The sequence below is a fragment of the Paraburkholderia sp. J11-2 genome (genome assembly GCF_905220185.1).
Lineage (GTDB): Bacteria > Pseudomonadota > Gammaproteobacteria > Burkholderiales > Burkholderiaceae > Paraburkholderia.
Map to the genome: position 1 here is coordinate 1 of NZ_CAJMYY010000047.1, position 50,764 is coordinate 50,764.

The 50,764-nt window shown below is 58.0% G+C and carries 46 protein-coding genes; 18 read left to right on the top strand and 28 right to left on the bottom strand.

From position 1 onward, the window contains the following. The first annotated feature begins 321 nt into the window (after positions 1-321). The 6 genes from U5A57_RS41765 (at position 322) to U5A57_RS38755 (ending at position 4,043) form a co-directional block, all read left to right on the top strand. Positions 322-726, top strand: coding sequence for a lipocalin family protein (locus tag U5A57_RS41765; RefSeq protein ID WP_415774713.1), 405 nt, complete (start codon positions 322-324; stop codon positions 724-726). Between the two features lie 119 nt (positions 727-845). Further along, complete coding sequence (locus U5A57_RS38735) at positions 846-1,079, top strand: hypothetical protein (RefSeq protein WP_321917383.1); 234 nt, start codon at positions 846-848, stop codon at positions 1,077-1,079. A gap of 122 nt (positions 1,080-1,201) precedes the next feature. Further along, positions 1,202-1,615, top strand: a complete 414-nt coding sequence (locus U5A57_RS38740; RefSeq protein ID WP_321917385.1) for a hypothetical protein — start codon at positions 1,202-1,204, stop codon at positions 1,613-1,615. A 188-nt stretch (positions 1,616-1,803) separates the two neighbouring features. Beyond that, positions 1,804-2,523, top strand: a complete 720-nt coding sequence (locus U5A57_RS38745; RefSeq protein ID WP_321917386.1) for a hypothetical protein — start codon at positions 1,804-1,806, stop codon at positions 2,521-2,523. Positions 2,524-2,742: 219 nt separating this feature from the next. Continuing rightward, positions 2,743-3,147: a hypothetical protein gene (locus U5A57_RS38750; protein ID WP_321917388.1), complete on the top strand. Its 405-nt coding sequence runs from the start codon at positions 2,743-2,745 to the stop codon at positions 3,145-3,147. A gap of 515 nt (positions 3,148-3,662) precedes the next feature. Then, positions 3,663-4,043 carry a DUF4304 domain-containing protein gene (locus U5A57_RS38755; protein ID WP_321917453.1) on the top strand — a complete coding sequence of 127 codons (381 nt, stop codon included), beginning with the start codon at positions 3,663-3,665 and terminating at the stop codon, positions 4,041-4,043. Positions 4,044-4,311: 268 nt separating this feature from the next. Here U5A57_RS38755 and U5A57_RS38760 read toward each other — a convergent pair whose 3' ends face one another. The 8 genes from U5A57_RS38760 to U5A57_RS38795 all read right to left on the bottom strand — a co-directional run bounded on the left by U5A57_RS38760 (position 4,312) and on the right by U5A57_RS38795 (position 13,353). Continuing rightward, positions 4,312-4,722: a hypothetical protein gene (locus U5A57_RS38760; protein WP_321917390.1), complete on the bottom strand. Its 411-nt coding sequence runs from the start codon at positions 4,720-4,722 to the stop codon at positions 4,312-4,314. A gap of 409 nt (positions 4,723-5,131) precedes the next feature. Continuing rightward, positions 5,132-5,419, bottom strand: coding sequence for a hypothetical protein (locus U5A57_RS38765; RefSeq protein ID WP_321917392.1), 288 nt, complete (start codon positions 5,417-5,419; stop codon positions 5,132-5,134). A 103-nt stretch (positions 5,420-5,522) separates the two neighbouring features. Beyond that, complete coding sequence (locus tag U5A57_RS38770) at positions 5,523-6,734, bottom strand: hypothetical protein (RefSeq protein WP_321917394.1); 1,212 nt, start codon at positions 6,732-6,734, stop codon at positions 5,523-5,525. Between the two features lie 1,233 nt (positions 6,735-7,967). Further along, a complete protein-coding gene (locus U5A57_RS38775) occupies positions 7,968-9,122 on the bottom strand; it encodes a branched-chain amino acid ABC transporter substrate-binding protein (protein ID WP_321917395.1) in 1,155 nt (384 codons plus the stop codon). Continuing rightward, entirely contained in the window at positions 9,119-10,204 is a 1,086-nt protein-coding gene (gene hppD, locus U5A57_RS38780; protein WP_321917397.1) for a 4-hydroxyphenylpyruvate dioxygenase, read from the bottom strand. Before hppD ends, U5A57_RS38775 begins: the two co-directional genes overlap by 4 nt. A gap of 25 nt (positions 10,205-10,229) precedes the next feature. Continuing rightward, positions 10,230-11,627: an amino acid permease gene (locus U5A57_RS38785; protein WP_321917398.1), complete on the bottom strand. Its 1,398-nt coding sequence runs from the start codon at positions 11,625-11,627 to the stop codon at positions 10,230-10,232. 17 nt (positions 11,628-11,644) lie between these two features. Beyond that, on the bottom strand, positions 11,645-11,974 hold the full coding sequence (locus tag U5A57_RS38790) for a hypothetical protein (RefSeq protein WP_321917399.1): 330 nt from the start codon (positions 11,972-11,974) through the stop codon (positions 11,645-11,647). Positions 11,975-12,024: 50 nt separating this feature from the next. After that, complete coding sequence (locus U5A57_RS38795) at positions 12,025-13,353, bottom strand: FAD-binding oxidoreductase (RefSeq protein ID WP_321917401.1); 1,329 nt, start codon at positions 13,351-13,353, stop codon at positions 12,025-12,027. A gap of 266 nt (positions 13,354-13,619) precedes the next feature. Between U5A57_RS38795 and U5A57_RS38800 the strand changes: the two genes are divergently transcribed. Then, positions 13,620-14,309 carry a TetR/AcrR family transcriptional regulator gene (locus U5A57_RS38800; protein WP_321917403.1) on the top strand — a complete coding sequence of 230 codons (690 nt, stop codon included), beginning with the start codon at positions 13,620-13,622 and terminating at the stop codon, positions 14,307-14,309. A 255-nt stretch (positions 14,310-14,564) separates the two neighbouring features. On the opposite strand, the gene U5A57_RS38805 is transcribed toward U5A57_RS38800, so the two are convergent. From U5A57_RS38805 to U5A57_RS38815, 3 genes are all read right to left on the bottom strand, one after another. Next, entirely contained in the window at positions 14,565-15,467 is a 903-nt protein-coding gene (locus U5A57_RS38805; RefSeq protein WP_321917405.1) for a LysR family transcriptional regulator, read from the bottom strand. A 1-nt stretch (position 15,468) separates the two neighbouring features. After that, a complete protein-coding gene (locus U5A57_RS38810) occupies positions 15,469-16,725 on the bottom strand; it encodes an MFS transporter (protein WP_321917407.1) in 1,257 nt (418 codons plus the stop codon). A 148-nt stretch (positions 16,726-16,873) separates the two neighbouring features. Next, a complete protein-coding gene (locus U5A57_RS38815) occupies positions 16,874-18,196 on the bottom strand; it encodes a tetratricopeptide repeat protein (protein ID WP_321917408.1) in 1,323 nt (440 codons plus the stop codon). Between the two features lie 165 nt (positions 18,197-18,361). Between U5A57_RS38815 and U5A57_RS38820 the strand changes: the two genes are divergently transcribed. Then, positions 18,362-19,195 (top strand): helix-turn-helix transcriptional regulator, encoded by an 834-nt coding sequence (locus U5A57_RS38820; RefSeq protein WP_321917410.1) that lies wholly within the window; start codon positions 18,362-18,364, stop codon positions 19,193-19,195. A gap of 72 nt (positions 19,196-19,267) precedes the next feature. Here U5A57_RS38820 and U5A57_RS38825 read toward each other — a convergent pair whose 3' ends face one another. The 10 genes from U5A57_RS38825 to U5A57_RS38870 form a co-directional block, all read right to left on the bottom strand. Further along, positions 19,268-20,701, bottom strand: a complete 1,434-nt coding sequence (locus U5A57_RS38825) for an amino acid permease (protein WP_321917411.1) — start codon at positions 20,699-20,701, stop codon at positions 19,268-19,270. 123 nt (positions 20,702-20,824) lie between these two features. Then, entirely contained in the window at positions 20,825-22,075 is a 1,251-nt protein-coding gene (locus U5A57_RS38830; RefSeq protein ID WP_415774714.1) for a MalY/PatB family protein, read from the bottom strand. 146 nt (positions 22,076-22,221) lie between these two features. Beyond that, positions 22,222-22,746, bottom strand: coding sequence for a carboxymuconolactone decarboxylase family protein (locus U5A57_RS38835; RefSeq protein ID WP_321917415.1), 525 nt, complete (start codon positions 22,744-22,746; stop codon positions 22,222-22,224). 116 nt (positions 22,747-22,862) lie between these two features. Then, the gene (locus U5A57_RS38840) at positions 22,863-23,876 is read right to left on the bottom strand and encodes a disulfide bond formation protein B (protein ID WP_321917416.1); all 1,014 of its coding nucleotides are present in this window, start codon (positions 23,874-23,876) and stop codon (positions 22,863-22,865) included. A 282-nt stretch (positions 23,877-24,158) separates the two neighbouring features. Then, positions 24,159-25,202, bottom strand: a complete 1,044-nt coding sequence (locus U5A57_RS38845; RefSeq protein WP_321917418.1) for an alcohol dehydrogenase catalytic domain-containing protein — start codon at positions 25,200-25,202, stop codon at positions 24,159-24,161. 48 nt (positions 25,203-25,250) lie between these two features. After that, positions 25,251-26,342 (bottom strand): flavin monoamine oxidase family protein, encoded by a 1,092-nt coding sequence (locus tag U5A57_RS38850; protein WP_321917419.1) that lies wholly within the window; start codon positions 26,340-26,342, stop codon positions 25,251-25,253. After that, entirely contained in the window at positions 26,339-27,070 is a 732-nt protein-coding gene (locus U5A57_RS38855) for a cupin domain-containing protein (RefSeq protein ID WP_321917421.1), read from the bottom strand. Before U5A57_RS38855 ends, U5A57_RS38850 begins: the two co-directional genes overlap by 4 nt. Before the next feature lie 34 nt (positions 27,071-27,104). Further along, on the bottom strand, positions 27,105-27,386 hold the full coding sequence (locus tag U5A57_RS38860; protein WP_321917423.1) for a hypothetical protein: 282 nt from the start codon (positions 27,384-27,386) through the stop codon (positions 27,105-27,107). A gap of 735 nt (positions 27,387-28,121) precedes the next feature. Continuing rightward, the gene (locus U5A57_RS38865) at positions 28,122-28,421 is read right to left on the bottom strand and encodes an H-NS histone family protein (protein ID WP_321917455.1); all 300 of its coding nucleotides are present in this window, start codon (positions 28,419-28,421) and stop codon (positions 28,122-28,124) included. A 106-nt stretch (positions 28,422-28,527) separates the two neighbouring features. Further along, positions 28,528-28,764, bottom strand: coding sequence for a hypothetical protein (locus U5A57_RS38870; protein ID WP_321917425.1), 237 nt, complete (start codon positions 28,762-28,764; stop codon positions 28,528-28,530). Here U5A57_RS38870 and U5A57_RS38875 point away from each other — a divergent pair. Continuing rightward, positions 28,763-29,128 (top strand): SET domain-containing protein, encoded by a 366-nt coding sequence (locus U5A57_RS38875; RefSeq protein ID WP_321917427.1) that lies wholly within the window; start codon positions 28,763-28,765, stop codon positions 29,126-29,128. The genes U5A57_RS38870 and U5A57_RS38875 overlap by 2 nt on opposite strands. A gap of 347 nt (positions 29,129-29,475) precedes the next feature. Further along, entirely contained in the window at positions 29,476-29,838 is a 363-nt protein-coding gene (locus U5A57_RS38880) for a hypothetical protein (RefSeq protein ID WP_321917429.1), read from the top strand. Between the two features lie 260 nt (positions 29,839-30,098). On the opposite strand, the gene U5A57_RS41770 is transcribed toward U5A57_RS38880, so the two are convergent. After that, positions 30,099-30,611, bottom strand: coding sequence for a GIY-YIG nuclease family protein (locus U5A57_RS41770; RefSeq protein ID WP_408602562.1), 513 nt, complete (start codon positions 30,609-30,611; stop codon positions 30,099-30,101). A gap of 488 nt (positions 30,612-31,099) precedes the next feature. Between U5A57_RS41770 and U5A57_RS38885 the strand changes: the two genes are divergently transcribed. Then, positions 31,100-31,678: a hypothetical protein gene (locus U5A57_RS38885; RefSeq protein WP_321917431.1), complete on the top strand. Its 579-nt coding sequence runs from the start codon at positions 31,100-31,102 to the stop codon at positions 31,676-31,678. A 237-nt stretch (positions 31,679-31,915) separates the two neighbouring features. Further along, positions 31,916-32,569, top strand: coding sequence for a hypothetical protein (locus U5A57_RS38890; RefSeq protein ID WP_321917433.1), 654 nt, complete (start codon positions 31,916-31,918; stop codon positions 32,567-32,569). A gap of 729 nt (positions 32,570-33,298) precedes the next feature. On the opposite strand, the gene U5A57_RS38895 is transcribed toward U5A57_RS38890, so the two are convergent. Together U5A57_RS38895 and U5A57_RS38900 are read right to left on the bottom strand one after the other, a co-directional pair. Beyond that, positions 33,299-34,054, bottom strand: coding sequence for a hypothetical protein (locus U5A57_RS38895; protein WP_321917434.1), 756 nt, complete (start codon positions 34,052-34,054; stop codon positions 33,299-33,301). Positions 34,055-34,445: 391 nt separating this feature from the next. After that, positions 34,446-34,631, bottom strand: coding sequence for a hypothetical protein (locus U5A57_RS38900; protein WP_321917436.1), 186 nt, complete (start codon positions 34,629-34,631; stop codon positions 34,446-34,448). 362 nt (positions 34,632-34,993) lie between these two features. On the opposite strand from U5A57_RS38900, the gene U5A57_RS38905 reads away from it, so the two are divergent. From U5A57_RS38905 to U5A57_RS38925, 5 genes are all read left to right on the top strand, one after another. Next, the gene (locus U5A57_RS38905) at positions 34,994-35,782 is read left to right on the top strand and encodes a CHAP domain-containing protein (protein WP_321917438.1); all 789 of its coding nucleotides are present in this window, start codon (positions 34,994-34,996) and stop codon (positions 35,780-35,782) included. Between the two features lie 89 nt (positions 35,783-35,871). After that, positions 35,872-37,476, top strand: coding sequence for a hypothetical protein (locus U5A57_RS38910; RefSeq protein WP_321917440.1), 1,605 nt, complete (start codon positions 35,872-35,874; stop codon positions 37,474-37,476). 353 nt (positions 37,477-37,829) lie between these two features. Then, positions 37,830-39,479: a hypothetical protein gene (locus U5A57_RS38915; RefSeq protein ID WP_321917442.1), complete on the top strand. Its 1,650-nt coding sequence runs from the start codon at positions 37,830-37,832 to the stop codon at positions 39,477-39,479. Positions 39,480-40,248: 769 nt separating this feature from the next. Next, on the top strand, positions 40,249-40,590 hold the full coding sequence (locus U5A57_RS38920; RefSeq protein WP_321917444.1) for a hypothetical protein: 342 nt from the start codon (positions 40,249-40,251) through the stop codon (positions 40,588-40,590). 512 nt (positions 40,591-41,102) lie between these two features. Next, on the top strand, positions 41,103-42,089 hold the full coding sequence (locus tag U5A57_RS38925; RefSeq protein ID WP_321917446.1) for a hypothetical protein: 987 nt from the start codon (positions 41,103-41,105) through the stop codon (positions 42,087-42,089). A 493-nt stretch (positions 42,090-42,582) separates the two neighbouring features. On the opposite strand, the gene U5A57_RS38930 is transcribed toward U5A57_RS38925, so the two are convergent. The 4 genes from U5A57_RS38930 to U5A57_RS38945 form a co-directional block, all read right to left on the bottom strand. Further along, the gene (locus U5A57_RS38930; protein WP_321917448.1) at positions 42,583-43,068 is read right to left on the bottom strand and encodes a peptidoglycan-binding domain-containing protein; all 486 of its coding nucleotides are present in this window, start codon (positions 43,066-43,068) and stop codon (positions 42,583-42,585) included. 31 nt (positions 43,069-43,099) lie between these two features. After that, entirely contained in the window at positions 43,100-44,503 is a 1,404-nt protein-coding gene (locus U5A57_RS38935; RefSeq protein WP_321917449.1) for a hypothetical protein, read from the bottom strand. Positions 44,504-45,397: 894 nt separating this feature from the next. Continuing rightward, positions 45,398-45,790, bottom strand: coding sequence for a hypothetical protein (locus U5A57_RS38940; RefSeq protein WP_321917450.1), 393 nt, complete (start codon positions 45,788-45,790; stop codon positions 45,398-45,400). A 3-nt stretch (positions 45,791-45,793) separates the two neighbouring features. Beyond that, complete coding sequence (locus U5A57_RS38945) at positions 45,794-48,148, bottom strand: tetratricopeptide repeat protein (protein ID WP_321917451.1); 2,355 nt, start codon at positions 48,146-48,148, stop codon at positions 45,794-45,796. A gap of 756 nt (positions 48,149-48,904) precedes the next feature. On the opposite strand from U5A57_RS38945, the gene U5A57_RS38950 reads away from it, so the two are divergent. Next, positions 48,905-50,011 carry an IS5 family transposase gene (locus U5A57_RS38950; protein ID WP_321917456.1) on the top strand — a complete coding sequence of 369 codons (1,107 nt, stop codon included), beginning with the start codon at positions 48,905-48,907 and terminating at the stop codon, positions 50,009-50,011. Positions 50,012-50,764 lie beyond the last annotated feature (753 nt).

Here is a 50,764-nt window from a genome sequence, read left to right on the forward strand (position 1 = left end):
GGTTCGATACTTGGGTATCGAAGTCGACGACGCGCTGGAGATGGCGGAGCAAACCGACGTGTGAAGCTGGAGCGCCGGACAGCGCGCGGACGCTGTCCGGCCACTACCGGTCATTCGACGCCGGTGGCTAGATTGTCGACAATGCGGCTCGGACGGACATCGTGACGGCCACGGCAATCCGAAAACAGCCGCCAGTCGATTTCTCAAGTTTCACGGCAAGTTGCCGTAGAGCCGGTGTGAGGGCTCTATGTTCGGACACGGACGGGGTGTCCAACGTATCTGGTTGAGCGTTATAACCCTTATCGATTACTAGAACTCGCCATGAAAATCATAAATCGAAATCTATTGCTTGTTGCAGTTCTTCTCTCTGTATCTAATCTCGCCTCGGCTCTCGATGATCGTTTGGTTGGCACCTGGCAGGGCCAGAGGGACAGGGATGGCAAGTGTTCCTATATGGCGTGGACTATGAAAAGGTCGTCGGACGGAAAGTTCGAAGTTGCGTTCTACAAAAATCCTGAAAGGACTCAATTCTTGAATGAGGAGCGGGGCCACTGGGAAACAAAGGGCGAGACGATTTCACTTACCACGGAGGGCGTCCCCACCCCCGATGTGTACACCTACACTTTTACGGACAGCGATACCGTTCATGTTTCGGCTATTGAGCGAGACCCTTCGGCCGACTGCATGGCCGACTATGAATTCACGGATCATCGGGTTAGACCGTAAAGGTCCCCACGCGCAGATTACCAGCATCCCGCTTCTATATCGCGGGCAACTCCGCGGAGCCAGTCCTCGTACTCGACGGGGCAGTCTCCGAGTGGATCTTCGCGTTGTAGGAGCCACCTATGCTGATTTGGGCGCCAACTCGAAAATCCCTTGATGGCCGAGGCGAAAGCGAAGGCACGACCGTAAAGATCGAGATTGAAGAACTCGAAGATGGAATCTTTCTACTGATGCGGTTTGAATCTCTAGACACACCATTTCCGACTTCGGATCATTTGTATCTGTCAATCGACGAGGCATACGACGAATGTGATCGCATCTATGGCATCGGTCGCGAGGATTGGCTTCAACGGTGACTGCATCCGGGCAGTCACGCGCGGTCTTGGGACTTCGTACGGCCACAAGCGGTCCTTCGACGCCGCCGCGGAAATCGTCGACAATCCGCTATCTTCTTTATCCGCGGTGTTCAAGAACCTAGATGGAATCGCACAAAATCCAGTTTACGGAGAAAGAGCTTAGCCACTGGGCTGGCATGGGTGAATATGTACTACTACCGCCGGACGGCAGCTACGAGATAGCACTGAAATACGAAGGGGAACCGCCGCATGGTGACTCGTTTCACACGGCCATAGTGGACGGCCGCCAGTTGCCCGGCTACGCGTGGGGCTGCATATTCTCGATGTCTGCTTGCTCGAGTTTCGTAGCATTCAGTTGGATGGAGCGTAAGTTCGAAAGGCTGACGACAATCGTCGATGTGAGACGCAGCCTGTACTTCGCCCTGCCCATGTATATCTACCATCCGTGCATCGAATGGCCCGCAGTTCTACCTGGGCCAGCCTCCGGGCCGGAACACTACGCATTCGTTGGCTCCGAGGTCTGGAGAGCGTTTTGACGCCACCATGGTCGCTATATCCGGCGCCGCTCATATAGCATCAGTCGGCGGCATGAAGAGACATTCGAAACCCCATGTAGCTTGTCGACAAACGATCCGATTCCTGCTAGTAGTAGCTGATCGCTGGTGATCGAAATTTGCGTAAAGTTACGTTCGAAACCCTTGTGCCGGCTAGAAATCTAAGGACTATGAGAACTTTCAAAGCTCAACTTTACGAAATTTGTGACGAGGTTTCTTCTCAGTTTTCTGGTTGGAGCTTTGTGTCCGGACAGTTCAAGAATAGGACTTTGAAGCATACGGATTTAGTTATAGACCCCGGGTTTGGCTTTGAGCGCGGAACGACGCCTGTGCAACCGAGCGTGTGCATCGACAACAAACGCGCGCAAAAATTGTGCAAATACGTCTTTGGGGCCAACGCGTCTACCTCGATTGTTAATCTCCAGACCGTTTCACACCTGCTCCAGCAAACACCAGAAGAACTGCGCTTAGGATTTTGGATTGTGCAGGATCGCAAGGAATTTCTATCCGTTGGTCAGCCAAGCCAGATCGCTCAAGGCAGGATATTGGATATTACGGAGGCACGTTGCGCATTGATTGCGATGATGCAGGATGGAATTGCGTTCATTGACAACCACTACGAACTTGGTAGTGAGGATGGGTTGTTGAAAGGCTTGCCAGCGAAGTACACGACGCGCCATGTCAACTCGCCTTACGATCAGATGGAGAAATTCAAGGGGGTGATGGTTTGTATCGCTCACATCCTGTACGGGGATTTTGATTTTGTCGAGCGTTATCAAAGCGACGATTTCAACACGCTGTTTCCCAAACGCACGGACGATCTCGATAGGATCATTGCAAAGTTGCCAGAGTTCAAGAAACGGTTCGCCGAGACTGGGATAGCCATTTAGGGAGCCGTGAACTCCTGCTCGCAGGGCTAGAGGAATGTCCGTTATCGGGATTGCTCAGTGTCTCTTGAGGGTCGGGTGATGCCTTTTGCATGGCGGCCCGCGCCCGAGGCGGTCGCCGCGGTCGGTCGTGGGACGCAGTGCGGCCAATAGGCGACGTTCGACAGCCAGTCGTAGATTGGCGACAATGGGCAGACGCTCGTACTGAACAGACGCATAAACATGACCCGCCCGCCCCGTTCGCCTGACCTGATCGTTAACTTTACCCTGACAGCACTCAGAACGGATGGCTCGCCGAAGTACGTGATTTCTGGTTACAGACCAATCTACAAGGTGAAGCTCGATTATTGGTCGTCTGCCCACCACGAATTCATCGATGCTTCGCGCGTTGAGACAGGACAGCAGGCTCACGCGGAGGTGTGGCTTCTCTCGCCGCAAGAATACCCTCAAACCTTTTGGGTTGATCGACGCATTGAAGTAGCGGAGGGTGTAAGGCTGATCGGAATAGCTGATGTCCTACAAGTCCTCAATCCCTTGCTTGAATCGAGCGGCCCTTCCATCATGAATCGTGACATAGAGATCCCTAGAGGCATTACGAACGAAGAGCGTTGGCGCAAGCATTGTTGAAAGATTCGCGCTAGAGCGTCAGATTTTCTCGAAGGTCGTCTGGGTGTCATTGAAACAGTGAGAGCCATGCTGCCATTAGCACGATGGACCAAGGTCGAAGAAGGGCCAGAATTTCAATTATTTCGTGCGATCGCATCGGAGACCGACGATCTGCCTGTTGGCGAAGTTAGAGCCTACTGGGCACCTGAAGCTTTAGCGCGAGAAGATGTCCGTATCCGGGCGGCTGAAGCGCAGTGGAACGATAGAGTGCAATCCGCAGCCGCGCAATTGGTCGAGCGATACCATTGGACCAGCGCGCCGGCGGACTCTTCTCCGTGTGAAGAATAAAAAGACGCGGTGTAGTGCAATAGAGCCAGATCAGGTGGGTTGTTCGGCCACAACCAGTCCTACGCTCGCCTGCGGAAATCATCGGCAACCCACACTGCAAGTCGTCGTGCAGACGGGACTGCACACGCGCTATCATCGCAGACACCAATTAGACCTTCTGAGGTGCTGAAGCAATGAGCCGCGAGGAGATGAGTAGTGCTCTAAATGTGCACTTTGTTCCTGCGCTTCGGCAGCGCGGCTTCAAAGGTTCTTTGCCCCACCTTAGAAGACAACGGGCACAGAGGATTGATCTCGTGACGGTCCAATTCGACCGTCACGGCGGGGGCTTCGTTGTTGAAATATCCGGGTGTGCTATCGAGGGTGTCACGGCCCACTGGGGCAAGCATATTCCGGCGAACAAGGTCACGGCGCATGACCTCCATCCGAATCTCCGCCACAGGCTTGGGATGTCCGGTGAAAACGCTGACCACTGGTTTAGGTTCGACCAAGGCGTATCGCCGACTGCCATCGCAGAATCACTTTGCGCTTACCTCGACGAGGCGGAACGTTGGTGGGCGGCGGCCTGCTGAGTCGGTGACTGTCCGCTAACGAGAAAGTCGGACGTCTCTTCAGGGTCGACTTCTGCCGAATGCGGTCGGATCGACGCAGCTTCCGTCGTCGGCTCACCGTCGGACCGCACTCGGCCGAGGCCGTGTGAAAACGCAAAAGTGCTCGGTTTTCGGGTGTCGCTTTACCCTTCCCGAATCGCTACGAAGCCAATACGGAGCGATCTGAAGGGTCGATCTTTTAGATCACCGCATTGGGCAGGCGTTTTCACACGGCCTCGGCCATGAATAGTCATCCAGCCTCTTTAGCTAGATTGCGAACAATTTCCTCAATCATGGGGCGCGTGTGGACCTCAATCGGATCCATTCCCGTTCGCCCAACTTCGCCTGCGTCGAAGGCCAAATAGACTTTGTAAAACAAGGCGGGGAAGTCTTCTCCCTTCTGGATGAAATCGTCGTAAACGAAACCGATAACCGCGTTTACGACTGCGTCACAGAACCAGAAAGGGAACCGGCTCTCATGAAACCCGACCGCTAGATGGCGAGCAATCACGTCGTACGCGTGCCGCGTCGTCGATCCGACAATCTCGGTCCAGCGTTCAATGTCGTTTGCTGAAAGCAGCCATCCTGGGCCCGTCTGGTCGTAGCGAGACTGCAACTCGTTAATAAACGCTGTTTGTAGGTCCTGCGGAATCGGGCTCATCGTGGGCGACACATTATTGTGGGGGCAACAAAGTATAAGCGGTCAACGAGACGCCATTTTGAACGTCTGCTTGTGGAAAATTCGTAGGGCCGCTTTGGGTCCAGAGCGTGTGGAAACGTATTTTCTACCGCGTGAGCAATTGATGGCCGGACCGGTCAAACTTTTTTACGGCGAGTTTGAAGGGTCGAATGTCACGAGCACAACAACGCCCCTCGGGGCCTTAGCTCCCAGCCAACTTCATGGCCTTAAGGGTTCTTGCCGCGCCCAGTATGCTGATGACACGCTTCAGGTTGTAGGCTAATACCTGCAGGCTCATCTCGGTACTCACCCGTCCGAGCGTTCGGGTCAGGAAGCAAAACGGCTTCAACATATTTCCACTTTCAATAGCGAATTCCACGCTGCTCTGTTTTCAATTCTTGCTGGAAACGCGAGCCGCCCTGAGCTTGAGCTTTTGATCGATGGAACCCGAGGCAAAGCGGCCGACGGCTATGCTCATCTGCTTGCTGTCGATCCGGAACGCGTCGCGGAGGAGCCATTCATTGCCATTCGCATTCTTGGTGACATCTCGACAGAGTTCGCACAGATCGCCGGCGCCTGTTGAGAAGCAAATCTTCACCTTGAGCCGGAGATGGCTTTGACAGGCCGCTTCCGACGATTCGGCCGCAACGGATGGACTTCGGCGGACCGCATCGGGCATTCGGCGGCATTGAACGGACATTTCCCGTAGTGGGCAACTCAACGGAACGACCTCGAATTAAGCAATGCAGGACGGCTGAGACGAGAGAGGCAATTGAACGATGTCAAAAGGTCGGGAAACTTGACTGTAGCGCCTCGAATCTATCTGCCGGAAAGGCCGTAACCTCAAATCGAGTTGGAAGGTGCTCGGTCCGAACCATGAGCTCCGAACATTCACGAAGTAGCTCGGGAGTCGGAACGCATGCCCGCTCTTTTGAAGCCGGTCGATACAGAACCGTGACGTCCGCAACCGGCAGCAGCGTGTGAACACCTTCCGTCCAAACACTGTACGTGAACACCCCACCCGTATCGCGTTTGACGCCAGTGTACTGAGCGACGAAAATGTCCTGCTCTCGATTTTGGTGAACATTTTCCAACAACTTTTGTTGGTCGCCGTAGTCACCGGCAAGCTCTTGAATACGAAGCAATGACAGCCGCTCTTCGAGCTCGTTGGGAACAAATCGTTCCCATTGACTTCCATCCCACTTCAGCATCAATGCGGGTAGCGGACGCGGCTGAGCACGTGCCTGCTCGGCAAGCTCAACCATGGTTTGTAGCCCCGCCGGATTCTGGTCTCCCGTCAACAGCAAGACCGTCCGATTCGGCGCCATCACCACAGGCGCCCCGGAAAACGGCATGCGATAGAGGACGTCCGGCAACAACATTCTGGCCGCATCATAGTAATCCCCAAACTGCGACAGATAAACGCCATCCTTCAACTGCAACCATGGCTTGTTTGACTCCAAGCGGAGGTTATCGAGGGCTACGTCCAGAACTTCATCGAAAGTCATCCCCCACTGAGTCAGGTGATGCTCGTTCAGGCGAAGAATATTCACGCTGCCATCGTAGGCGAGGCCAAGCTCCAAGTTCTCACAGAGAGGCTTGAACGCAGGCTTCTGGGGCGTCTTGTCCAACTCTGCCATCTGCAAACCCAACACCCCTCGTTCTGTGGTGCTACGGACTATCGGGCGCAGCTTATCTTTGGCCTCCTCGAATGCAGTCGGCAGCGACCATGGAAGCATGGCTTGGGCATGCCGTTTCAATACGTATGGCCGCTGGTCAGGCGTGACTTGGCGATAGTCGGTGAACATGTTCACCAGATTAACGATGCCTGGAGCCAAGTTGGGTGGCACGTCCGTTTGCACCAACCGCTGATTCTTCTCTTCATAAACCCACGAGCGGGTATCACCCGCCTCCTTGAGTGCCCCGATGAGAAGTTGGGCGAATTCACTTTGGATAGGCTCTTTGCGATTGCGAAAGCGGTCAAAAAAGCTCATGTGAGGATTTATCAGGGCGTAATTGACGTTATGAAAGCACAGGGAGCATAACAGTGATTTTGGACTGCAAGGAAATTACGCTGTTGACTAATCAGAAGGATTCCGTGCTGCCAGTATTCGATACTGGTACGCCTATCAGCTAAGGCAGCGGTCGACTGGACGCTGAGGTGATCGTCGGGAGCGTCGCGCTACCCGCCGACTTCGGAACCACGTTCCGCAGCCGAAGCGAGAATCCGGCCTGACCCCGGGCCAGTCTGTCTTTCGCTGGCCGAAGCAATGACCGGCACCGGCGTATTCTGCCGACGCCGATCAAGCACCCACTAAAATCCAGGGGCGTCGCGCCAGCTCACATATGGCGGAAACTTGCCGCCTTTCAAGAACGCTACAAATATGTCGGCAACTTGTGTGGACATGAACCATTCATCAGATTGCATCGTGAGGTTTCCAGCGCGAAACGACAGAATGGTGCCGTCGGGATAGAGAGGACTGGGCTTGTCATGGAACGCACGGAAGCGTTTTCGACTAGCCGCGTCGTATCGCTCAACCATACACGTTACCCCCCCCACCCGCCACCTGCAGATAATTTCCGTTAGCGTCTGTCATCGAAGCGTACGAAGAAGGGCCGTAACTCCTCAACGACTTGATTACCCGCCGAATCTGGGACTCGTGTGGGTCTCGAACCTCGTTCTTTCCTTCTGCCTCAAGAAGCATTTTTCTGTACCCGTTACGGAACATAAACCGTTATCGCACTGCTAACACTCTTTCCGGCGAATCGTCCGGTGGCCGGCGCTCCGAACTGATTCACGAACTGATCCGTAAACTGTTGATATGTATTACATAGTCGATATGTGTTGGCGCTTGCGATGCGCAATGCGCGTGAAATTGGATCGCGAGTGCGACGCAGGGGATAGTGGTCTACTGGTTATCGGCGGCCGCACCGCGCATCTTAAGGACGCCGTGCGGGAAAGCAGCGCGGCATTACCCAAATCCCACGCGTCTGGCGTTGGAGAAGCCGATTGACCGCACGGCGCCGGGATATGCCTTTCGCATGCCTCCTGTGCCTGCGACGATGAAGAGACGCTCGTGATCGTTCTTTTCGCGCGTTCTAGCAGCCGCTCCTGAGCCGCAAGCAGCCGTACGACTTGCGCACAAGTCGTACGTCGACGGGGGCACCGTCAAGGCTACCGCCCGCCGAATCGGACTACGTCGCGGACCCTTGCCTGGACTAACGCTTCACTGTACCGGTGTGCCCGAACCCGTTACCGTGCTGATTGGCTGGAACTTGCCGCCTTTTGCCTGGTAGAGCGTCACTGTCGCCGCGCGAAGATCGCCCTTGGCGTCAAAGGCTATCCTGCCGGTTACGCCATCAAAGTCGACCTTCTTCATCGCGGGCAGATAGTCAGCCGGTAGCGTCGAATCAGCCAGCTTCATCGAGTTGATCAACGCCCAGGTGGCGTCATAGGCATAGGGCGCAAACAACACGACTGTGCCGTACTTCCTGTATTTCGCGGCAAATGCCTGGCCATTGCGCATCTTTTCGAGCGGCAGACCGGATTCTGCGGAGACCGTTCCCTCGGCGGCAGTCGTGCCGGCCAGTTCAATGAACTTGTCCGTTTCGATTGCCGAGCCAACGAGCGGGATATTCATCGCAAGGCCCGTCATCTGCTTGCGAAGCGGCCCAGCCTGCGCATCGACGCCGCCATAGAACACAGCCTGTGCATCCTTCGATTTGATCGACGTGAGAATGCCGCGGAAGTCCAGCGTCTTGTCGGACACGAATTCGCGGTCCACGACGTCAACGCCAGCGGCCTTCAGTTCTTTGACGACGACATCCGCGAGACCCTGACCGTACGATGTGCGGTCGTCGACAACGGCAACGCGCTTGTATCCTTTGGTCTTTCCCATGTACTGGGCGATGACCCTCCCGACTTCACTATCGTCGCCGATAACACGGTGCGCCGTTGCAAAGCCCTGCCTGGTCAGCTCGGGGTTGGTTGCCGATGGCGAGACCTGCGGGATTCCCGCAGCCGCGTACACTTTTGATGCCGGGATCGTCGCACCCGACGTAATGTGGCCGACCACGCCGTTCACTTTCTGGTCGACGAACTTCTGTGCGACCGTGACGGCCGTCTTCGGGTCGGCCGCGTCGTCCTCGGACACAAGCTGGAAATGGACCGGTTGCCCCTTGATCTTGATGTTGGCAGCGTTGGCGTCGTCGATTGCAAGGCGCACACCGTTTTCTGCGTCCTTGCCTACGTGTGCGACCTGACCAGTCAACGGACCACCGAAAGCGATGGTGACCGTCTGATCAGCGTGAGCCACGCCCGTCAGCAATACGGAGGCACTGACAAGCAGTGCGGATTGAAAGCCTGATCGCATGATGGTCATCCCTGGTCCGATGCCTGGAGAACGCCGCGTCTGATCTGGTCGCGCTCCATCGACTGGAAGAGCGCCTTGAAGTTGCCCTCGCCGAACCCGTCGTCGCCCTTGCGCTGGATGAACTCAAAGAACACCGGACCCAGCAGCGCCTGTGAGAAGATCTGGACCAGCAGCCTCTTGCTGCCGTCCTTGGTCGACCCGTCGAGCAACAATCCGCGCGCCTGCAAGTCGCCGACGTTCTCGCCGTGACCTGGCAGACGTTCCTCCAGCATCTCATAGTAATACTCGTTGGGACCTGTCATCAGCGGGATGCCGGCCATCTGCAGGGCGTCCACGCTCGTGAAGATATCGTCGGTCAGGAGCGCGACGTGCTGGACACCTTCGCCGTTGAACTGCATGAGGAATTCCTCGATCTGCCCCGAACCCTGTTTCGACTCCTCATTGAGAGGGATGCGGATCTTGCCGTCGGGCGCGGTCAGCGCCCTGGAAGTCAGGCCCGTGTACTCGCCCTGGATATCGAAATAGCGGATCTCCCGGAAGTTGAAGAACTTCTCGTAGAACGACGCCCAGTGCGCCATATGGCCGCGATAGACGTTGTGCGTGAGATGGTCGACAACCTTGAAGCCGTGGCCCACGGGGTGGCGGTCCACGCCGGGCAGGTACTCGAAGTCGATGTCGTAAATGCTCTTGCCGTCCTCGAAACGATCGATCAGGTAGAGGGGTGCGCCGCCAATACCCTTGATTGCAGGCAGGCGCAGTTCCATCGGTCCCGTCGGGATATCGACAGGCTGCGCGCCGAGTTCGAGCGCGCGCGCATAAGCCTGGTGAGCATCCTTTACGCGAAACGCGAGACCACACGCCGAGGGGCCATGTTCCGCGCCGAAGTATGACGCGACGCTGTTCGGCTCGTTGTTGACGATGAAGTTGATATCGCCCTGGCGGTACAGCACAACCTGCTTGCTGCGATGCCGCGCGACCAGCGTGAAGCCGAGCTTTTCGAAGAGAGGTTCGAGCACGCCGGGGACGGGCGAAACAAATTCAACGAACTCGAAGCCCATCAGGCCCATCGGATTTTCGTAGAGATCAGACATGACAATATTCCAGAAGTAACGTGCATCAGGACGAAGCCATGACGGGTTCGGCGTGACGGGCCCGGACACAGCGGTATGCGAAGTACACGACGCCAATCCACACCGGAATCGCGAATGCGGAAGCCCGGATGGCAGGTGTCAGCAGCATGACGCCGACGATCAGCGCCATGAAAGCGAGGCACAGATAGTTCGTGATCGGGGCAAAGGGCGCTGGAAAGCCCGATTTCACATTGCCACGGTGTGCCTTCCGGAAGCGAAGATGCGTCACGATGATGGTGACCCACGTGATGACGAGCGCGGCCACGATCAGCGACATCAGGATTTCAATCACGCTCGCCGGCGCGACGTAATTCAGCACAATGCACAGCCCGGTAAAGACTGCCGGATAGATGATGGCCCGCACCGGCACGCCGCGACGGTTTACCTTCATCAGCGACTTCGGCGCATTGCCTTCGCTCGCCATGCCGTAGAGCAGCCGGCTGTTGCAATACACCATGCTGTTATAGACAGAGAGCGTGGCCGTCAGGATCACGAAGTTGAGAACGTTTGCGGCCAGGTTTGCGCCGATGCCCGAGAAGACGAGCACGAACGGGCTGTTGCTGTACGTGCCGCCGCCCGACTGGAGTTGAGCGAGCAGGTGGTCCCACGGCGACAGCGCGAGCAGCACGGCCATTGAGCCGATGTAGAACACCAGCACGCGGAAGATCAGCTGGTTGATGGCCCTGGGGATGACCTGGCGCGGCTTGTCGGCCTCAGCGGCGGTGAAGCCAAGCATCTCGACACCGCCGAACGAGAACATGATGAACGCCATCGCCATCACGAGGCCGGATACGCCGTGCGGGAAGAAGCCGCCGTGCGACCAGAGATTGCTGACCGACTGTCCCGGACGAGTGGTACTCGCGATCATGTAGACGCCCACCACGATCATTGCGATGACCGCCACGATCTTGATCAGCGCGAACCAGAACTCGACCTCGCCGTAAATCTTCACGTTGATGAAGTTCACGCCGTTGATGATCACGAAGAACACGAGCGCCGTAACCCATGTCGGAATGGCGGGCCACCAGAACTGGACGAACTTCCCGACTGCCGTCAGTTCGAGCATGCCGACAAGCACATACAGCGCGACGCAATTCCAGCCTGACAGGAAGCCGGCGAAGCGCGAGCCATAGCGACTGGCGAAGTGGCTGAACGAGCCGGCACAGGGCTCCTCGACCAGCATCTCGCCGAGAAAACGCATGATGAGAAATGCCACCAGTCCACCGATTGCGTAGCCGAGCAGCATTGAGGGGCCGGCAAGTTCGAGGACGCCGGCGGAGCCAAGAAAGAGGCCAGTGCCGATCGTGCCGCCGAGCGCGATCAGCTGGATGTGCCGGTTCCTGAGTTTGCGCTCCAGGTGCCCGTGGGCGGAATTGGTTTGCATGCCGTTCTCCCGACGCGTCAGTTGGTCACGAAAAACAGCTTCGCGTTTGTGCCGAAGTATTTGACCGTGGCGCCCTTGCAGAGCTCGATCACGTCACCCGGACGGCCTTCGACCCGCGTACCGTCACTGGCTTCGACGCCGAACACCCCCTCGAGCACGAGGATCACTTCGTCATAGGTGAGTGTCTTGGGCTCGCACAGCGCTTCGTGCCAGCGGCCAAAGCCGCACGGCAGGACCGCGCCTTCCTGGTCGGAAATGGCCCACGAGATTTCTGCCGTGCCGTCCGCAGCGCCGCCACGATCCCTGGTCTGGATCGAGTCGCCCTTGATCAGTCGGATACTCCGCATTGCTATGTCTCCTTGATTGAATGAAAGTGGTGGCGCGCGATGCGCCCGCGCTAGATTTCGTGCCGGCCCGAAGCCCGTTCGCGCATGAGCGTCAGATGCACGCCGATGTCGCGGATAGGCCGCGGTGGGATATAGCTGGCCGTGCCCTGAACCAGAAAGTCGTCGGTCAATTCGCTGCGCTGGCCGTTCGCAAGTTCCGCGATCAGCATCCCCGCGGCGGTGTGCCGTACGATGCCCGCGCCGTTGCAGCAGGCGGCGGCATAGACGTTGTCGCTGACCTGGCCGAAGGCGGGTGCGTGGTTGTGCGAAACGGCGAGCCAACCCATCCAGAAGTGTTCGATGTCGAGCGTGCCGCCGAGGTGTGCGAAGCGACGCGCGAGGAGTTCGGTGTGCTTGACGCGGGCCGCATCGCGACGCGCCTCGTTGGTGGTGAGCGACGGCGAATAGTCGAAGCCCTGCCGGATCAGCAGCCGCTTGTCCGCGGTGAGCCGAAGCGTTGAGCCGGCGACGCCATGCGCCGGCGTGATGCCCCAGCTTTCGTCTGCGCCAAGTCTTGCCTGCTGTTCGGGAGTCAGCGGCTTCGTGAGGCTCGCGAAGAGCAGCACCGGGATCTGCCTGTCCTGAAAGACGCCAAACGACGGCGCGAATGCATTGACGGCGAGGATGAGCTTGCCGAACCGGATCCGGCCGGCGGCGGTGCGAACAAACGGCGAAGGTCCGTCAAATTCGACCTCGACTACTGGAGAATTTTCGAACAGTTCGACCTCGGGCGGCAGGCTGTCCGCAAGACCACGCACGAGCGCAGCCGGATTCATCAGGCAGGTGCCCGGCGTGTAGATAGCCGAGTGGTAGTAGCGCGTGCCTAAACGGCTTTCGAGTTCGTCACGCGTGAGCGGTTCGAACGCTTCGCCCCACGCGCGCAGGTTCGCAGCATACGTGTCGAGCACCTTGCTGGCGACCTCGCCCGTCACCGCAGCGTGATAGCGGCCGCGCCGCTCCCAGTCGCATGCGATCCGATGGTCCTGGATGAGTCGCTCGAGCTCGGCGAGCGCAAAGCGCCCGACGCGGATGGCGCGACGGCCCTGCTCTACGGACGCCGCCGAATTTGAGGGTGTGTGCGGCAGGTCGATAGCGAACCCCGAGTTCCGCCCTGACGCGTTTTCGCCCACCACGCCGCTCTCGACCACGGCGATCGACTCACCCGGCCGAAGCGCAGCCAGCCTGCGCGCGGCTGCCAGTCCCGCATATCCGGCCCCAATGACCACCCAGTCGAAATCCCGTTCGCTAACCAGTGACGGCCGCGGCGAACGTCCCGGCAACAAGGCGCTCCAGCCGTTGGTGTGGTCGTCGTTCGGGAGGCGGTCAATCAGGCGGGGCATGTCAGATCCGGATGAGGTGGCGGGAGACCGCGATGTGGCTGCGGGCACCTGAACTATACAAAAACAATAAATTATTATTACTAGTGTTTGTACCTGGCCCGACGGGAGGGCGGCAGCAGGCCGATTCGAGCGCAAAAAAGGGGGCACTACGGGTGGTGAGTTGCGGTTGACGGGTGGTGAGGCATTGGTCTCTGCAGACCGCGGAGGGTTGCGAATAGCCGAGAAGTATTTATTATTGTTTTCGTGTGACTGAACAGGCGACAACCATGGAATCACCCTCGCAACCAGCGCGTACGCGAACTCCGCAGAGCGAACGCATTGAAGCGACGCAGCGCAAGATCATCGAATCGGCACAGAGGCTGCTGCGTGAAGAAGGCTTCAAAAGCGCGACGCTGCAGAAGATCGCGCGCGGCGCCAACGTCTCACTTGGCGCCTTGCAGCATCATTTCGAGAGTCGGGACGCGCTGATGGAGCGTCTGGTTGACGAAGCCATGGCGCCCTTGAGCGACCATGGTGGCGTCTGGCCGGACGCTGCCCTTCCACTGCGCGAGCGGGCAGAAGCATTCGTCCTGCAGGCATGGAAGCAGATCTTCGGCTCACCCAGTTACCTCACGGCGTGGAGCCTGTTCTTCGGCTGCAAGGCCACACCATCGATTTTCAGCGGGATCGATGCCAAGCGTGCGAGCGAGGACAGGAAGTTCTTTTCACTGTTTCTGGCGGCGTTTCCCGAGCTCGAGAAACATCATCCGCATCCGAAAGGATTCACGGCGTCGGTGTTTTCCACGCTACGCGGTCTGGGGGTATTCGAATTGTTCGATGTCCCTTCGCGCGAAAAGCACGACGAGCTTCAGGCTCTCGTAGAGACTATCGTTCGTGCCTGTTTGCCAAGTCCCGCTGACGTTCCTGCGGTGAAGTCGAAAGCGCGCCAGCCGCGTAAGGTCGCAGCGCTGGACTAGCGTTTCGCGATGCTGGCCACCCGGGCCGTTCGCGATCGCTGTAGGTGGTCAGTCGAATGGCGGCTAAGCATCTGCAGACGGCCGTTACCGCTGAAACGCTAACGGTTGAAGTAGATCAATCTGCGCCGACCGCGTCGGGCGGTCATCGGCCAGAAGCCGTCGCTCACAACCGAAGCGCCAAGACGTTCGAACGACCGTTGTTGTCGGCAAAACGGCCTTAAAGCAACGTTAAAGGCCGCACCTGGCTGAGTAGCATCAATCTCGATCTGCGTCGACGCGCGTTTGGCGAGCAATATCGAAGAAGCCAGCGATATAGGCAATTTCCTCATCGCCGCGGCGCACACCCAGATGAATCTGCTTGTGAATGCCTAGCTCGCCGAGCCGAACCGTGCGAATCGCGTACCCGCTGCCCTGTTCGATGACCAACCATTGCGGCAACACCGCGATACCACGCTTGGCGGCCACGAGTTGCAGCATCAGTTCGATCTGCTCGGCAGTTCGGTGGAACTTCGGCTTGCAATGCGCAGGCAGCAGAAAGCGTGTGTAGATATCGAGTCGCTCCTTGCTGACCGGAACCGTAATCAGTTCCTCATTTATCAGGTCCTGTGGTCGCGCCCATTCGCGGCTGGCCAGCGGATGCGATTCGTGCACGACCAGGACGAGTTCGTAGTCAATGACCGGCGTGAAGACGAGATCCGGCAGGTCGACAGGATCGGGCGTGACTAGCAGGTCAATTTCATAGCCGACCAACGCCGCCACGCCGTCAAAGCGGAACGCCGATCGCACGTCGAAATCGACATCCGGCCATTCGTCGAGGTAAGTCGATGTGAGCCGTGTTAGCCAGCGCTGGCACGGGTGGCATTCCATACCGATACGCAGCGCGCCCCGTCGGCCTTCCGCAAAATCAACAAGCGTGCGCTCGGCATGTTCGATCTGCGGCAAGATCCGCTCAGCCAGCGCCACCAGATATTCGCCAGCCTGTGTGAAACGCAGACCGCGCCCGTTCTTGGTCCAGAGTTTGATGCCATGCCGTTCCTCGAACTTTCGCACCATGTGCGACAGCGCGGACTGCGTAACGTTGAGCCGTTCGGCAGCAGCAGTCAGGCTGCCATGACGCTGAACTTCGATGAGGATCGACAGATATTGCAGGTCGAGCATCTTAGGGCTCCGCCCGGCGGGTGCCGGAAGTGCGCGAAGTCAGCAAGAACGCAGTGAGGCCGAACAGCGGCCCCGGCACCAGCAGCCAGGTCGCATCGAGTCCGATATGCGCGAGCAGTGCTGAAGTCGCGGCGATCGACGCCACCGTGATGGCAAAGCCGATCGAGTTCTGGATCGCCAGTGCGCTGCCAACCAGGGCGGGTGGGCAGGCACGCGCTGCCAGGGCCGAGAATTGCGGCGAATCGGCGACCACCGATGCGCCCCACATCAACAGCAGTGCCACCAGTCCCGCCGGCGGCAACAGACGCCAGCTTATCGCGAACAGGATCGCGCACGCGCCTGAGATCGCCAGCGCACCGCCCGCGACGCGCGCGCTGCCGATGCGCCGGGACAAGGCGCCGCCCAGCAGCGACCCCAGCGCGCCGCCCCCGATCACGACGAACGCCATCCCGGACACGCCGATTCCTGATACCCGGGCCGGCAAAGACAGGCGCGAAATTAACAGCGGGACGGCCATCCAGAAAGTGTAGAGCTCCCACATGTGGCCGAAGTAGCCGAACGTCGCCGCGCGGAAGGCGCGAATCCGGAATACCCCGAATACAGACGGCTGACTCGAGCCCATACCTCCGCGCTTCGTGGACGGACGCAAGGTCGCATGCGGCCCGTCGCCAAGCACGCCAATCACGCACGCTCCGACCAGCGCAAGCACGGAGGAAGCGCTTATGATCGCCTGCCACGGAAAGCCGGTACCGAGCGCCCGCAGCGCATGCGGCAGCGCCGTTCCCAGTGTAAGCATCGCCACCAGTTGGGCCAGCGCTGGGCCAGTGCGGTCTGGCGCCCAGCCCACGATCAACGTCATTCCCATAGGGTAGATGCCGGCAAGACAGATGCCGACGCCGAAGCGGAACATCGCGCCCGACACGAGCCCGGCCGACAGCCACGCAAATCCGGCGTTGAGGACGGCGCCTAGCAGTGCACTACAAACAAAGATCTGACTCGCACGATAGCGGTCGGCCACACCGCTTAGCGATATCGTCAGCGTGCCGAGGATAAAGCCAAGCTGGACCGCATTGGTCAGCCAGCCGATGTCGGCGGCGCTCGCATGCCAAAGCCGCATGAGATCGTCGGCGGTACTGTTTGCGCTAAACCAAAGCGCGGTGCCAAACAGCTGCGCAATGGAAATCGTGGCAACAGGCCCCAGTCCCTCGACCAGCCGCTTCCGGAGGCGGGACGGCCTCGCTGATACGCTCGAATTCATCAAAGCTTGACCAACAAAAATGACGGGTGCATTGCGTAGTAGAACGAATCGTTAGTCGCAACTCCACATAGCCCAGAAGATGATGCCGACCGCTGGATCAACGGCCGGCAAGCTCCGCTACATCGGTGCATCATTCGCGTGCCTGAACTCAGGCCGCCGCGAGCTGATCACGCCACCGCATATCGCGCGGCGAGGGGCGGCGATGCAAACGCCGATCCAACAAGTCTCGTGCCTTCCCCGCTTCGCCGCTGCGCATCAAAGCCACCAGCAACGTGTCCTGAACGATCTCCCGCTGCGCGCCGCTGCCGCCGATTCGCACCACATCATGCGACACCGACTCAAGAATCTCAGCGGCCAACGAATACTGTTCGTCGGCAAACGCCACAGCGGCGCGGCAAATCGCCGGCACCATGGTTCCGGCTGGCAAGTTGCCTTGCTCGATCAAGCGGTTCAATGCACTGACCCGAGTGGCCACCGCGCCACGATCACCGGTCGCCGCTGCGAGCAACGCCATATGGAAATCGGCAAAGGGGAACCCAGCATCTTTGAAGTAGCTGGAAGCGTAATTTGCCGCCTCATCCCACTTGCCTGCCGGTACAGCGTGACCGTAGGCCTGCATGCGCCAGAGAAAAGATGCCGTGTCGCTGACGATATTCACCGGAGTGCCTTGCGACACAGACGGCGCGACGTGCTCGTCATATACCGCGAGCGCTCGTGCGGTGTCGCCACGCTCCAGTGCGATCAGCGCGGAGTGCCATGCGATGTGGCCGTGGAGCACGCCGGACTTCGGATACTCGGGCAGCCAACCGGAGATGACCTTCTGCGCGTCATCGTTCTCGCCCGACTCGAAAAGAACGTGAGCGACAGCATGTACCGCGTTGACGTTATGCCGACGCAGTTCCAGTGCACGCTGCGTCATTTCCCGCCCCGCCGCAACGTCACCGTTTTCTCCAAGCGCCCAGCCCCTATAGGTCAGGAACCACCAGTCGTCTGCAGCGAAATGGCGGGCGTGCCGTTCACACAGATCGACCCGCGCCTGGTCATGATCGGCCATCCCGGAGAACGCGAAGAGCCCGAATGCGCCCAGCGGCATGGAGAGGATCACAACATCGCGAGGCCACTGGCCCGTGTGCGCGAGCGCGCTGGCCAGGGCCTTGGCAGACTGACCGTTAATCGCAAACGAGAGCGTCTGGACGTGGCTGCGCTCACGTTCGGTACCGTTGCGGGTGACGAGGTCGAGCGCCAGCGCGATCCGCGCGCGTGCGTCCGAGGGCTGTGCGCAGATGGCATGCAGGCGCGCACGTGCGGCATGAGCCAGGGCGAAATCAGGATCGGCAGCGATCGCTTCGTCGAGCGCTTCGCCTGCGCCGGGCCAGAGCGACAGCAGCAGATCAAGGCCGGTGCGGTAGCGCTCAGCCGCGAGATCAGAGATTGTCGAAAGTGGCAGGTCGTAGCGGTCAAAACAGGACATAAAACGTGTAGCTCCAGATAGTCCCAAGGCCGTCACGCCGTCAATGGGACCGCGGCGCGACGTGTGGCTCAAGAGACGGTTGTCAATTAAAGCACTTATCGAGATGACTGTCTTTCGACTCTTCGCCACGATGTATAGAATATCTGCCAAACTAGGCAGATTGAGATGAACTGGAAAACGATCACACCACCTGAAGGCCTCTCCCCACCGCAACCGCTGAAAGTCCGCGTCCAGTCGATTCCAGCGAGGCACTCCTTTCCCGAGCACGCCCATCGCTGGCACCAGATGGTGTATGCGATATCGGGCGCCTTGACCGTGATCTCCGAAGGCGAGTCACTGGTCATCTCGCCAGAACAGGCCGTGTGGTTGCCCACCGGTTTGCGGCACCGCGTCGGCTCGCTGCTGGGCGCCGAATTCCGCAGCCTCTGGATCGACGATGAAACCGGGCGGACACTGGCAGGCGAAAGCCCGATGGTCTTTGCGGTCTCACCGCTGCTCAAGGCGCTGATCGTCGAAGCCGCCGACATCGAAGACCAACCGGACGAAGACGGGTATGTATGCCGGATCACGCGTCTCATCCTGGACCAGCTAGCTCGCGCCAGACCGTTGCCCGCCGCGCTTGCCTGGCCGCGCGACGAAAGCCTCGCCCGGCTCTGCGAGGCGCTGTATGCCGATCCGGCCGATCCGCGCGGGCCTGACGAATGGGGCAACGTACTAGGCATGTCGGCACGTACGCTCGCACGAAGGTTCCTGGCGGAGACGGGCATGAGCCTGCGCACCTGGCGACGACGCATGCGTCTGTTCAGGGCTGTTGAGCTCCTTGGCGGTGGAATGGATGTCACCCGCACCGCACTGGAACTTGGCTACGGCTCCACATCTGCATTCGTCTATGCGTTCCGTCATGAGATGGGGCGCAGTCCGCAGGTCTATATGCGTGGCCGCGAACACAACGGCGCGAGCCGCCTGGCCGCGCCCGCCTCGCACACGGAACGGCCCTGACTCCCCACCATCCCGCCTGGACTCACGCACCTTTGCACACATCCACGCATACGCCCCGCTCCCGATTGCGGATCACACCAACTGGTCCCGCGGATTCGGCACATCCGCATCCTGCGTAGCGTTCGCAGTCTCCTTGCCTACATAGAACCGGTACGCGACATACACCGCAAAGACCCAGACGGCGGACACGATGAGTGACATACGCATGTCAGGCAGCAGTGCGATGCCGACCAGTACCGCCGCAACGAACGCCAGCGCCAGATAGTTGCTGTACGGGTAGAACGGCATGCGATAGGCAATCTGGCCGTCTGTACCAGCGCGAACCCTGAGCTTTCTGAAGCGAAGATGGCTGATGACAATGGAACCCCATGCGCAAACCAGCGCGAACACCGTGACTGACGAAAACAGTTCGAACGCCTGCTCTGGCATGAAGTAGTTGAGCAGCACGCCAGCGAACATCGTCACAAACACCATCACAATCGCGCGATGCGGCACCTTGCGGACATTCGTCACGCCGAGGAACGCGGGTGCATTTTTCTGCAGTGCGAGGTTGTAGAAGGTGCGGCTGTTGGTGAATACACTCGCGTTCACGGCAGACAGCACGGCCATGATCACGACGAGATTCATGATGCTGGCTGCCGCCGGAATACCGATGCGGGTGAATACCTGCACGAACGGACTGCCCTTCGTGGTGAGCGACGTCCACGGGAAAATCATCAGCAGCACGGCGATGGCGCCAACATAAAAAATCAGCAGGCGCCAGAACGTGGCATTGATCGCCTTCGGCATCGTCACTTTCACGTCCTTGACTTCGCCCGCAGCGAGGCCGAGGTTCTCCACCCCGCCGAACGAGAACGCAACCATGACCACCGCGAGGAAAGTTCCACTCGCGCCTTTCACGAAGAACCCGCCGTTGTCGACCAGGTTGTGATAGCCAACCGGCACGCCGTTGTTGCCGATACCAAACACGATCATGCCGAAGCCAAACAGGATCAGCGCGACGATCGCGACCACCTTGACGAGCGCAAACCAGAACTCGGCTTCTCCATAGATCTTCACGCCGATAATGTTCACCGCGAACATCAGCGACACAGCCGCACCCGCCGTGACCCATATCGGGATATGGGGAAACCAGAAGTGGACGTAGTTCCCGAGCGCATTCAGGTCGGCCGCGCTGGTCGCAAGCAGGAAAATGAAAGCGTTCCAGCCGTTGAGAAAACCGGCGAACCGGTGAATATATCGGTTCGCATAGGAAACATAAGACCCCGACACGGGTTCCTCTACCGCCATCTCACCAAGGGCGCGCATCACAAAGTAAATCGCAATCGATGCGATCGCGAAGACTAGCAGGATCGCGGGACCCGCCGTCCGTATTGCCCATGATGAACCATAGAACAGGCCAGTTCCAATTGCCCCGCCAATGGCAATCATCTGCACATGGCGGTTCTTCAGATCTCGTTTGAGATCCTCCTGCTCGTAGGCAGGTGTATCGAGGTGCTTATCCATATCGTCTCCACATGAATCTCACGTATTGTCTTTCTCGAATCGGGATCTAACGTCTTTTATCCCAATATTTCGTACTACTAATTTAAAAGATTGGCTTTCATCCCTGTTGCTGATCCGACCTTCTTATAACTCGGCCAGTGCACCCGCCAGTCGATGCACGGCTTCTTCGACCGTCGAACGTGGACACCCGAGATTCGCGCGCATGTATCCATGCCCCTCGACGCCGAATTTCGTCCCCTTGTCGAGCCATATCCTGGCCCGGGTAAGCATGAACGTATTCAATTCGTCTGGGTCCATGCCGAGACCACGACAGTCCATCCAGGCCAGATAAAGAGCGTCGGTGGGCAGCACCTCGATCTTCGACGTCAAACTGTTCACGGCCTGGCGGAAGGAGTTCTGGTTCTCGCGCAGGTAGACCAGCAAGGCTTCGAGCCAGTCCTCTCCCTGTGAATAGGCGGCTTCCGCAGCCACCATGCCAAGGCTGTTCACCGACTGATACATGTTGCGATCGAACTGCCGACGCAGCTCGTCCCGCATGCGCTGATTCGGCACAAAAATGTTCGCGCTCTGCAGACCGGGAAGATTGAAGGTTTTGCTCGGTGCGGTGCAGGTGATGCTGATATCGGCGAACTGCGGACCGAGCGACGCAAACGGAATGTGCTTCTTGAGCGGATTGAGAATCAGGTCCTGGTGTATCTCGTCCGATATCACAATCACGCCATGACGCAGGCAGATCTCCCCCATCGAGTGCAGTTCCGCTTCAGACCACACATTTCCAGTGGGGTTGTGCGGATTGCTCAGGATGAACAGCTTGGTGTCGGGCTGAATTGCCGCTTCGAACGTCTTCTCGTCGAAGCGATAGTCAGAACCCTTGCGTTCAAGCGGAGCACAAACAATCCGCCGCCCGTTCAGCACCACGTCGTCGTGAAAGTGTGCATACACAGGCGTCTGGATCAGGACCGAGTCGCCCGGCGCCGAGAACGCCTGAATCGCGTTTTTCAGTGCCGTAATGATGCCGCTCGCCTGCAAGACCCACTCGCTGGCCACGTCCCAGCCGAAGCGCTTTGCCTGCCAATCAATGACAGCCGACACGTAGCGCTCGGTTGCTCCGCGGGAGTATCCGAATACGCCGAATTCGACGGCTTCGTGCAGCGCGTCGATCACGGGCTGCGGAGAACGGAAATCCATGTCCGCCACCCACATCGGCAACGGGTCGGCCGCGTGTTCGGTGGTGCTCAAGAGCTTCTCGCCGAAAGCCCACTTCAACGAGTTCGAATTCCTGCGATCAATCACATGGTCGAAATTCGACCTGCTGTGTCCCGGAGCGGCACCCGCGCCTTGCTCTTCAAAATTCAACTTCACGTTGATTTCCATCCGTAAAACGGCACACCCTTGGTGTGGCTTCGTATGGTTTGGAGCGTATCAGCGCGGAATTTTGAAAAACAATGGTATGTTTTCACGCGCCTATGAGCGGTGCTCATAGATGCCCTTCTGACGCGGGCGCCGACCCTGTCCCCGATTCAAATGGCTAAAGCGACAAGAAAGCGGGACACCATGTTGTAAGCGGCCACCGTAGCAACCGCCTCCACCGTTTGAGCTTCCCCGAAGTAGCCCTTCAGTTCGTCGATAACTTCCGCATCCACGCTCACATTGCGGGTCGACTGGTCGGTCAACCGGATCAGTGCAAGCTCCTGCGGATCAAACACCGCGCTAGCGGGACTTTCCGCTTTGACCTCCTGCGCCTTTTGCTCGCTACCGCCGGCCGCCAGGTAAGCCGGGTAATGTACGCCCCATTCAAAATCCGCCTTGTTGAGAACCGCTACACGCAACATGATCAGTTCGCGTAACTGGAGATCAAGTTGAAAGTCCGCGCGCACGCGGCGCAGTAGTTCGTTCCAGCCGGTCGCAAGCGGAAAGCTCCTCAGCAGGATGCGGTCAATACCAATCAACTCACCGTTCGGACGGCGCGCCCGCATGCCTGCAAGCAGATCAGCCGGAACGTCGTCTCCGTCCCGCCATGGTGTCACTCGTACGTCATTGCTCATTAGATTCTCCGGTAAACATGATCGCGCGACGGGCGTTGCGCCCGTCGCGCATGCGTCGAACCACATCCACCGCCTGACGCGGTTCGAGCGGTATGTTTGTCGTTGATTGCGAGGCGTCAGGGCTTCATGACGTCGCCGTCATAGAGCATCTGGTAATGCTGCTGGCCACCGGCGCGGAACGTATCGAAACCGTTCTCCAGAAACGCCGAAACCAGATTGGCGCCGACCAGCAGAATGAACAGCGCTGTCGCTGCCGATCGAACCTTTGGAAACGTGCCAGCGGATGGGGACTCTTCCGCTCCCGCTCCGACAGTAAGAGCCAGCATCGCAAGACAGAACATGATGGCTGCCGTGAAGATGATGTAGGTCCACGTGTACATGTGCAGCCCCATGACAGCCGAGCCTGTCGGCGTCGTCCAGGACGGTGCTTTCGCGAACATGAAAAGCAGACTGATGAGGCTACCGATCAGCGCACCCGCCGCGCTGATCACGTAATTCGACGCCCGGGTTCCATGATGGAGGTTCAGCAGGAAGCCGCTGCCCAGCAACATGAAGCCGACGCGGATGAGATTACAAAACGCACAGGGAAGCTCGCCCAGAGCGAACTGATAGTAGAACGCGCCAAGCAGGACAATCGAGATTCCCAACAGCGCTGCGGCATCGATGGCTTTCAGGTGTCGTGTGTCGATCGTCATCACCATGACCCCAGCGTCGCGAGATCGGGCACGTGATGGCGTCCATGGTGAACGGTCCATATCACGACCAGCAACGAAGAGACGATCCAGAGAATTCGAGCAATTTTCTGGTTGCGCAGCGAAGTTAGTGCGGCAAGAAACGCCACCAGCACCGGGATAAATCCAATGTACATTCGACAATACCTTTTGAGCTGGATGAAAAGAGCAGGATTGCAGAAGATAATTTATCTCGATGCCCGAGAACCGTCTGTTGACCAGCGGTCGATCTGTATCGATGAATCGCCAATGGTCAGACGCGTGGGTACCGATGCCTTCTAGCGAAGCTAAACGCCGCTGCAGCGCCAGAAGCGGCGGCCCGAAAAGACGAGCGTCATACGAGCGCTGCGGGATACCATCGCTGATGGCTATACGTATTGAAGCGATGGTGGCCGGCACCGGACTGGAAAATGTCGCAGCCGCTGTTTCTGCTTCCGAAGGTGAGGCATCGCCATTGCCGTCGAAACACGCGGAACTGCCGGTGGCACGTTATCGGGCCAGGCGCTGGAACATCGCGCAGGGTTCACAAAGCTCGTGGAACCCCGGTTATCCCGGGCTTTGGACAGCGGCTGGTAGATTGTCACGCTCTGGCAGGCGCATCACCGAGCCACGTGCGCGATGGCGATGAATACACGGTACCCCGACACCATAGGTGCGATGTTTGCGCAATGCTGCACTGACTCAAGCGAACGTCCGCCCTGTCGTTAGCACAATCCGGAAGCGGACATCGCCCGACTTGAGTCTGCGCAAAGCCGCATTTGCCTCTTCGAGTGGCATCACCTCGATCATCGGCCGCACGTTTGCGAGCACGCTAAATGCCAGCGCCTTTTCACTCTCGAATGGCGTTCCGGTAATTGAACCAACTATGCTGCGCTGTCCCGCGACGATCTGGCCAATAGATATCGACAGAGGGTCCTTCCCGACACCAAGAAGAACCAGGCGTCCTTCCGAGGCGAGTCCCCCCGCGACAGCTGAAACAGCATCGGAATGGGTGATCGTAGAGATAATCGCCGCAGCGCCGCCCATCTCCTGCAAGCTGGCAGCAGCGAACGCCTCATTGCAGTCGATGTATCGATGAGCACCCAGTGCAATCGCGTCGCCGGCAATGTCCTCGCCGCGTCCGAGCGCGACAACGTGGAAACCCATACGGCGCGCGTACTGGATAGCCATGTGTCCAAGTCCGCCAACGCCGAGAACCGCGACGAGATCGCCCGCCTCCGCACCACACTTTTTGAGTGCATTGAACGTTGCGATTCCCGCACAGAGGATAGGCGCCGCATCTTCAGATGCAAGTTCGTCTGGTATCGAAACGAGCCCGGTGGCGCGGGCAAGCATCATCTCGGCGTAGCCGCCATCACGGCTCACGCCAAGAACCGGTTGGTCAGAGCAAAGCTGGAAGCGCCCCTGACGACATTGCTCGCATGCATTGCAATGACCGCCGAGGCGACCGACACCCACTCGTTGCCCGATCTTCCATGGGGCGCCTACGTTGGCACCCAGCGCCACGATTCGACCGACTACTTCGTGCCCGGGCACGCGAGCAGGCTCGCTTGCAGGGTTGGCGCGTGCGATATCGGCTGCGTCGGCACCACAAACGCCGCAAGCCTCGACGCCAATCAGCACTTCGCCGGGACCTGGCTCAACGGTCGGCCGTTCAACCAATTCAAGCAGCCCGGGTTGCGTGATTTGCATGGCGCGATAACTTGCGTGAAGACTCGTGTTCATGACGATTTCCATAGAATATTAAGTGTCGGGGAGCGCGCTAATCGCCGTTCAAAGCGCTCGCACACCCCGCTCGGCGGCATCAATCGCACCAGCGAGATATCCGGGATACGCATGCGACCACTCGCTGCCGATCCCGGTCATGCGCCCTTGCCATGGACCGGCCGTGGCAGACGCCGGCGCGCTTGGGGCATGTATGGACGACTCAGTCAGATCCGACGCAGTCGCGGTCAAAGGGTCGATCGACCAGTCCTTCAGCCCTTCCGCGATCGGCTCTCCAGCCTCCGGGCCAAATAGTCGTTTCAGTTGCGCTCGGCAGTGCGCGCGGAGCTGTTCCGCCGGTACATTTGCCCGCAAGCGGGCCGGAAGGCCAACAAATCCGAACAACGCCCCCTGCGCACCCGGCATCGACGCATCATGTATCTCTGCCAGCGGACCACGCGCGCTGCGCGCTTCGCCTGACAGCCCTTGCGCGCGCCAGAATGGCTTCTCGTAGACGGCGAGGTATTTCGCGTGCGGAGCCATCCAGGTCGCAGTTCTCTGCCAACGATCTGATAGTTCAGGAGGCAGAAGTGGCGCGAATTTGAGAGTTTCTGATGCGAGTCGCGGTGGCATAGCGATCAATACATGCCCCGCGTGCCAGGCTCTCGTCGAACCAATCGTATCCTCGCTCACAACTTCGATTCCGTCGGCCGATGCCCGCATGGAACAGACACGCTGACCGGTGTGAACGCGCTTTCGATCCACGTGTTTGTGAAGCGCATCGATCAAAGCGCTCATCCCGCCGAGCACCCGCCTGCCTTCCTGCGCGAAGCAGTCCGCGACGCGGTGCGGTACGCGTTCGTCCGCTCTCTCGAATAGCAGGTCACCCTTCGCGTACTGCTCGAATGTGTTTAACCCGAGTTCCGCAATGAGTTCACCGAGCCGTGGCTGCATCGAAGGCCAGAACCAGGTTGGCCCAAGATCGAAGCAGGATGAGGCCGCTACCGATTCGCTAACGGATGAAAGCGCAAGGACACGGCCGCCGACGGTCTCCCGGGCCTCGAGCAGCGCGTAGTCATGCCACCCTTTTCGCTCCAACAAATAAGCTGCATACAGTCCGCTGAGGCCGCCACCAACGATCACAACGCGGGCGGCGCTCATCGCGGTACCTCCCGGGGTGAGTGAAGTAAATGCCCTGTCTTGAGATAGAACGTTGCTCCCGCGGCACCTGCAACGATGTCCGGGCGGGATGGTGCGGGCAGACGCAGCCACGCTCCGCGTGAGTAGGCCACGTCATCCAGTAGCAGCGTGCCGGACACAAGCAGTAACTCTGCGCCATTGGCAGGGCCACTGAAAACGGATTCGCCTGCCTCAATGCGCTGCATGCTCACCTGCTCATCGTCAAATGTGTGCAGCCAACAGATACTTCGACGACCCACATTTGACCACACCGCTGGATCTGTCGTGTTGATGCGAACTACGGCGTCATCTCCCGCTGCGAACTGTTGAAGTTTGACGAAGATTGTTGCGCCGTCGGAACTGAACGGTCGATGCGACGATTTTGGCGGGTTGCGCAGATACCAGCCGGTCGGGTAGTCACCCTCATCGTCCGAGAAAGTCCCACTTAGCACAAGAATCTCTTCTCCCCCCGAATGTGTGTGTCGAGCAAACTGCGAACCAGGTGCATATCGCACAATGCTTGTGGCACGTGCAACTTCGCCGCCAATCCTGTCCAGCAGTACGCGCTCCACACCGGCCTGAGGCGAGGCGAGCCATGCGTAATCTTGCGAAGCAAGAATGGCACGCCGCGAAAAATCCGCGTTTACAAGCACAAACATTACTCCGATATGATCTGAAGGTGGTTTTGCTGCTTTTTCAGTTGTCCGCATGCAGACAACTGCAAGTCAAAGACACGCCAGGAGGTTACGCGACCTGATATAGGCGCACGTCCAGCGCGGCCTCCAGCAACGGTTTGAGGCCTTCTACCACGTCGTTCGTGAAAAGCGTACTGCCGAGGTAGGCATTCGCAGTCGCCTCTGTTTCGAAGCCGTGCAGAACCTGCACATCTTCATCGCGAACGAGCAATGCTTTCGATTGCGCTGCCTCGATAGTCGTCAGGAAAGGCTGCTTGTACCTGCCGTAGATCTCAGATGCAGCAGCGCGATTTGGTGCCGCGATCTTGAGGGTAATCTGAAGATAGAACACTTGACTCTCCGGTTAGCGGGAATTTGTCCGGTACACCGACGTCGTCATTCTTCGCGTTAATACGCTGTGACGCAAACCAGAAAAACTGCGCGTAATTGATAGAAAAACTATCGCCTACGCGATCCGGGTCTGAATCAAGACTGGCTGCCTAAGACTCAATTGCCGGCCGCCCAGCCAGCGACTTGCTTCGCGTTTGGGTCCTGTGCGCGACACAGCTGACCACCGACCACACCGCTTGCGCAGAATGCCCAATGCAAGCCGTCACGACTTCGATGGACGCCAGTGAGGATGTACTTGCTGTAGCGCGCAGAACCACATCCTGTCGACAACACCTTTTGAACTGGACGAAAGGGGCGGAATTGCAGACTGGAATGTATCTTGATATGCGAGCGGCGTCTGTTGACCAACGGCCGATCTGCATCGATGAGTCGCCAGCGGTCAAGCGCTTGAGTCGAGAGGCTCGACAGGCGGCTATTGGGCCATGAGCGGCCGCTCTAGAAAACAATGTCGCAAGACCGCTTCGGGTCGATATGACCCACTGGGTTTTGCGCCGTTAGCCACGCTCCTCCTGCGCAATCGCCCGCAAGAGCTATCGTAAGTCTCAGCCTCGACTGTGAAGCTGTTCGCCTTTGCGAACGCGAGAGTCTTCGTGCCGAGGGCGTGTGAATAGCGAGACTAGTGGGGTTTCCGAATTTGTGAGCAGGTTGCCCGTTGCCTTGCCACCGAAGCGGTCCTTCAGGGCGAGATCAGAAACCTGTCGCGGTTCTTTGCGTTCTTGATCCAGTCAGGCGCCCGTCCCCTGCCCGACCACGTGGCCCCCGTCTTGGAATCACGATATTTGGGCGGCAAGACACCCGCGGCAGTCTTTCGCGGGCGGCCGCGCCCACGGCCGAAAATGTCCCGCTCCGTAAACCCATAATCGGCCACCTTTGCCCGGATATCTGCGAGGACTTCCTCGAACTCCGCAGCCCGGGCCGCCGCCGCCTGCTCCTCGAGCCTGGCCATCTGTGCTTTCAGTTCCTTGAACGTCGCCAAGATTGCCTCCCAGACACGAAACACGATGACGGCGATCATAGCCCGCTTCATGATGACGCGATCGGTGGTTGCCCGACCGGTTGCGTTCCGGCAAACAGGACCTCATCTAGGAAAACAGTCCCTGCTGCCGCACGTCCCACGGCGGCAGCAGCGAGGCCTTCGCGCTGCGCGCGAAGATAAGCACGCAGGGCAGGTCCAGCCGCCTATGCGAAAGCAAGGTATGGGCTCCCGCGCCCATATCCGGCCACCCATGGGCGATGGGTGCGTGAACAAGCCCGCTCGCATGTTGCGTGCCGTTTCCCCCGCTATACTCCGCACGTTTCTTCTTCAACCCAACGATCATGAAGCGAGTCTCGGTGCGGCGGTCCCCGATCCACGGCAAGGGCGTTTTCGCCCTGCTTGCACTGTCTGCCGGCGAGCGCATCTTCGAATACAGGGGGCTCGTCACGACCTGGCGTGAGGCGGCGCGGTATTACGCGCGTCGCGAGGATACCGGACATACCTTTCTGTTTGGCCTGTCCAATGGTCGTGTCATCGACGGCGGCCGCGGTGGTAACGGCGCACGCTGGCTCAACCATGCCTGCGCGGCAAACTGCGAAGCCGTTGAAGAAGCGGGCCGCGTGTATATCGAGGCAACGAGGCTCATCCAGCCCGGCGAGGAGCTGTTCATCTTCTGTGGCCACAGAATTCATCGACTACGCGCTTGAAGTCTCGGCAAAAGCGCGCGATTCAGCCAGCGAGTACGCCTGTCGCTGTGGCGACAGGCGTTGCCGCGACACCATGCTTGCTCCGATCTAGGTTCGCGCTGCGCAGACGGTTCCCATCAACGCAGTACGCGGCGACTGCGGGGCCAGTGCCACTACGCGCGGAAGCTTCCGCACATCAGCCACAACGAACGCGTCAAAGCCCGTGGTCCGCACCGCATGTGACCGTTGGAACATTATTTGTTCAACGCGCCGTTGCCGCCGAAGTGCCGGTGTCGGCGGCGGTCATTCGACATCGCGGCGCAGATGGTTGACAATCGCCCTTGCGGTCCAATAAAACTAAACATTCCATGAGCAAATCGAGGCTTGAACAGATTCGGAACTATGGTATCGCAGCCGTGTTTTCGATCATCTTGGCGTTCCCGCTCTCAGGTGTGACCATGGCCGTCTACATGGCCGTCTACATGCTCGTATTCAATCCCTCGGCTGTGTTCCAGCGCCCCTTGGCGACTTTGATGACGGCACTGTTCATCGCCGTCTGGTATGGCGTAGCTATCCCGGTTTCTGGTGGCTTCCCCGTAACCGACGAGGGAGGAATACATCGCATGAACGCATATCCTTTCATCATCGCGACGGCGGCTATTCTGTTTTTCATCTTTTGCCGGGGAAGGCGCTGGTTTCGGCGACCGGCACGACCGTCGGGCGCGGCGTAGGGCACCGTGCGGTCATGAAGCGTCATTCGCTCGTACCGTCGCACAGACATTCGGGCGTCGCCCCCAATCGGGAACCGGCCATTGATTTCGCAACGTTGATGCGTTGCATCGGCCATAGCTGCCGTTGGCGCGGCAATCGACCAACCGCCGCTATGGTCAGTCTCGCTGACGCCAGAGCCGCGAATCTTAACGGCAACGCCGCACCCGGGGACGGACGGCGTAACGTAAACACGCGCGACCGCTCAATCTGCGCGATCTCACTAGTACCAGTTAGCGCCAAGAACCACTGACGAAAAGCATTCTGGACAACGTGCAGAAGACTCTCCGCGAGTTAGCGTGACGGAGAAGCTAGTTCCGCATCTCTGGCAAGCGCCGTTGACAGCCATCGTTCGTGTGATCCGAACACCATTGCTTTTCAAAACATCGGTTTCCACTTCTCCAACTGCTGTTCGGCATAGCAACAACTCTTCTCGATGTTCCAAGAGCGCATCAGAGCCAGCTATGCGTACTATCGTTCCGATAGCGTGGCTAACTGTGCATTTGAACCATTCCTTCCCCGCCTTCAATTCGGCAAGAGCCACATGAACTCGCTGTTCTACCTCGCGAGGCTGAAGCACCAATATGTCATATTGAACCTTGTAGGGCTCCGGTACGCCGGTGCTAGCCAATTCCTTAGCGCGTAAGGCCGGATCCTTGATTGAATATCCAATCTTTACCAAGTCCGGCATAGCCTTGTTGGTGATGACGTAAACCCAGCCCCGAATTGTCGTCATGATTCTGCGAGTAAGGGAAACCCCAGTTTGCTTTCTTGGATTAGCGCTGCAGCACTGTCGACTGCTAATGCACTGGAACTCAGTTCGACGGTACAGATTAGACACTTGTTTCTGCCTCTGTATGTTCTCTCGCGCACACGAGGCAGGCGGACTCCGCGACGGGGTACGACATCGACCGAAGGAGTCTGCACAAAACGGATTCTGGTTGATCTCGCTTCTTTCTGACGTCTGCGAACTGATTGACCTTACGACTGAATGGCCGTGTTCCTCGCGTTCGCCAGTGCGGCTGTTCAGAGTCGTCTACAGAAGTTCAAGGTCACAGAGCTTCCGAAACTCGGATGATCGGTCTCCCACTTCCGAGTTCAGCCAGTCGGCCGACATTTGCAGGACTCCGTGCGAAGGCGGCGGACGTCGGGTTTCCACGTGGTTGCGGACCTATATGACTCCGGCTTTACAATGCGCACACAGCACCTACCCAAACAATCAAAATGGGCGAATACGAAGACAGGGCGAAACGCCATGGCCTCGACGTGTCGTTCTTTCAATCGCTGCAGACGCTAAGGATTGAGGTGCCGATAGCAGCCGGAGTTGATATTGGATTTTCGACGTCCCCCGCAACTGTTTTGACAAGATGTTTTTCAGGATTGCGTCGCTATCAAATCGCGCCGAGGCTGTTTGTGTTTGGAAGGCATTCCAAAGCCGTGGCAGACATTTTGCGCGACTGCGAGCGTATCAACTCTTTATTGATTTACGTTTTGGATAACTATGCGTTTAGCATAGAGCTAAACAATTCTACGTTGACTACGCGCGTCAATTTGATGGCAGGCTTTCCGAGCAGAGATGGCACTGACGGAGAGCATCTTTTCTCCGCATTATCGGAAATTGCAGGCGAACTGCGCCTCGCTCATTTGGCTGATTCTATGCCGGCCAAACCCACTGGAAACCGGTGGGGTCCCGCCAGAATTCGAACGATAAGCATAATTTGTGCTGGGCTGTCGCCTCTGCTCGCCGTAATACTGCTCTTTGCATGGTTTATTCATCACTCTCCGTCGCTTTTGCACAGATAGCATAGACCGCATTAATTCTGTCACCGTTGCGACAGCAAATGTGTGGAGAATCCACGGACGCGAGACAACCACTTCGACAAGGCAACGCGGAGAACTCTCTACTGGTCTAGAACCTGGAACCACACGTCAATCTAGGTCGAAATCGGTGGCGGCACGTGTGCTGCATTAATGGCATATCATCGCCGCATCAAGTTCCTTTGCGTTCGACGGACAGTAAAATCGGGGATGAGGACGGCAATGAAGCTACTGCACCTGGTGATGGGAACAACGGTTCTCTGGGGACTCGTTGGACAAGCCTTTGTTGTACGCGCTAAGCCGGCCGAAATCGAGTTCCACGCCCACGAAGAGGCCGAGCAGAATCGGCTAATTGATAAGCCGACACTCAATCCATCCGCGCAAAGGCTCGTCGTCATTAAAGGGCGTAAGGACTCCAATCTTGAGTTGTGGTTCGCGCTTACTTACACCACGCAGGCAAAACAATGTCAGACACAAACGCTTGCTGGTCGTGTGATGGGAGCGCCAGATACTGCCCAGGAAGTCATTGATTGGCTCCGTGTTCCCGCCGGGCAGACAGAGTACTCGGTACGCTTTTTTCTGGATCGCTACTTGCCAGGGCGTTGCAATTGGCGATCATTGGCGCTTCTCCGCACTGTTTTCGATGCGGCTCAAGGTGCGAGACCGGATGGGCAAAGTGCAGTCGTCGTTTTCAGGCCGGACGGAAGGCTGAGCACAAAATTCACCTGGGTCTGTCGTCGCAAGCCAACCCAAGATTCTCGGGGCAAGGAAGCGTGGCTTACGTGCTCGAAGGTCGGACCATTTTCACCGGAAACGACGATCATTTCGGATGAAGGGGGGCAGGTTGAGGCGAACTTTACATTCGCACCGGATTGAAGTGAGTCATTGGCGCCGAATTGCCGTGCGCCCCACTCCGAAGATGTGGCGATTGTGTCTCGTGCGGTGATTCAAGGAGCGTAAGGCAAACCCGTATGACCCTTGATGGCCTCGCTGAGGCGTCGGCTCGGACTTTTCGCTCGGACCAATCGCGCGAACCGGCCTCATTCAGGATCCGCTCCGTTGAGAGGTGGCTATCACTGCCTCGACCTCAAATCGCCCGAAATTTAGTTTCGTTTGTCAGTGGTCATATGCCGATGTGTGAGGCCGCTGATTTGTGCTCAAGGTGCAGCTATATCGCTAACGGGCATTAGCGATATAGCTGCGTTTTTCAACCGAACTGCGCGTGCGCTGATCAAGCCGCTGGAATCCCGGGAGGTCCTTCTGCGATGCGAAGTGTCAGATTTAATACGGACTAAGGCGAAGTGACGTTCTTATTGCGCTCGGAGTAGAAACAAAACGTCGGCGTCGAGAAGCGCCGCCACGTCGAGGCCGCCCTAGTGACAAACTTATTACGGCCTACGCCCGACGTGAGGGCCTCTTGCTGATCTCATATCGCGTAGGGTGTCGTGGCCGGAGAGTAATCAGGCGAAGAGGCAGCTTGTCGACGGCCACCCTCCTCCAGCTCTGGTTCGTTCTTCTAGTCCGCGTGCCTCTGCCTAACATGGCCGTGTTATTTCACACGGCCATGTTAGAACTGTCGAGGGATGCAGGCAGGGCCTGAGCGAGTCACGCTGTGCCCTGACCACGCGCCACGTCCGGCACAATGCCAAGATTGCGCTCCCACAGCGCCTTCAGGATTTGCTTGCCAAGCACGCGGGTATTTTTGATGCGCTGCGAGGCGTAGGTCAGCGGGACATCCAAGCCATAGGCCTCGTTTGTGCGCCGCAGTTTCGGATGCGCATCGACTTCCTGATCCTCTTCGACATCAAACACCTTCACGGTTTCGTCCCCGTACCGCACGATCAGATAGCGTTCGCTGTCGAGCTCGACAATGCGTTGGTCGGTCGCATCCGTTGCATCCAGACTCGGGAGCCGCCGCTTTTCCGCGGATTCCGAAACGATTTCGCGTTGAAGGAACAGAACGAACGCCTTGAGCGTGTGGCGAATGTAGTCGGTGATCGGCTCGATCTCGGCGATGGCTTCGCGGCGAAGCAGTTCACGGATCAGGTCGACAATGGTTTGCTGATGCTCAGCGGCCGGCGCTCGCCAGCGCATCCATGCTTTTCGGTGCGCGTCCTGGCCATCGAGTTCCAGGGTGCCAAACTCGTCTCGCAGTGCGCCCGATTCGCCCGGAGGCGTGAGGAACACCACCGTGATGGGCGCCGGGTCCGCCTCCCGAATAGCGGCGCTTACGCAGGCAAACTCATCAGCCAGTTGCGTGCGCTGAGCAGAGGACGCCTTCACCTTGTTCTCGACGATCAGATGATGGGCCTTCCGCTGGCCCTCCCCTTCGCCCGTCATGATCTGGACATCGATGTCCACGGTCCGGGGATTTTTGCCGGATGCAGTTGGGCCGACGAGAGCATCTGTCGTCGTCTCACCGTCGGACCGCGTGCGGCGCCTGCGGCGATCGGCCTATGCATCAGCCCGGACATTCCAACGTCGGCTCGACAACCGACCATGGACATTGAACTAGCTACGCACTGGGTACGCAGGGCCGCTGGGGTTTGCCCAAGCGCTGGGTAAGCGAGTATCAACTCCCTCTGGGTGGGGCTGCGTGCCGATGGCTTTCTTAGCGTCTTGCGTATCACGGTTCGCCTCGCTTGGAAGACGGTAGTGGCACGGCGTGCCGCTAAGCGTAGGCGAATTCGGGAATTTCGCAACTTCCCGCGGGCTCAGGGACACGCCAGCGCCTCTAGCGGCGCCGGGTTGGTCAATCCCGCGGTTCCTCGTCGGCGAGGCCGAAATATCCTCTTCGGCTCTCGAGCCAGGTGATCTCCCCGTCATGGTCCTCCAGTGCGGTCAGCTCGGCTTCGGTCAGGCTGAGCGTCTGCAAACCTCCGAACTCGTGGAATTCGTCGGCGCTCTGGTGGAACTGCTGCACGCGGATTTGGGGCATGGTGGCTCTCCGCTTTGGGTGTGGGAGAGTCGATTCTAGTCAGTCCGCATCGGGTCTGCTTGACTTTGATGTTAGCGTTTTCCGACAAAGATAGTTAGGTAAGCGAACAACCTGTTTCGGCGTTGGCCAGCGTTCGCGCAGGTTCAGATCGTCCTGCGCAATATCAATAGGAAATACTCATCGACTATCTGTTCGGAACCGTACGCATGGCCGCAAAAATTGCCCTTTAATTTTACCGAGCCGTTGATAAAGTGAAGGGAAACTGAATGACAACTGTAAATACCAATCAATTTCGGGACCTGTCTTACAGCATCGAGGTAGTTAAATCGCGTTGACGATCCGGATAATCAGGAGACGATAAAATGCCCGCGTTCGATGGAACCGTGCTTGTCCCTGGGTCAACCGCCACAGCGTCCATTGCGGCGGTTCAGGCTCAACTCACCGCGCGTGGCTACGCGAGCGGCACCAATGGAAACTTCGATGCGGCCATGGAATCGGCGGTCAAGCTGTTTCAGGCACAGCATTGCGACGAAAGCGGACTGCCGCTCAAAGTGGACGGACAGATAGGTGTTCATACATGGAATGCCCTTTTCGGCGCGACACCCGTAGATGTGCAGCCGCTCGTCCCCTTGCTCGCACAAGCGATCGCCGTCGCGTCGAGCCAGGTCGGCCAGATGGAGGTCCCGCACGCATCGAACCGTGGTCCCATGGTTGACCAGTATCTCACGAGCACGGGTGTTTCGTTGTCCGGCACGACCGACAGCCGGGCCTGGTGCATGTGTTTTGTCTACTGGTCGTTTCTGCAGGCGGCGCGTCAATTGAATCGATCAACCCCACTGCCCAAGACAGGCGGTTGCATCAACCACTGGCAACTCGCCGGGAATCGAGACAATGTCACTCGCGTCACCGCAGCATCCGCTCTGAAAAACCGGGCGTTGGTGCAACCCGGCATGATCTTCATTCTCGACTTTGGCAGCGGCCTCGGCCACACCGGCATCGTCGAAACCTTGCTTCCAGGAGGTGGTCTGCAAACGATCGAAGGCAATACCAACACCGACGGGTCCCGGTCCGGTGTCGGCGTTTTCCGCCTGACGCGAAGAAAGCTGACAGATGCCGCGCTTGTCGGCTTCGTCGACTATTCTCATGCGTAGGTTGCAGCGGCGTCGGACCAGCGGCTTGAGCGTCACACAACGATCCTTCGAGTGGTTCTGACGGACACGATCAATTATCGGAGCGCGCCATGCCGACGGCAAATCCCGATTCGTATCACCCGATCATCTACATCCGTGGTTTCGCCATGAACAAGTCGGACATCGACGAAACCACGGCGGACCCCTTCTGCGGCTTCAATTCTGGATCAACGGTTTATCGAGCGCGTCCCGGCAATACAGAAGCGGCGCGCTTTGTGTTCGAGTCGCCTGTCGTCAGGCTCGTGGCGAATCATGATTATGTGAATGTGGTCAGCGAAGGCATGGATCTTTCGAGCCCGACTTTTAATGAACCGGTGCCGCGCCGCTCGATTGTGATTTTCCACTACTACGATCCAGCATCGACGCTTCTCGGCAATGGCGTCGTCCCACCGATCGAGGAATTTGCGAGAAAACTGAGCGACCTTGTTGCACGTTTGCGAGATCTGGTCCTGTTGACGAACGGCGCTTACGACGATCCGAAGCAGTTCCGCTGTTTTCTCGTTGCCCATTCCATGGGCGGACTCGTCGCGCGCACGTTCTTGCAGAACAAGCAGTGCGATCCGAATGGCGTCGCCAAAACGGTGAAGAAGCTCTTCACTTATGCGACACCGCACAACGGTATCGAATTCGGCGGATTCAATGTGCCGAGTTTCTTCACGAATCATCAAATCCAAACCTTCAGCCGTTCCGTGATGGGCAAATACCTCGGGTTGGTTCCGGCCTGGCAGAATCAGACCGACGACGTCGCACGCTGCCCCGCAGACGCGCTCGACCCCGCGAATATCTTCACGTTGATCGGTACGAACCGACTCGACTATGAGGTAGGCATGGGCTTGTCCCGCACCTTCGTGGGAAAAGGGAGTGACGGGCTCGTTCGCATCCAGAATGCCGATCTGAAGGGGTTCACGGTCGATGCGGCGGGCAATCAGGTGGAATCGCCGTGCGCCAAGGCCTTTGTTTATCGTAGCCATTCGGGTTACTTCGGCATTGTCAACAGCGAGGAGGGTTATCAAAACCTCCAGCGCTTTCTGTTTGGCGACTACCGCGTTGACGTCTGGCTTGAGGTGGAAGATATCGTCATGCCGGCCGGCGATCTTGCCAATGCGGATGCCGCCGGCACCCTCGAGGCAAAGTATCCGGTCGACGTGATCATCTCCCTGCGCAACAAGCGCTGGTTCCTGACACGCCGTATTGCTGAGGAAGACTCGTCAGCCGTGTTCGAACACCAAGACGTGCGGGCACAACGCGGCAAGACACCTGTGCTCGAGAAGGCGCTTTCGACGATCTTCATGGCGAACTGGGGAAAGCTGGACCCTACGAACCCGACCGTGGCGTACCGCGTGCAGTTGGCGGTGCGCACGCCGGACTATCAGATCGGCGGACGAGACGCCAATATGGATCATTTCGAAGGCAGCAGCATTTTCGCGGATGCGGTAATCGTCGAACTCGACACCAGTCATGTGCCCTGGACCGCGTCTTACTGGTGGGAGAGCGCGCAGACCGCCACGGGCGCCCCTTCCACGAAGACACCACTGACGCTGCAACCGCTGCACGCCGGAGCCGCATCGCCACTCGTTGCGCGCATCACGGTGGAGGGCGGCTCCGGAATCAAGTTCAAAGGGGCTTTGAAGTTCATCGCGAGCCCTTGGGCTTGAATAACGACAAGTATCTATTGCATGCGGGCCAGCGGGGGCGGGGCCCGCTCTTAGTCTGGGTGTACGTGCGCTCGATAACATACGGCGCGCTTAGTTTGCTCTCTACTTAGTAGAAAACCTGCATAGCATACCTAACCATTTAATTTTTAGCCACCGTCGAATATCGAGGCCGCCCCACGGTGCGAGATAGCCGCTTCGGTGGCCCGCCCGGTAGTGCATGCAGTGAAAAAACAAGGAGACCAGCCATGGGCCCTCGTTGCACTGTAAAAAGGCGGCATTCTTCTGCTCTCGCTTCATCGCCCTACCCCGCACACCTCGCTCAGTCCTTAAAACATTGCCGCCCGATACGCGCATTGACCATTGCCGCAAGCCTGAGCGCGGCACTCATCACAAGCGGGTGCGCGATTGCGCCGGCCAGCCTGGTCGGCACGCCGCCGAAACCGATAAGCGACGCCTGCGTCACACCTGAAAAGGCGGTAATCGCAAGAACTCAGTCTGGGCCTGACCGGTTACAGAGTTCCCTCGACCGCGTACGCGCAGAACCAATATTCCACTCCGTCGCAATTCCAGCGCCGGACGAGCTGAATGGGCTAGTCACCGAAGCTAGCCGAATTGTCGAGATTGCCAGGACTCAAGCCGCCGCAACGCTTGCAAAGACGCAGACCGCCGCCGCAAATGCCGGCAAGCCTGACGCAGCCGACAATACCGTGAAGCCGCCGATTACGGCAACCGGCAACCCGCCGGAACCGCCGGACGAGGTCGAGAATGTGCTGCTCACGCTGCTGCCGTGGGCTGGCACGATAGACCCGATCCAGGCGGACGCGGCTGCCTACGCGCACCAGGCCGGTGGCGTACTTCAATTTGCCTCCCTGAAAGCAAAGGGGATGAACGCCCTGTTGCCAAACGCACAACAAGCCGCCAATACAGCGTCCAATCAGCAGAAAGGCAGCCGGATCATCGCGTCGTTCGACGTGGTCGAACATCGCGAGAAGTTCCGCGACCTGACAACACTCGCTTCGTTCCGGGCCTTCCATCTGCTCGCGTTACTCAGCGCCGCGCATCTTCATAAGCTGCTAACAACGAATCCTGCCATTGAGGATGACAAGCTGGATACGGAAGTCCGTGTCTTCAACGTCGCGCGCTTTCTGTCCGCGTACTTCGACGCCTATTTTCGCGGCGGGCAGTTTCTCCAGGTGAGCTTCGACGAGAAGGACTTCGTGGCAACCCTTGCAACCCGCATCAAACAGCAGCTCCCCAAACCCGGGAATGCGTCTCCTACCGCCGAAGCAATCGCGGCATGGCTGCAACCCGCGTTCGACCAGCCCGATGAACAGAGCTTTGTCAGGAGCCTGGCCTCGGACTTTCACAATAACCTCCCTGCTAGCGGTATCGGCTCACTCACTGTCGTGCAGATTCAAGCCTTGCTGCAACCTGCGTTCGACAATCTCTGCAAGCAGGCTGGACACACGAGCAGTACCTGCCTGTCCACTCCAATGGGCAAGTCGGCTTTCGTGACGCGCGCGGGCCTGAGCGTCCAGTTCTCGGGAGTGAGCTTCGCGATTGGCGGAAAGGATTCCATTGGCATTAGCCATACCTATCCGCAGGTGGCGAATTTCGGTCCGCAGTTGATTCGGGTTTTCGTCGAAGCGCTTTTCGACGCGAACGGGCCGCACCCGCCCGCAGTGCCGAATTCAACGGCGTGCGATCCGGCGAACAACCTTTTCCGCGGCGACGAGTGCGTCACGGCCGGCACACCCGCAGACCTGCGACGGCAGCAAATCGACATGATTTCGGCCGGCGCGGAGGCCCTGTCTTCCTCCGAAACCGGCGTCATCATCAGAGGCGCCGGCTGGGCCTCGCTCAACAACGAGCTGGTCGCCTCACTGCTGGAGACGCTCGTGGGAGTGAATGCGCGAAAGATCTCCGAGAAGGTTCTTTATTCCGTGAGCGAGAAGCTGGAGTGCCCGCTTACCACCGCCGGGCTACACGTTGACGGCGACTGAGATTGCGCGCCGATTGACGCAATCATCGAGGACGAAAAAAGTCACCTGCAGATGATCGACCCTGAAAAGTCCGATCAGATGAATGGAGACCAACATGCGATCCGATTGCGATGTGCGTGCCGGACCGACCGCCGTGCGTGGGCCGATACGCGGGCCAGCAAACGGTTCGGCCTGTCCCATAAGACGCGGAACGGCAGCGACTACTGGGTCATCCGGTAACTGGCGACTTACGACTCGCGAGGCAGATTGCATTGCCCCCCCTCAAGTCGAGTCTCGCAGGAGTAGTGAGCCCCATTGGACTAGAGAATGCGGACCAAATCTATCCCTGGGAGCTCGCCGGCCTCAAGTCTAGCAACGAGCTATCCAATCCTACTCTCGGGGAGTTCGCGGTATCGGTCGTACTCGTCATCGTGAAGGTTAAAGGCCGCCGATCCGTCCAAATTAGGCGCGCTGCTGCGCGGCCCGCTCGATAGATAAGTGCTCAACGCTCCTTGCGGCGAATCGGGAAGCGATAACGGCCTTTCCGTGATCCAGGACTGCACATCGTTGACAACGACGGGAAGGTTCTGCAATGAACCATGCTCACCCTTAATATAGCGAAGTTCGATCTTTTCAAGTTCGGCAGAGGCCAACGGCACACGGCCGTCGCCTTCTCGATGCGGATCGCCGGGCATCCGGTGCGTAACCTTGTCGGTATCTTTCCACGATCCAGACCTTCCAGGTTTTCATTCGAAACGTATGCCGTCGCTTCGTCGAACTGTGCCGGGGGTTGAAACTGCTATCCAGCGACAGCGCGAGAGCGTCAGATTTTCTTGAAGGTCGTCGGGATGTCATTGAAACAGCGAGGGCCATGCTGCCATTAGCAAGATGGACCAAGGTCGAAGAAGAGCCAGAATTTCAATTATTCCGCGCGATCGCGTCGGAGACCGACGACCTGCCTGTTGGCGAAGTAAGAGCCTACTGGGCGCCTGAAGCTTTAGCGCGAGAAGATGTCCGTATCCGGGCGGCTGAAGCGCAGTGGAACGATAGAGTGCGGTCCGCAGCCGCGCGACTGGTCGAGCGATACCATTGGACCATCGTCCCGGTGGACGCTTCGCCGTATGAAGAATGAAAAGCACGGTGTAGTGCAACAGAGCTACATCAGGCGGGTTCGGCCAATAGTTGCCATTCTCGCAACAGTCAAAGCCGTCATTCCACCGACCGGTTCACTTCGGAAAAGACCGGATGCTTAATACGGAAAATCAGCTGAAGCGGTCTTACGAACATCGCTCAATGAGAGGCAGGTGTTCGTCGGTGAACGACCTTGCTACTGACACGAACTGTATTCTCGGCCCTGGGCAACGCGAGGCCCTGATCGGCCGAAAGTTTGCAACGTTGCCAAGAGACGAGAGAACTCACCTTAAGATGGACAGACAGGTCGACCAGAGTCACGTCGCGCCGAAAAACCAGCACCGATTTCTATCTAGACTTTTGGAGGCAGATCGTCAAAAACAGTGCAAAAGTGTGCGCCTTCGCGCACTAGGGCATTTCCGAATGCGAGAAACTTGTCTATGGTCTGCGGTTAATGCCCGATCGAGCGTGTTGTATCGGATCGCAAAGTTCGCCTAGTTTGTAAGGGTAGACGTGTCCACCGAAGACGAGCCAAAAGTAAAGCGTTCGTGGAGGCTATTCCGCTTCAGCTCGATCGTGGCCGCTCTGGCCGCCGCGGCAGCCTTGTTTGGGAATGTAAAGACCTTGTCGGAACCCTTTACGGCGGTTAGTTCATTCGTCGGGGAGCGGCTAGCGGCTGTCATCCTTCGTCAGCCCACAATCAGGATACGTTTGGCAAAAGCCCTACTCGCCGATCGGGATGCGCAAAGACTTGCCTGCTTCGACTCGGCGAATCCAATTGATCTCGACGGAAATGGTGTGAAGTCTGACGTTGCCGTCCTTTTCAGGCGTGCTCTGACGCCGGGCGACTGCCAGAATGCCGGCCCTCTCGATGCGGCATTTTATCAATGGTCATGGACGGGATTTAAATTCGTCGGAGATCCTCCTCTTCCTGACGGCTTAACTGCCTGGAACTTTGTCGGGCCTGCAGCTTTTCGAGAAGCTGCAGATTCGTCTTACCCGGTGATACATATCTTCATGCTACGGGACGGTCAAATCAGCGATGTGGGACAGATCGACACTGTCACAGCCGAAGAATATGCCGGAACGGACTATGTCGCGACTGATGATGGAAAAGCCGCATGGGTCGTAACAGCGGCGTCAATATCGAAGGTGTCGTTTGACAGAGACGGAAAACCTTTGATCCAAAGACTCGACGGCAAGGCACTCGTCGCGCAGAATCAGGGGCTTGATCTCTTGTCGTATAGCCCGGAAGGTATCCTGTCCTTTGATGGAGAGCCGCTGTCAGAGGATTCTCCTAAAGCCGGTGATCAATTCGACGTCAGAATGTCACCGGGATATCGGCTTTACCTCCTAGGCTGCAAGCCCGTGAATGGCTTGGATGCTGCCTCGGAGGTGGCCGGTGCATATTCTATGAACTTTGCAAGTAATCCATCAGTTTCTTGTGCGCTCGGTGAAGAGTCGGCGTTCAACGTCAAAATCTCGCCGAAAGAGTTCTAACAGGCTCTGTCTGCACCTCTGTGACCAATCGATGGACCCATTGTGCGATTTCCGTAAATCTCAACGCGCGATGCAAGAGTGATTGCGCGCTTCGTCAACGAAAATCCAAGGCTGCGACTTGGCAAGCTCTTGCGCTTTCTTGCTAGCTGTTCTCGCAAAAGAGGCCTGAATATATGACCGGATATGTCTGTTAGCTGCCCTTGAATGCTCGACCGCGCGACCGTCGGCTGTGGGTCTATTTCGTTGAAAAACTCCCCTGAGAGTCGGATTGTTCGCTATCCTGGAATCCATCAATCGGCGGGAGTGCAACCTGAATTAAGGACATCCGGCATCAAATCGCCAAGAATCACATCGACGCAGTGGCGCTTTGGAAAGGCATTCCGTGCGTCGGTGAGGTGCATTTCAACAGCCTGCTAGGGTACGCCGTATGACGGGTGAATTCATCCACGCGACCTGTGAAGCAAGTACGACATCCGCGGAACGTCCTGGGAAGTCAAGGATCCGTAGGTGCGAATGCACGCTTCGTCGCGTCGTCAAGAATTCCGGTCGTGGGAAGCCCCTTCATTTCCTGAAATCGGCGCAGCGCGGATTGGGTGGCGGCGCCCATATGGCCGTCGACGGGCGCACTGTATAGACCGGTCGCCTTTAGCTTTTCCTGCAGCAACGCCGTTTGAACAGTTGATTGGAGACCGGCAACATTCTGCGCCGTCTTCCCTGCGATATCTTGCGCCTGTGACGCACTATTCTCAGCACGCTTTGCTATGGTCTCAACCTGATCCAACCTGGCGCTCATCCCTTTGCCGTCGATCGAGACGTCCACAGATTTCCATACGGACATTCCGACGAGAACAACTCCAAGCAGCGACATACAGCTCCCACCCAAACCGAAGGAGCGATGTTTCACATACACGTAGACGACAGCCACTATCATTAGCGCGCCGAGAACAAGCCCGATCAGAAATGCCGGATTGCTTGGCATAAAGTCTCCTTCGCACAAATGTGAACCGATCCTAGTCTGTCGGTTGTATTGGCTCAACGATTACCGTCGACACTCGGTGCAATTCGCGAAGCAATAGAATCGATGCACCCGAAGTTATCGCGATGCACAGTACAATCAGAATCCCCACCAGATAAGCAACTGCCGATGTACCTCTCAGGGTAAGGAGTAACAGTATCGTTGAGCCGATCGGTAATACTCCGATGGAGATAAAGCTAAGGATGCTCGAGAGAGCGTCACTATGAAGACCAACCCATGGGTAAACAAGGGCATTCGGATCCTTATTGCTAGTGAGCGCGCGTAGCATCATACGGATGTTCGAAAGGAGATATAAGCAAACAAGTAGAACAGCAAACGGTGCGGTGATCGACAGAGTGCTCTTTTCCAAGGTCTGGCCTAATACTGTTATCGTCTCCTCTGCTTTTGCGGCTTTATCCCTCAAATACGACGTCGCCGCATCCACAGTCTGCCCAGAAATTTCATCCGACACACGCCCCAGATGTGGAAACGCGGAGTCGAAACTATCAACGAACAACCGTAGAGACCCTGGCCACGGAGTTCTCGGCGAGGAAAACCACATCTCACCAGTCTTTTCCCACAGCCACATATCTATCCGGCGCCAGATAGTAGGGCTTTGCTTTCTTAGCGCAGTCAGGGCCGAGTCGGATTCCGCTTGGTCAAAAAACCACTTCCTGAACGGAGGCGCCCCGACCGAGAAATGACAGAGACATGCCTTCCCGAGCCCAGCGTTATCTAGTTCAACGACGATATCTTGCCGCTTACTTTGTGGCGTTTCAAAATGCAGGGCCAAGCTCCATCTCGCATTCGAGATGCGTGGGAAGTTGACAAAGTTCAGTGGGCGTGACGTATCCAAGAATGTGCCGCCTACATCCGTCACTTCAGCTGATTGAAGGACGACCCCATGTTGTAATGTGGGGCACATGTAAGATCGCTTGGTCACCGCGTCAAAGCAGCGAGGTGCTTCAACCGTTCGCTCTGGTGCAGCGAGCTTCCTTAGTGCCTCAACGAAAACTTTAGCCGGCGGTGCGACTCCGCCCGGCGGAGAAATTCCCGAGTTGACGTAGTCGCGATAGTACGACAGCGGTGTCGTCGATTCTGGCCACATCGAGCCAAATGGCGCTACGACCCAGAAGTTGGGAGAAATTGGAAGCGTGATATTGGAGGCCGATTTTTCTTCCACATATTGCTTCGCAATAGACACCATCGTCTTCTTTTGATATTCAATAATATCCGATCCATATAAATCAAGATTCCTTAGCTTGATATAATTTGCTTCCTCATAAGCTTCATAGTATTTCTCCGAGTCTCGTGGCGAACAGCAAAAAACGATGATCGCCGCACAGACTGCAACAAGGATAAGGTGGACGGCTCGAGTGCTTTCAATAAATTCCTTCATTGACTTCCCCCTGTCGACACTGCTTCACAACAGACGACTTGTCATTTCAAGGATGAACACACCGATCAGCACATTGCTTCAAATTCGCTTCGATTCCGTTGCAGTCTCAATACGACTAGATCCATTTTTCACGAACGCGATAGCACAAAAACCGTAAGTTACATTGCCAGACACAAGACGATACGAAGCTCGAACGTGACGTAGTTAGTAGCTGGTTGATGGTGTCATGTCCGTGCATACTTGATGAAGTATTGCACGAAAAATTAAGCGTCTTGATCATGTTAATTTTAGCAGATCACGATCTGACCAATACGTGCGAATGCCCACACTCTCTCGCCATCAATCGTGATTTTATTCGAAATTCACTCCCCGAGATCTTGATGTTAGCCGGCGTGATGAATGCAAGCGATGTGTGAAGTTTCCATTGAAAAGTCTCGGTGGTGCCCTGCCGTTTAGGAGTCTCCTTTGCTTCAGCTAACGGATCGTCACCAACGCGATGCGAGCTCCGCGGCAAGATTCCAATGACCACGCCGTCCGCTGGATTGCCGCCGCAAGCGTCTGGGTGCGCATCTGTTGCGCGATCTCGCCCACGCGCGGAGTACAAATTGCCCAAGCGTCACCGATTGCTTGTCTGAATGGCCGAAACACTTACACAGCGCTATTTCCAAGTATGCCTCGGTAGCGTAGAAGCAAGATCTGCATTCAATCTCGCGACGGCATCGCGGGGTCTCGGTGTGCCGAGCAACACCAGTACTCCGTCCTGAGCGCGAATCGAAGTTTGCCAATCGGATGGCTTCATCAGAAAATCGACCGCCCCGCGACGCATTGCATTCGCAGGTGGATTCGCACTGCAATTCGTGCTCATGAAAACGATCGGAAACGTACGCGAACGGCCTATTGGCTCACCGTATTGCCCGAGCCAGCGATCTGAGCCACTTTATTGTTGTCCCCCGCAACGTTTGCGCTTTGGTTCACCTCTGTTTGAGCCTGTGACTGGGCCATCCACTGCTCCAGGAACGCTGCAAGCTCTGGATCATCTACAATCGCTTTGCGCAGCTGAACCCTTAGCGCGGCCTGAACGTCACCGTCATCAGGTTGTTTTTCGAGGTCATCGAGTGCCGCCTTTGCTTCCGGACGGCACAGTCGCTGCTTGAAGCTGTCGATGAGTGCACCAGCCGACGACTTGCCAATCTCCTCGGCGCCCTTTTCAACGGCCTTCTTTAGCAGGGGCGTAAGTACTGCCACTGTCGATGAAATAAGCGCGGACAACGCTGCCGGGTCGAACATGATCTACTCCTTGTCAGACAGGTGTGGGATGAGGGGCGCAAGGAGCTCGGCGTCGGGCTCTTGTCCAGCAGCTGCGCATATCTGCCGATAGTCTCCAACAATCTGATTCATCCAGCGCGAGTGTGCGCCTGGATGTTGCAGGAACACTGCGGCGAGTGCGACAACGGCTTCCCGTGCAATCGGCACAGCGGAAACAGCGCCGTGGACCTCACGCGCGCGAAGCGACAAAACGATCAATGAGCTAGCTAGATGCGGCCGAAACACGTCGGGTTGCCCGGCGGACAGCTTGCGGTAAATCTCGACCGCCTCCTGCGCGGTCTGCAAGGCAGGCGCGCGCCTTCCCAGCTCAGCAAGTCTGTTGGACAGGGTGTGCAACGATATCGCCAGATCCGGCCGGAACTCGTCGGGCAGCTCGGCCGCCAGCGTGCGCCGGATATTGACCGCTTCCCGCGCGCGCTCCCACGCAGGCTCGAACTCTCCCGACTCAGCGAGCCTGTTGGACAGGTTGTTCAGCGCCATTGCCAGGTCCGGCCGGAACACGTCGGGGCGGTCGACGTCCAAAGCGCGGTACTTGTCAGCCGCTTCCCGCGCAAACTGCAAGGCGGGCTCCCGCATCTCCAGCTCAGCAAGCCTATTGGCCAGGTTGTTCACCGACATCGCCAGGCCCGCCCGGAATGCGTCAGGCTGCTCGACGTCCAGTGCGCGGTAGAGAGCGACCGCTTCCTGCGCGACCGGCAAGGCAGACTCTCGCCGACCTAGCTCACTGAGCCTGGTGGCCAGGCTGTTCAGTGACATCGCGAGATTGGGCCGAAGCACGACGGGCTGTTCTTTGGCCAGCGCACGGTACAGATCAACAGCATCCTGTGCATTCTGCAAGGCGTCCTCAGGTCGACCCGCCATTGCGCGCGCGACTGCCAGTCCATGTAGTGCCGCAGCAAGCCGATCCGGTGCCCCGTCCTCTCTTGCTATGCAAAGGAAGTACAGCTGTTCGGCGACCTGCAAATTCAGATCCCGCAGCACGACGCTTTCGATCGGCATGCTCGCTTCCAGCGAAGCGAGTTCCGTTTCGTTCTCGCTAAGCTCGTCGACGATGCGGTGAAGCCATTGAAGCGGAGCGCGTGAGCTCTCCGCAAAATCCTGCGCACATCGGATCACCGACTCAATCACCGGCCTGCCGAACGCAGCATGGCAGCGCAGCACGGTTGCGCCTCTCGCGTCCCGCCGCAGAATACGCAATACCAGCGCTCCGCCAATTAGGTCAGGCAATATGGGTGCGATTCCGTTCGCGCGCGGAAGCGCCTCCTCGAGTACGTCGGCCAGCTCGGCGGCATCACCGCCACCCGGACGGTGGATAGCGATTTTTTCATTCGCAGCGAAACCCTCGAAATCCTCACGTGCCACACCCTGCGCAAGGGTCACGCATGCAGCCAGATGCTGCACCAAGGCGGGATCGAGCGAGCGAGACCTCGCCAGCTCCTTCAGCCTGTCAGCCTCACGTCCAGCAAGCTCATCGGCAAGATCGACGCGGTTAAGCGAGAGTGCCTTCGTATGCCCAAGCTTCACCATCGCGAGCGCAGCCATCATCACGAACAACGGATCACCGCCCCAGGCGAGCTGCATCAGCTTCTCCCGAAGCGCCGCGTCGTCTGTCGGCGTGGAAATCGGTGGCCCTGAACTCGCCTGCTTCAGCATATGTTTGAGTAACGCCAGGCGGTCATCGCCGGCTACGAGCGGCCGCATCGGGACCGGCTCCGGCGGGTCCAGCACGGAGCGCTTGCTGGCCGCTCTAAATCCACCGGAGGCGAATACCGTGGCCCACCACCCGGTCTCAGTACTCGCATGACGCTCAAGCAACAGCAGTCGCAACACATGCGCTGGCTCCGTGGTCCGGTCAGTGAGTTCATCAAGCCAGTCGCGCAATAACTCCGCGTGCTCAGCAGCGTAATCCACCACAATCAGCGTCGGCTTCTGCCAACCCCAGTCGCTCAGATTTTGCTCGGCAAAAAACCGCCGCAACTCGGTGCGCGTGACAAAGCCTGCGTTCCAGCCGCCAGCTATCTTTTCGCACAGTTCGAGGGCGAGCCGTGTCTTCCCGCTGCCCCCGCCACCGATGAGCACGCGGGCTAGTATGGAACGCGGATCATTCAGGAAAGTGTGCAGACTGGCAGATTCCGCTTCCCTCCCAAGCAGCGGCGTCGAGAGCGTATAAGGTGAGAGCCTGTCGAGGTCCTGGCGAATCTGCCGACGTGCAACAAATCGCGTGAGTGTCAGGTATGCGTGACCCGCTACGACGGTATTGCCGTTGCCGGTAATCTGCACGAACGTGTTGCCCGTGCCAGCGATGCACACCCCTGACATTTGGACCCTCCGGGACCAACTGTGCCGCGCAACCGAGGCGCAACTTAAAAACTATAGGTGAAAAGACGTAGGAAGCGAATCTCCCTCTGAGCTCGTGTTGTAGGCGCCAAAGCAAAAGGCAACGGCTAGCGAGACCGTGACGAGTATTACAGGCTTGCTGATCGAAACCTAGCTACAAAGATGATCGAGGGACATCTGTGAAAAAGTAAAAAAACCGCCGAAATGGCGGCCAGAAAAAACGTCTCTCTCGAGGCCTAGCTCTCGAGTCGACAACCGTTTGGTGCAGCCGACTCAACTAATCGTGCGCTGTCCACTGCCGGTCGACCCGACAAGTCGTAATCCGACGATCCCGCATCCAAACTCGTCCGCGCGCCAGTGCACGCACAACGTTTGCTGCCCTTCACGGGCAGATTATCAAGGCCGCGTACCGTACGCTGAGCCAGTAGTATCACCCTGACAGGAAACGATCTCCGGCCACGCGCGAGCACCCGCCTCGTGGAGTCAACAAGGCGGTCGTGCGGCGCAACAAGAGCTTGGAGTGCATTAGCCAACGATGCCTACGCGCACCGTCGTCCTGCCCAGAAAGCCCCTAGATTGCCAACGACGATTCGATCCAGCGCGGCAGCAGATACGTGAGCACCGCGAAAGCAACATGGTCGCAACTCTAGCAGGCTGTTGAAATAGCCCTCACCGTCGTCATCCGAGCGAGAGCGGTAAACGTTGAGCAAGGGACCCCACGACCTTGAGACCGAAGCGATGCGCGGAGCGGACGGCTACACCGAGGCGATGTTCACAATGACGAAGCTGGATGACTTCGTGCCCACCAACCACCCGTTGCGCCTGATTCGCATCTGGCTGAATGACGCGCTCAAACGCATGGACTCGGTGTTCGCGCGCATGTACGAGAGTGACGCGAAGCGCGGTCGCCCGAGCATCGCCCCGGAGAAGCTGATTCGCGCGTTGCTGTTGCAGGTGCTGTATTCGATTCGAAGCGAACGCATGCTGATGGAGCAAATCTCCTACAACATGCTGTTTCGCTGGTTTGTTGGCCTGGCAATGGACGATGCGGTGTGGGACCACTCGACCTTCAGCAAGAACCGTGACCGACTGCTCGAGCACGATGTCATCGTAGGGTTGTTCAACGAGACGGTCGAGGCTGCACACGCGCGTGGCTACCTGTCGGGCGAGCATTTCAGCGTGGACGGCACGTTGATTCAGGCGTGGGCCGGGCACAAGAGCTTTGTGCGCAAGAACAAGTCGGATGACGATACGCCACCCGATGACGGCACGCGTGAGCGCGAGAACTGGCACGGCGAGAAGCGGAGTAACGAGACGCACGAATCGAGCACGGACAGCCAGGCGAAGCTGTTTCGCAAGAGCCGGCGCACCGGTGCACTGCTCTGTTATATCGGGCACCTGCTCACCGACAACCGGCACGGCCTGGTGGTGAACGCGCAGGTAACGCAGGCCAGCGGTACAGCCGAACGCGACGCTGCGGCCGCAATGCTCGCGGACGCTGCGCAACTTGCTGGCGTCCCGATTACGGTTGGGGCAGACAAGAACTATGACACGGCGGGTTTCGTAGCGACCTGCCGCGCCAATCGCGTGACGCCGCACGTTGCGCAAAACGACGGCCGCACAGGCGGTTCGGCGATTGACGCGCGCACGACACGCTGGGCCGGCTACGCCATCAGCCAGCGCAAGCGCAAATGCATCGAGCAAGTCTTTGGCTGGGGCAAGACGGTCGGCCGGATTCGTCAGGCAACGTATCGCGGCCGGGAGCGAGTCGAACAATTGTTCCTGCTGACTCAGGCGGCCTACAACCTCACGCGTATGCGTACGCTCGCCGGCAAAGTGGCATAGAGGCGCAAATCGGCGAGGAAATGACATTGGGTCAACCTGAATTAAGGACATCCGGCATCAAATCGCCAAGAATCACATCGACGCAGTGGCGCTTTGGAAAGGCATTCCGTGCGTCGGTGAGGTGCATTTCAACAGCCTGCTAATGCAGCGATGGGCATCCGGCACATGTCCGCGTCATGCTGTTTGAGCGTCATCAGTGGTTTTGTGCGAAACACGATGTCCTGGTGCGCCCTCCTCGCGACATCGATCGATTCTCCAGATGATCGTTGACGAAGTGCAAGCGTTTCGCCACAGGCGTGAAGACGCAGGGCGAAGCGCGCGTTTGCGGCAGCGTTGATGCCGCGCTTCGGCCACGCTGCCCGGATCCATCATCACCCGGCAAAACAGCGGATATCCTCTGAAGGAAGACGGTTGAACTCCGCGGCAGCAATAACACTGTCCTCGACGAATCGACTTCCCCGACCAGCAGCACTACGATCAAAAACATGCCGGTCGCCATGGCAGGTGCTTGTCGCAAGATAATTTTCTGACGATTCGCACTCACCGTGCCAGACTGCCCACCGATGGGGTGGCCCATAGCGCCTCGCGACGCATGCGTAGTGAACCCGCGCGGTCCCGTGCACGATCGCGGTGACCGTGACGCAGTCCGCCGCGTAGAGTGTTTGAATCAGGCGAGGAGGCAAGTGCCGGAAATGCGTGGCGCTATCCTCGGTGGGTGCCCGTCGATGCCACCACCCAGTGGATCGATGCCGC

Excerpts from the sequence above, each read along its gene's own strand:
- U5A57_RS38775 (WP_321917395.1), bottom strand. The coding sequence starts at position 9,122 with ATGACCATCATGCGATCAGGCTTTCAATCCGCACTGCTTGTCAGTGCC.
- U5A57_RS38850 (WP_321917419.1), bottom strand. The coding sequence starts at position 26,342 with ATGAGCGCCGCCCGCGTTGTGATCGTTGGTGGCGGCCTCAGCGGACTG.
- U5A57_RS38760 (WP_321917390.1), bottom strand. The coding sequence starts at position 4,722 with ATGAGCCCGATTCCGCAGGACCTACAAACAGCGTTTATTAACGAGTTG.
- U5A57_RS38830 (WP_415774714.1), bottom strand. The coding sequence starts at position 22,075 with ATGGAAATCAACGTGAAGTTGAATTTTGAAGAGCAAGGCGCGGGTGCC.
- U5A57_RS38750 (WP_321917388.1), top strand. The coding sequence starts at position 2,743 with ATGACCCGCCCGCCCCGTTCGCCTGACCTGATCGTTAACTTTACCCTG.
- hppD (WP_321917397.1), bottom strand. The coding sequence starts at position 10,204 with ATGTCTGATCTCTACGAAAATCCGATGGGCCTGATGGGCTTCGAGTTC.
- U5A57_RS38815 (WP_321917408.1), bottom strand. The coding sequence starts at position 18,196 with ATGTCCTGTTTTGACCGCTACGACCTGCCACTTTCGACAATCTCTGAT.
- U5A57_RS38785 (WP_321917398.1), bottom strand. The coding sequence starts at position 11,627 with ATGCAAACCAATTCCGCCCACGGGCACCTGGAGCGCAAACTCAGGAAC.
- U5A57_RS38835 (WP_321917415.1), bottom strand. The coding sequence starts at position 22,746 with ATGAGCAATGACGTACGAGTGACACCATGGCGGGACGGAGACGACGTT.
- U5A57_RS38790 (WP_321917399.1), bottom strand. The coding sequence starts at position 11,974 with ATGCGGAGTATCCGACTGATCAAGGGCGACTCGATCCAGACCAGGGAT.
- U5A57_RS38765 (WP_321917392.1), bottom strand. The coding sequence starts at position 5,419 with ATGCCCGATGCGGTCCGCCGAAGTCCATCCGTTGCGGCCGAATCGTCG.
- U5A57_RS38755 (WP_321917453.1), top strand. The coding sequence starts at position 3,663 with ATGAGTAGTGCTCTAAATGTGCACTTTGTTCCTGCGCTTCGGCAGCGC.
- U5A57_RS38855 (WP_321917421.1), bottom strand. The coding sequence starts at position 27,070 with ATGCGGACAACTGAAAAAGCAGCAAAACCACCTTCAGATCATATCGGA.
- U5A57_RS41770 (WP_408602562.1), bottom strand. The coding sequence starts at position 30,611 with ATGACGACAATTCGGGGCTGGGTTTACGTCATCACCAACAAGGCTATG.
- U5A57_RS38905 (WP_321917438.1), top strand. The coding sequence starts at position 34,994 with ATGCCCGCGTTCGATGGAACCGTGCTTGTCCCTGGGTCAACCGCCACA.
- U5A57_RS38945 (WP_321917451.1), bottom strand. The coding sequence starts at position 48,148 with ATGTCAGGGGTGTGCATCGCTGGCACGGGCAACACGTTCGTGCAGATT.
- U5A57_RS38910 (WP_321917440.1), top strand. The coding sequence starts at position 35,872 with ATGCCGACGGCAAATCCCGATTCGTATCACCCGATCATCTACATCCGT.
- U5A57_RS38885 (WP_321917431.1), top strand. The coding sequence starts at position 31,100 with ATGGGCGAATACGAAGACAGGGCGAAACGCCATGGCCTCGACGTGTCG.
- U5A57_RS38890 (WP_321917433.1), top strand. The coding sequence starts at position 31,916 with ATGAAGCTACTGCACCTGGTGATGGGAACAACGGTTCTCTGGGGACTC.
- U5A57_RS38950 (WP_321917456.1), top strand. The coding sequence starts at position 48,905 with ATGCGCGGAGCGGACGGCTACACCGAGGCGATGTTCACAATGACGAAG.
- U5A57_RS38740 (WP_321917385.1), top strand. The coding sequence starts at position 1,202 with ATGGAATCGCACAAAATCCAGTTTACGGAGAAAGAGCTTAGCCACTGG.
- U5A57_RS38880 (WP_321917429.1), top strand. The coding sequence starts at position 29,476 with ATGAGCAAATCGAGGCTTGAACAGATTCGGAACTATGGTATCGCAGCC.
- U5A57_RS38875 (WP_321917427.1), top strand. The coding sequence starts at position 28,763 with ATGAAGCGAGTCTCGGTGCGGCGGTCCCCGATCCACGGCAAGGGCGTT.
- U5A57_RS38820 (WP_321917410.1), top strand. The coding sequence starts at position 18,362 with ATGAACTGGAAAACGATCACACCACCTGAAGGCCTCTCCCCACCGCAA.
- U5A57_RS38930 (WP_321917448.1), bottom strand. The coding sequence starts at position 43,068 with ATGCCAAGCAATCCGGCATTTCTGATCGGGCTTGTTCTCGGCGCGCTA.
- U5A57_RS38745 (WP_321917386.1), top strand. The coding sequence starts at position 1,804 with ATGAGAACTTTCAAAGCTCAACTTTACGAAATTTGTGACGAGGTTTCT.
- U5A57_RS38870 (WP_321917425.1), bottom strand. The coding sequence starts at position 28,764 with ATGATCGTTGGGTTGAAGAAGAAACGTGCGGAGTATAGCGGGGGAAAC.
- U5A57_RS38900 (WP_321917436.1), bottom strand. The coding sequence starts at position 34,631 with ATGCCCCAAATCCGCGTGCAGCAGTTCCACCAGAGCGCCGACGAATTC.
- U5A57_RS38845 (WP_321917418.1), bottom strand. The coding sequence starts at position 25,202 with ATGAACACGAGTCTTCACGCAAGTTATCGCGCCATGCAAATCACGCAA.
- U5A57_RS38810 (WP_321917407.1), bottom strand. The coding sequence starts at position 16,725 with ATGAATTCGAGCGTATCAGCGAGGCCGTCCCGCCTCCGGAAGCGGCTG.
- U5A57_RS38805 (WP_321917405.1), bottom strand. The coding sequence starts at position 15,467 with ATGCTCGACCTGCAATATCTGTCGATCCTCATCGAAGTTCAGCGTCAT.
- U5A57_RS38735 (WP_321917383.1), top strand. The coding sequence starts at position 846 with ATGCTGATTTGGGCGCCAACTCGAAAATCCCTTGATGGCCGAGGCGAA.
- U5A57_RS38800 (WP_321917403.1), top strand. The coding sequence starts at position 13,620 with ATGGAATCACCCTCGCAACCAGCGCGTACGCGAACTCCGCAGAGCGAA.
- U5A57_RS38770 (WP_321917394.1), bottom strand. The coding sequence starts at position 6,734 with ATGAGCTTTTTTGACCGCTTTCGCAATCGCAAAGAGCCTATCCAAAGT.
- U5A57_RS38935 (WP_321917449.1), bottom strand. The coding sequence starts at position 44,503 with ATGAAGGAATTTATTGAAAGCACTCGAGCCGTCCACCTTATCCTTGTT.
- U5A57_RS38795 (WP_321917401.1), bottom strand. The coding sequence starts at position 13,353 with ATGCCCCGCCTGATTGACCGCCTCCCGAACGACGACCACACCAACGGC.
- U5A57_RS38825 (WP_321917411.1), bottom strand. The coding sequence starts at position 20,701 with ATGGATAAGCACCTCGATACACCTGCCTACGAGCAGGAGGATCTCAAA.
- U5A57_RS38940 (WP_321917450.1), bottom strand. The coding sequence starts at position 45,790 with ATGTTCGACCCGGCAGCGTTGTCCGCGCTTATTTCATCGACAGTGGCA.
- U5A57_RS41765 (WP_415774713.1), top strand. The coding sequence starts at position 322 with ATGAAAATCATAAATCGAAATCTATTGCTTGTTGCAGTTCTTCTCTCT.